The 56,280-nt window shown below is 63.0% G+C and carries 49 protein-coding genes, 1 tRNA gene and 2 pseudogenes (1 of these 52 only partly in view); 30 read left to right on the top strand and 22 right to left on the bottom strand.

The window, feature by feature from the left end:
• The 3 genes and pseudogenes from ACIPZB_RS26950 to ACIPZB_RS26940 form a co-directional block, all read left to right on the top strand.
• On the top strand, window positions 1–689 hold the final stretch of the coding sequence (locus ACIPZB_RS26950) for an ABC transporter transmembrane domain-containing protein (RefSeq protein WP_400643455.1). The gene continues 1,075 nt to the left of window position 1, outside the view; only the last 689 of its 1,764 coding nucleotides appear in the window; its start codon lies beyond the left edge, outside the window; it ends in the stop codon at window positions 687–689.
• Window positions 690–841: 152 nt separating this feature from the next.
• A pseudogene (locus tag ACIPZB_RS26945) lies at window positions 842–1,525 on the top strand (methyl-accepting chemotaxis protein); the annotation flags it as partial.
• Between the two features lie 165 nt (window positions 1,526–1,690).
• Window positions 1,691–2,458, top strand: a complete 768-nt coding sequence (locus ACIPZB_RS26940) for a methyl-accepting chemotaxis protein (RefSeq protein ID WP_400643460.1) — start codon at window positions 1,691–1,693, stop codon at window positions 2,456–2,458.
• Between the two features lie 99 nt (window positions 2,459–2,557).
• Here ACIPZB_RS26940 and ACIPZB_RS26935 read toward each other — a convergent pair.
• Window positions 2,558–2,634: transfer RNA gene (locus ACIPZB_RS26935), tRNA-Pro, on the bottom strand.
• Window positions 2,635–2,715: 81 nt separating this feature from the next.
• Window positions 2,716–2,937 (bottom strand): YgdI/YgdR family lipoprotein, encoded by a 222-nt coding sequence (locus ACIPZB_RS26930; RefSeq protein WP_008090493.1) that lies wholly within the window; start codon window positions 2,935–2,937, stop codon window positions 2,716–2,718.
• Window positions 2,938–3,111: 174 nt separating this feature from the next.
• On the opposite strand from ACIPZB_RS26930, the gene moaB reads away from it, so the two are divergent.
• A complete protein-coding gene (gene moaB, locus ACIPZB_RS26925) occupies window positions 3,112–3,651 on the top strand; it encodes a molybdenum cofactor biosynthesis protein B (RefSeq protein WP_400643454.1) in 540 nt (179 codons plus the stop codon).
• 22 nt (window positions 3,652–3,673) lie between these two features.
• Window positions 3,674–4,861 carry a gephyrin-like molybdotransferase Glp gene (glp, locus tag ACIPZB_RS26920; RefSeq protein WP_400643459.1) on the top strand — a complete coding sequence of 396 codons (1,188 nt, stop codon included), beginning with the start codon at window positions 3,674–3,676 and terminating at the stop codon, window positions 4,859–4,861.
• Here the strand turns inward: glp and ACIPZB_RS26915 are convergent.
• Window positions 4,850–6,097, bottom strand: coding sequence for a glycosyltransferase family 4 protein (locus ACIPZB_RS26915; protein ID WP_400643453.1), 1,248 nt, complete (start codon window positions 6,095–6,097; stop codon window positions 4,850–4,852). The two genes, glp and ACIPZB_RS26915, sit on opposite strands and share 12 nt — an antisense overlap.
• A gap of 15 nt (window positions 6,098–6,112) precedes the next feature.
• Window positions 6,113–6,271: pseudogene (locus ACIPZB_RS26910) on the bottom strand (hypothetical protein); the annotation flags it as partial.
• Between the two features lie 73 nt (window positions 6,272–6,344).
• Here ACIPZB_RS26910 and yegS point away from each other — a divergent pair.
• On the top strand, window positions 6,345–7,232 hold the full coding sequence (gene yegS / locus ACIPZB_RS26905) for a lipid kinase YegS (RefSeq protein WP_400643452.1): 888 nt from the start codon (window positions 6,345–6,347) through the stop codon (window positions 7,230–7,232).
• Here yegS and ACIPZB_RS26900 read toward each other — a convergent pair.
• From ACIPZB_RS26900 to ACIPZB_RS26890, 3 genes are all read right to left on the bottom strand, one after another.
• A complete protein-coding gene (locus ACIPZB_RS26900; RefSeq protein ID WP_008090487.1) occupies window positions 7,216–7,875 on the bottom strand; it encodes a response regulator transcription factor in 660 nt (219 codons plus the stop codon). The two genes, yegS and ACIPZB_RS26900, sit on opposite strands and share 17 nt — an antisense overlap.
• A complete protein-coding gene (locus ACIPZB_RS26895; protein ID WP_400643451.1) occupies window positions 7,872–8,759 on the bottom strand; it encodes a sensor histidine kinase in 888 nt (295 codons plus the stop codon). Before ACIPZB_RS26895 ends, ACIPZB_RS26900 begins: the two co-directional genes overlap by 4 nt.
• A gap of 366 nt (window positions 8,760–9,125) precedes the next feature.
• Window positions 9,126–9,638 (bottom strand): histidine kinase, encoded by a 513-nt coding sequence (locus tag ACIPZB_RS26890; RefSeq protein WP_400643450.1) that lies wholly within the window; start codon window positions 9,636–9,638, stop codon window positions 9,126–9,128.
• 352 nt (window positions 9,639–9,990) lie between these two features.
• Here ACIPZB_RS26890 and ACIPZB_RS26885 point away from each other — a divergent pair, with 352 nt between their 5' ends.
• On the top strand, window positions 9,991–10,926 hold the full coding sequence (locus ACIPZB_RS26885) for a chemotaxis protein CheV (protein WP_400643449.1): 936 nt from the start codon (window positions 9,991–9,993) through the stop codon (window positions 10,924–10,926).
• A gap of 56 nt (window positions 10,927–10,982) precedes the next feature.
• Window positions 10,983–11,786, top strand: a complete 804-nt coding sequence (locus ACIPZB_RS26880; protein WP_400643448.1) for an MOSC domain-containing protein — start codon at window positions 10,983–10,985, stop codon at window positions 11,784–11,786.
• Window positions 11,787–11,904: 118 nt separating this feature from the next.
• Here the strand turns inward: ACIPZB_RS26880 and ACIPZB_RS26875 are convergent, their stop codons facing one another.
• The gene (locus ACIPZB_RS26875) at window positions 11,905–13,833 is read right to left on the bottom strand and encodes a transglycosylase SLT domain-containing protein (protein ID WP_400643447.1); all 1,929 of its coding nucleotides are present in this window, start codon (window positions 13,831–13,833) and stop codon (window positions 11,905–11,907) included.
• Between the two features lie 221 nt (window positions 13,834–14,054).
• Here ACIPZB_RS26875 and ACIPZB_RS26870 point away from each other — a divergent pair, with 221 nt between their 5' ends.
• Entirely contained in the window at window positions 14,055–15,983 is a 1,929-nt protein-coding gene (locus ACIPZB_RS26870) for an ATP-binding cassette domain-containing protein (protein WP_400643446.1), read from the top strand.
• A 119-nt stretch (window positions 15,984–16,102) separates the two neighbouring features.
• Here the strand turns inward: ACIPZB_RS26870 and ACIPZB_RS26865 are convergent, their stop codons facing one another.
• Window positions 16,103–16,543: a universal stress protein gene (locus tag ACIPZB_RS26865; RefSeq protein WP_008094089.1), complete on the bottom strand. Its 441-nt coding sequence runs from the start codon at window positions 16,541–16,543 to the stop codon at window positions 16,103–16,105.
• Between the two features lie 109 nt (window positions 16,544–16,652).
• Between ACIPZB_RS26865 and ACIPZB_RS26860 the strand changes: the two genes are divergently transcribed.
• The 7 genes from ACIPZB_RS26860 to ACIPZB_RS26830 all read left to right on the top strand — a co-directional run bounded on the left by ACIPZB_RS26860 (window position 16,653) and on the right by ACIPZB_RS26830 (window position 25,004).
• The gene (locus tag ACIPZB_RS26860) at window positions 16,653–17,090 is read left to right on the top strand and encodes a hypothetical protein (RefSeq protein ID WP_400643445.1); all 438 of its coding nucleotides are present in this window, start codon (window positions 16,653–16,655) and stop codon (window positions 17,088–17,090) included.
• 499 nt (window positions 17,091–17,589) lie between these two features.
• The gene (gene fadB / locus ACIPZB_RS26855; protein ID WP_008094094.1) at window positions 17,590–19,737 is read left to right on the top strand and encodes a fatty acid oxidation complex subunit alpha FadB; all 2,148 of its coding nucleotides are present in this window, start codon (window positions 17,590–17,592) and stop codon (window positions 19,735–19,737) included.
• A gap of 31 nt (window positions 19,738–19,768) precedes the next feature.
• Complete coding sequence (gene fadA, locus ACIPZB_RS26850) at window positions 19,769–20,944, top strand: acetyl-CoA C-acyltransferase FadA (RefSeq protein WP_008094097.1); 1,176 nt, start codon at window positions 19,769–19,771, stop codon at window positions 20,942–20,944.
• An 80-nt stretch (window positions 20,945–21,024) separates the two neighbouring features.
• Window positions 21,025–21,276: a DUF1653 domain-containing protein gene (locus tag ACIPZB_RS26845; protein WP_008094098.1), complete on the top strand. Its 252-nt coding sequence runs from the start codon at window positions 21,025–21,027 to the stop codon at window positions 21,274–21,276.
• Window positions 21,277–21,376: 100 nt separating this feature from the next.
• Window positions 21,377–23,989: a type I DNA topoisomerase gene (gene topA, locus ACIPZB_RS26840; protein WP_400643444.1), complete on the top strand. Its 2,613-nt coding sequence runs from the start codon at window positions 21,377–21,379 to the stop codon at window positions 23,987–23,989.
• 215 nt (window positions 23,990–24,204) lie between these two features.
• A complete protein-coding gene (locus ACIPZB_RS26835) occupies window positions 24,205–24,720 on the top strand; it encodes a DUF6586 family protein (protein WP_400643443.1) in 516 nt (171 codons plus the stop codon).
• Between the two features lie 50 nt (window positions 24,721–24,770).
• Complete coding sequence (locus ACIPZB_RS26830) at window positions 24,771–25,004, top strand: hypothetical protein (protein WP_004376430.1); 234 nt, start codon at window positions 24,771–24,773, stop codon at window positions 25,002–25,004.
• A 39-nt stretch (window positions 25,005–25,043) separates the two neighbouring features.
• Here the strand turns inward: ACIPZB_RS26830 and sulA are convergent, their stop codons facing one another.
• Both sulA and lexA read right to left on the bottom strand, forming a co-directional pair.
• Window positions 25,044–25,520 carry an SOS-induced cell division inhibitor SulA gene (gene sulA / locus ACIPZB_RS26825; RefSeq protein ID WP_400643442.1) on the bottom strand — a complete coding sequence of 159 codons (477 nt, stop codon included), beginning with the start codon at window positions 25,518–25,520 and terminating at the stop codon, window positions 25,044–25,046.
• Window positions 25,521–25,533: 13 nt separating this feature from the next.
• Window positions 25,534–26,142 (bottom strand): transcriptional repressor LexA, encoded by a 609-nt coding sequence (gene lexA / locus ACIPZB_RS26820; RefSeq protein WP_008094109.1) that lies wholly within the window; start codon window positions 26,140–26,142, stop codon window positions 25,534–25,536.
• Window positions 26,143–26,363: 221 nt separating this feature from the next.
• On the opposite strand from lexA, the gene ACIPZB_RS26815 reads away from it, so the two are divergent.
• The 3 genes from ACIPZB_RS26815 to nagZ are packed head-to-tail and all read left to right on the top strand — an operon-like array spanning window position 26,364 to window position 28,657.
• The gene (locus tag ACIPZB_RS26815; protein ID WP_400643441.1) at window positions 26,364–27,071 is read left to right on the top strand and encodes a TetR/AcrR family transcriptional regulator; all 708 of its coding nucleotides are present in this window, start codon (window positions 26,364–26,366) and stop codon (window positions 27,069–27,071) included.
• 40 nt (window positions 27,072–27,111) lie between these two features.
• Window positions 27,112–27,636, top strand: a complete 525-nt coding sequence (locus tag ACIPZB_RS26810; RefSeq protein ID WP_400643440.1) for a L,D-transpeptidase family protein — start codon at window positions 27,112–27,114, stop codon at window positions 27,634–27,636.
• A gap of 22 nt (window positions 27,637–27,658) precedes the next feature.
• Entirely contained in the window at window positions 27,659–28,657 is a 999-nt protein-coding gene (nagZ, locus tag ACIPZB_RS26805; protein WP_400643458.1) for a beta-N-acetylhexosaminidase, read from the top strand.
• Between the two features lie 119 nt (window positions 28,658–28,776).
• Here the strand turns inward: nagZ and ACIPZB_RS26800 are convergent, their stop codons facing one another.
• Genes ACIPZB_RS26800 through mfd form a run of 3 tightly spaced genes read right to left on the bottom strand, consistent with a single transcriptional unit; the run spans window position 28,777 to window position 36,136 of the window.
• Window positions 28,777–32,103 (bottom strand): SNF2-related protein, encoded by a 3,327-nt coding sequence (locus ACIPZB_RS26800; protein ID WP_400643439.1) that lies wholly within the window; start codon window positions 32,101–32,103, stop codon window positions 28,777–28,779.
• A 1-nt stretch (window position 32,104) separates the two neighbouring features.
• On the bottom strand, window positions 32,105–32,677 hold the full coding sequence (locus ACIPZB_RS26795) for a CsiV family protein (protein WP_400643438.1): 573 nt from the start codon (window positions 32,675–32,677) through the stop codon (window positions 32,105–32,107).
• Between the two features lie 9 nt (window positions 32,678–32,686).
• A complete protein-coding gene (gene mfd, locus ACIPZB_RS26790; protein WP_400643437.1) occupies window positions 32,687–36,136 on the bottom strand; it encodes a transcription-repair coupling factor in 3,450 nt (1,149 codons plus the stop codon).
• A gap of 169 nt (window positions 36,137–36,305) precedes the next feature.
• Here mfd and ACIPZB_RS26785 point away from each other — a divergent pair, with 169 nt between their 5' ends.
• The 3 genes from ACIPZB_RS26785 (at window position 36,306) to sthA (ending at window position 40,550) form a co-directional block, all read left to right on the top strand.
• Window positions 36,306–37,769, top strand: a complete 1,464-nt coding sequence (locus tag ACIPZB_RS26785; RefSeq protein ID WP_400643436.1) for a glyceraldehyde-3-phosphate dehydrogenase — start codon at window positions 36,306–36,308, stop codon at window positions 37,767–37,769.
• Window positions 37,770–37,953: 184 nt separating this feature from the next.
• Window positions 37,954–38,952 carry an FAD:protein FMN transferase gene (locus ACIPZB_RS26780; RefSeq protein ID WP_400643435.1) on the top strand — a complete coding sequence of 333 codons (999 nt, stop codon included), beginning with the start codon at window positions 37,954–37,956 and terminating at the stop codon, window positions 38,950–38,952.
• A 203-nt stretch (window positions 38,953–39,155) separates the two neighbouring features.
• Entirely contained in the window at window positions 39,156–40,550 is a 1,395-nt protein-coding gene (gene sthA / locus ACIPZB_RS26775; RefSeq protein ID WP_008099189.1) for a Si-specific NAD(P)(+) transhydrogenase, read from the top strand.
• 48 nt (window positions 40,551–40,598) lie between these two features.
• On the opposite strand, the gene ACIPZB_RS26770 is transcribed toward sthA, so the two are convergent.
• Together ACIPZB_RS26770 and ACIPZB_RS26765 are read right to left on the bottom strand one after the other, a co-directional pair.
• Window positions 40,599–41,315, bottom strand: coding sequence for a glycerophosphodiester phosphodiesterase (locus tag ACIPZB_RS26770; RefSeq protein WP_008099191.1), 717 nt, complete (start codon window positions 41,313–41,315; stop codon window positions 40,599–40,601).
• Window positions 41,316–41,346: 31 nt separating this feature from the next.
• Window positions 41,347–41,931 carry a PilZ domain-containing protein gene (locus ACIPZB_RS26765; protein WP_400643434.1) on the bottom strand — a complete coding sequence of 195 codons (585 nt, stop codon included), beginning with the start codon at window positions 41,929–41,931 and terminating at the stop codon, window positions 41,347–41,349.
• A 93-nt stretch (window positions 41,932–42,024) separates the two neighbouring features.
• Here ACIPZB_RS26765 and ACIPZB_RS26760 point away from each other — a divergent pair, with 93 nt between their 5' ends.
• The 3 genes from ACIPZB_RS26760 to ACIPZB_RS26750 are packed head-to-tail and all read left to right on the top strand — an operon-like array spanning window position 42,025 to window position 45,248.
• On the top strand, window positions 42,025–43,275 hold the full coding sequence (locus tag ACIPZB_RS26760; protein ID WP_008099195.1) for a lipoprotein-releasing ABC transporter permease subunit: 1,251 nt from the start codon (window positions 42,025–42,027) through the stop codon (window positions 43,273–43,275).
• A 7-nt stretch (window positions 43,276–43,282) separates the two neighbouring features.
• Entirely contained in the window at window positions 43,283–43,966 is a 684-nt protein-coding gene (gene lolD, locus ACIPZB_RS26755) for a lipoprotein-releasing ABC transporter ATP-binding protein LolD (RefSeq protein WP_400643433.1), read from the top strand.
• Window positions 43,967–44,006: 40 nt separating this feature from the next.
• On the top strand, window positions 44,007–45,248 hold the full coding sequence (locus tag ACIPZB_RS26750; protein WP_400643432.1) for a lipoprotein-releasing ABC transporter permease subunit: 1,242 nt from the start codon (window positions 44,007–44,009) through the stop codon (window positions 45,246–45,248).
• A gap of 111 nt (window positions 45,249–45,359) precedes the next feature.
• Here ACIPZB_RS26750 and ACIPZB_RS26745 read toward each other — a convergent pair whose 3' ends face one another.
• Window positions 45,360–46,697, bottom strand: coding sequence for a heavy metal sensor histidine kinase (locus tag ACIPZB_RS26745; RefSeq protein WP_400643431.1), 1,338 nt, complete (start codon window positions 46,695–46,697; stop codon window positions 45,360–45,362).
• Entirely contained in the window at window positions 46,697–47,377 is a 681-nt protein-coding gene (cinR, locus tag ACIPZB_RS26740) for a two-component system response regulator CinR (protein WP_400643430.1), read from the bottom strand. The genes ACIPZB_RS26745 and cinR overlap by 1 nt, the downstream gene beginning before the upstream one ends.
• A gap of 179 nt (window positions 47,378–47,556) precedes the next feature.
• On the opposite strand from cinR, the gene ACIPZB_RS26735 reads away from it, so the two are divergent.
• Window positions 47,557–48,060, top strand: coding sequence for a plastocyanin/azurin family copper-binding protein (locus tag ACIPZB_RS26735; protein ID WP_400643429.1), 504 nt, complete (start codon window positions 47,557–47,559; stop codon window positions 48,058–48,060).
• A gap of 68 nt (window positions 48,061–48,128) precedes the next feature.
• The gene (gene queF / locus ACIPZB_RS26730; RefSeq protein WP_400643428.1) at window positions 48,129–48,959 is read left to right on the top strand and encodes an NADPH-dependent 7-cyano-7-deazaguanine reductase QueF; all 831 of its coding nucleotides are present in this window, start codon (window positions 48,129–48,131) and stop codon (window positions 48,957–48,959) included.
• A 120-nt stretch (window positions 48,960–49,079) separates the two neighbouring features.
• Here the strand turns inward: queF and ACIPZB_RS26725 are convergent, their stop codons facing one another.
• Together ACIPZB_RS26725 and ACIPZB_RS26720 are read right to left on the bottom strand one after the other, a co-directional pair.
• A complete protein-coding gene (locus ACIPZB_RS26725) occupies window positions 49,080–49,343 on the bottom strand; it encodes a DUF4404 family protein (protein WP_400643427.1) in 264 nt (87 codons plus the stop codon).
• 123 nt (window positions 49,344–49,466) lie between these two features.
• A complete protein-coding gene (locus tag ACIPZB_RS26720) occupies window positions 49,467–50,030 on the bottom strand; it encodes a phosphonoacetaldehyde phosphonohydrolase-related protein (protein ID WP_400643426.1) in 564 nt (187 codons plus the stop codon).
• A 190-nt stretch (window positions 50,031–50,220) separates the two neighbouring features.
• Between ACIPZB_RS26720 and ACIPZB_RS26715 the strand changes: the two genes are divergently transcribed.
• The 3 genes from ACIPZB_RS26715 (at window position 50,221) to rssC (ending at window position 52,886) form a co-directional block, all read left to right on the top strand.
• Window positions 50,221–50,928: a VacJ family lipoprotein gene (locus ACIPZB_RS26715; RefSeq protein WP_400643425.1), complete on the top strand. Its 708-nt coding sequence runs from the start codon at window positions 50,221–50,223 to the stop codon at window positions 50,926–50,928.
• 294 nt (window positions 50,929–51,222) lie between these two features.
• The gene (gene rssB, locus ACIPZB_RS26710; RefSeq protein ID WP_400643457.1) at window positions 51,223–52,407 is read left to right on the top strand and encodes a two-component system response regulator RssB; all 1,185 of its coding nucleotides are present in this window, start codon (window positions 51,223–51,225) and stop codon (window positions 52,405–52,407) included.
• On the top strand, window positions 52,404–52,886 hold the full coding sequence (gene rssC / locus ACIPZB_RS26705; protein WP_008099230.1) for an anti-sigma factor antagonist RssC: 483 nt from the start codon (window positions 52,404–52,406) through the stop codon (window positions 52,884–52,886). The genes rssB and rssC overlap by 4 nt, the downstream gene beginning before the upstream one ends.
• Before the next feature lie 134 nt (window positions 52,887–53,020).
• On the opposite strand, the gene ACIPZB_RS26700 is transcribed toward rssC, so the two are convergent.
• Both ACIPZB_RS26700 and tal read right to left on the bottom strand, forming a co-directional pair.
• A complete protein-coding gene (locus ACIPZB_RS26700) occupies window positions 53,021–54,871 on the bottom strand; it encodes an alkaline phosphatase D family protein (protein WP_400643424.1) in 1,851 nt (616 codons plus the stop codon).
• Window positions 54,872–54,972: 101 nt separating this feature from the next.
• Window positions 54,973–55,899, bottom strand: a complete 927-nt coding sequence (tal, locus tag ACIPZB_RS26695; protein ID WP_400643423.1) for a transaldolase — start codon at window positions 55,897–55,899, stop codon at window positions 54,973–54,975.
• Window positions 55,900–56,280: the final 381 nt, after the last annotated feature.

Below are 56,280 nucleotides of genomic sequence, written 5' to 3'. Positions count from 1 at the left end.
CCTCGGTCGCCGCCATCGACAACCTGAGCCTGGTCATCGAACCCGGTCAGACGCTGGCCCTGGTCGGGCCTTCGGGGGCCGGCAAGTCGACGTTGTTCGACCTGTTGCTGCGCTTCTATGACCCGCAGCAAGGGCGCATTCTTCTCGATGGCGTGCCAATCACCGCGATGGAGCCCAGTGAGCTGCGACGCCAATTCGCCTTGGTGGCACAAACCCCCGCCCTGTTTCGCGGCACCGTCGAAGCCAATATCCGTTATGGCCGGCCTGAGGCATCCATGGCCGAAGTCGAGTCTGCGGCGCAGGGCGCCCATGCCGACGAATTCATCCGCCAGTTGCCGCAGGGCTACCAGACGCTCTTGGGCGAGGGCGGAGTCGGTTTGTCGGGCGGCCAGCGGCAACGCCTGGCGATTGCCCGTGCGCTGCTGGTGGATGCGCCCATCCTGCTACTCGACGAAGCCACCAGCGCCCTCGACGCGCAGAGCGAGTACCTGATCCAGCAGGCGCTGCCCAGCTTGATGGCTGGCCGCACCACGCTGGTCATCGCCCACCGCCTGGCCACGGTGCAGCATGCCGACCGCATCGCCGTCATCGACAAGGGCCGGGTGGTGGCGGTGGGGAGTCATCGCCAACTCATCGAGGAAAGTCCGTTGTATGCCCGCCTGGCTGCGCTGCAGTTCGCCCGCGGCTGAGTCATCGTCAACCTGTAACATTTCTGTAGCAAATGCCTGAGAGTATTGCTCCAACTGTTGCGTAAGTGCTCGACCTGGCTGCTATCGATCGATGGCAGCTTTTTTTTGGCCTACGAAAACGTTTCCCCACTTTCCTGTACCAGAGATCTGCGATGTTGCGTACTTCCCTCAGAGTGCAAATTCTCACCTTGCTGGGTGCCAGCCTGGCGGCGATGCTGCTGATAGCCTTGGTGTGTTTCCAGTTCCTGTCCTCCAGCGTTCGCGGATACGCCGAGCTGGTCGATGGGCCGCTGCGGGCTTCGCAAACCCTCGACGAAGCCAACCTGCAGTTCAAGATCCAGGTACAGGAATGGAAGAACGTGCTGTTGCGCGGGCGCCAGCCGGCCGAGCGCGACAAGTACTGGCAGCAATTTCAGGCGCGCGAGCAGCAGGTTCAGCAATTGCTTGGGCAATTGATCGACACCAGCGATGTGTCTTTGAAGGCACCGTTGCAGCAGCTGCGCGACAGCCACCGGCAACTGGGCGTGGCCTATGAGCAGGGCCGCCAGGCGTTCATGGCCGCCGGTGGCGACCCGCTGGTAGGCGACCAGGCTGTCAAAGGCGTCGACCGTGCCGCCAGCGAACAGATGAGCGCGCTGGTCGAGCAACTTCGCGCCGATGCCCGCACGCGCGCCGCCAGCATCAGCGCCAGCGCGGAGCGCACGGTATGGCTGGGGATGCTGGTGATGCTTGGCTCGGCGTTGCTGGTGGGGCTGTTCAGCGTGTGGCGGGTCAACCGCAGCCTGATCGAGCCGATCCGCCAATTGATCGAGTATGTGGCGCAACTGAGCCAGGGGCGCTTTGCCGCGCGTGTCGACAGCCGTCGCGAGGACGAGCTGGGCCGGCTGGCGCGTGCAGCCAATACCTTGCGTGATTTTCTCGCCGACACCGTGGGCAGGCTCAAGGACAACGCCCAGGAACTGGAAGGCGCCAGCGGCCAGTTGCGCAACATCGCCGGGGACATGTCCCGTGGCACTCACGACCAGTTCCAGCGTACCGACCAGGTGGCCACGGCCATGCACGAAATGTCCGCCACCGCCCAGGAAGTGGCCCGCCACGCGGCCGAAGCTGCGCGTGCAGCCGATGATGCCGACCACAGTGCCCAGGCAGGCGAGCAGGTCATGCAGCTGACCATCGACATCATCGGCGTGGTCAACCGTGAGATCGCCGGAACCGCGGCGGTGATCCGTGACCTGGAGAGTGACAGCTCGCGCATCGGCAAGGTGCTGGAAGTGATCCGCGGCATTGCCGAACAGACCAACCTGCTGGCGCTCAACGCCGCCATCGAGGCGGCCCGTGCCGGCGAGGCCGGGCGTGGTTTTGCGGTGGTGGCCGACGAAGTCCGCAGTCTGGCCCAGCGCACGGCAGCCTCGATCGCCGAAATCCATCAGATCATCGAAGCGGTGCAGTCAGGCGCGCTGGAGGCGGTCAAGGCCATCGAAAGCGGGCAGCAGCGCAGTGAGGAGGGCGCCGAGCAGGTGCAGCAGGCCGGGCACATGCTGCAGCGCATTACCACCGCGGTCGAGGCGATCCGCGACATGAACCGGCAGATCGCCACCGCTGCCGAGGAGCAGACCAGCGTAGCCGAGGACATCTCGCGCAACCTGATCGAAATCACCCGCATCGCCACCGCCAACCAGGAGGCTGTGCAGCATACCGAGCAGGCGGGCCAGCGCTTGCATGGGTTGTCGGGGCAGTTGGGCGAGGTGACGTCGCGGCTTACCGCTTGAAGGTACGCTGTGCGCTTCGCGAGGTTGCCCGCGACGCGCACGGCGATTTTCTCAGGCACAACAAAAAGCCCGCGCAAGGCGGGCTTTTTGAGCAGGATTTGGTCGGAGAGACAGGATTCGAACCTGCGGCCTTCTCGTCCCGAACGAGACGCGCTACCTGGCTGCGCTACACTCCGATGAACGAAATCCTACTGCATCGCTTTTTCGAGCGCAAGCCCTTGTTGTTAAAAGGGCTTATGTCCAAAACAGCGGCTGAATCAGAGCTCTTTGACGGTGCGAACCTGGTCTTTGTTCAGGCGCGTGCGCTTGCCGTCGAGCTGCTCGAACTCGTAAAAACCGGAGTCCTCGTCATAGGAAGGGGTATCGGTTGCCTGGATCTCGCGGCCGTCGTTCAGGGTGATCACGCTCGGCGAGGAGCAGCCGGCGAGGGCGCCAATGCCGAGGGCGAGCAGGAAGGCGGGAAGAGTCCGTTGAATCATCGTGTTTCTCCAGTGCAAGGGTGCTAGATGATTTTATGACGCGGTGCGTCTGCGCAAGTTCCTTAGCAGTTCAGCATAGCCCTGTTAGTGGGTTATTGACCTGGATCTGCAGGGCTGGCCCGAGGCCTGCTGTGATATAAATGCGGGCATCCTCTTCCCCTGCGACGGACACTCATGAAAGCCAAGGCAGATACCCCCTTCGTGGCGCTGAACATCGCCGTGCTGACGGTCAGCGATACCCGTACCTTCGAAACCGATACGTCCGGTCAACTGTTCGTCGATCGCCTGACCGCCGCGGGCCACCAATTGGCAGCCCGTATGCTGCTCAAGGACGACCTGTACAAGATCCGCGCCCAGGTCGCCACCTGGATTGCCGACGAAAGCGTGCAGGTGGTGCTGATTACCGGGGGCACCGGCTTTACCGGTCGCGACAGTACGCCGGAAGCTGTTGCCTGCCTGCTGGACAAGCAGGTCGAAGGCTTCGGCGAACTGTTCCGGCAGATTTCCGTGGCCGACATCGGCACCTCCACCGTCCAGTCGCGCGCCTTGGCCGGCCTCGCCAACGGCACCCTGGTGTGCTGCCTGCCGGGCTCGACCAATGCCGTGCGCACCGGCTGGGACGGCATCCTCGCTGAACAGCTCGATGCCCGTCATCGTCCGTGCAATTTCGTGCCTCACCTGAAGCAGGTTGCGGCCTGTGAAAGCCGTGGCTGAGGCGCCACACGCCCGGCCGCTGATGCCGGTGGAAGAAGCCCTCGAACGCCTGCTGGCGCTGGCGGAAGCGGCACCGATCAAGGACATCGAGCAGGTCTCGCTGGCCGAAGCCGAGGGTCGAGTGCTGGCGACCGACCTGGTCGCCTCGCTCGACCTGCCGCCGTGGCCGAACAGCGCCATGGACGGCTACGCGCTGCGCATGGCCGATCACCTGGGTGAACCTTTGCCGGTCAGTCAAAAGATCTTCGCCGGCCACGCCCCAGAACCGTTGCTGCCAGGCACCTGCGCGCGGATCTTTACCGGCGCGCCGCTGCCAGCCGGTGCCGACTGCGTCGAGATGCAGGAAAACACCGAAGTGCTGGACGACGGTCGAGTGCGCTTCCTCGAACCCTTGCAGATCGACCAGAACGTTCGCCCCCAAGGCCAGGAAACCCGCAAAGGCGAGCAGGTGATGGTCGCCGGCACTCGCCTGGGGCCGATCGAACTGGGCCTGGCGGCAACCTTGGGGCACGCCCATCTGCAGGTCGTGCGCCGGGTGCGCGTAGCTGTGCTATCCACCGGCGACGAGTTGGTCGAGCCGGGCCTGCCGTTGGGGCCGGGGCAGATTTACAACAGCAACCGGCGCCTGCTGGTCAGCTGGTTGCAACGCCTGGGCTGCGAAGTGCGCGACATGGGTATTCTCCCCGATGACCTGGCGCACACCCGCCAGTGCCTGGGCGGGCTGAGCGATGTCGACCTGATCCTGTCCACCGGCGGTGTTTCTGTGGGCGAAGCTGATTACCTTGGGGCAGCGCTGCGCGAGGCGGGCGAACTGGCCCTGTGGAAGCTGGCGATCAAGCCGGGCAAGCCGCTGACCTTCGGCCATTATCAAGGCGTTCCGGTGATCGGCCTGCCGGGTAACCCGGCGTCGACACTGGTCACCTTTGGCCTGCTCACTCGCCCCTACCTGCTGCGCCGCCAGGGTGTGGCAGCGGTCACGCCGCTGCAGTTCGACGTGCCGGCCGGATTCGACTGGCCCAAGGCCGGTACCCGGCGCGAGTACCTGCGCGCCCGTCTCGAAAACGGTCAGGTGCGTATCTACAAGAACCAGAGTTCCGGTGTGCTGCGCAGTGCCGCCTGGGCTGAAGGCTTGGTCGAGGTGCGTGAAGGCAGCACGCCGAAGGTGGGCGACAGCGTGCCGTTCATTCCGTTGAGTGAACTACTCGGTTGAACGGCCTATCCAGCTGGCACTGCGCTGCGAGACATCGGCCGGTGCCGACTGCATCAGGCGCATGTGCACGGTCTCCAGTTGCTGCGCCGCGATGCTCCAGTCGTGGCGTTGGCGGGCAAACTGGCGGCCGGCCTCGCTCATCTGGCACATCCGCCAGGGCTGGTTGAGCAACTGGGTGATCGACAGCGCTAACTGGTCTCCGTCGTCGCTGCCCAGGTAGTGCTCGCCGTTGTTCAGCGCAAGGCCTGAAACCCCCTTGGCGGTGGTGATTACCGGCAGTCCGGCAGCCATGGCTTCAAGGATTTTTACCTTGGAGCCACCCGCGTAGCGCAACGGCGCGAAAAATAGCGCCGAACGCCGTTGCAGTTCGCGCAGGTCGGGGCGATAGCCTATCCATTCGATACGCGGGTCGTTCCAGTGTCGCTTCCAGCTGGCGGGCAGGGCGTGTCCAGCAATCGCAAGGCGCACCGCCGGATTGCTCATCCATACCTGGGGGAGAATGTCCTCCAGTGCCCATTCGATGGCTTCGAGGTTGGCACCGTACTCGAAGTTTCCGACGAACAGCAGGCGCTGGCTGTGCAGGGCCGGGCGCACGTCCTGGTAGTAATCGCAATCCACGCCATTGACCACCACGTTCACCGGCCGCCCGCTGATCTGGCTGATCAGTTCGGCGTCGTGCGCGCACACCGCTACCACTTCGCTGGGTTGGCGCAGTACGCGCTGTTCCCAGCGCCGATAGCGCCAGCGGTCGAAAGCATTGAGTGGCCGCAGCCACAATGGCAGGCGATCGTGGCAGGCTGCGCCCATCACCGATTCCAGGGTGTGCTCGCTGAGCAAGTAGGGCAGGCCGCGGGCTTGCAGGGCTTTTTCGAAAGGTTGGAAGCTGTAGCTGTGCTCGATCTGGATCACGTCCCAGGGCTCGTCCAGCAACTGCTCGAAGCGATGCCGCAGGCGCGGCGCAAGGCCATTGATGATCGCGCGCATCGGGTAGTCGATGATCGGCGAGGCCAGCAGGTTGAGCGGGCTGTGCAACGCGCGCCTGGGCAGTACGATCAGGCGTTCGACCAGCGGTTCAAGGGCTTCACGGGTAGCGTCGCTCAGGGGGATCTTCGACTGCACCAGCAAGGTGATCCGGTGGCCATGCTGCGCCAGCGCGCGCAGCAGGTGGTATTGCCGGGTCTTGCTGCCACTGGTGGTGGGCCAGGGCAGGTAGGGCAGTGTCCAGAGTATGCGCATAACCCGGAATCCTCGCTAAAAGCCGCGGACAAAAAAAGCGCCCTGTGCAATCGATGCTGCCGGGACGCGTCCGTAGCTATCAGTAAAGCCCACGATACCGTCTTCGCCCAGGTACTCGCTGCTTTGTACCTCGATCATCTCCAGGTCGATGGCGCCGGGGTTGGTCGGACGGTGAGTGCAGCGATGCAGCATTGTGCCCCTGCTTGTGGTCGAGATCTGGACTGACGGCTTCCCATGGAGAGGCACAATGCAAAAGCGCAAGGCGATGTTGATCCTGCATGGCAAGCAGGCGATGAACGAGGACGTACGTCAGGCAGTCGTGGCCATGCGCGAGCGCGGCTGGACGCTGGATGTGCGAGTGACCTGGGAAGGTGGGGACGCCCAGCGGCTGGTCGGCGAAGCGCTATCGGCCGGTTATGGCCATGTGGTTGCCGGGGGGGGCGATGGCACCTTGCGTGATGTGGCCGAAGCCATGGGCCAGGCGAAAACCGATGCCAGCCTGGCCCTGCTGCCGTTGGGAACCGCCAATGACTTCGCCAAGGCAGCCGGGGTTTCGTTGCAACCGGATGAAGCCCTGTCATTGCTCGAACTGCCGCCGAGGCCGATCGACCTGGGGCGGGTGGGCGATGAATGGTTCCTCAACATGGCCACGGGCGGCTTTGGTAGCCAAGTCACCGCCAATACCTCCGAGGACTTGAAGAAAATACTGGGCGCGGCGGCCTACCTGTTCACCGGCCTGTCGCGTTTCAGCGAGCTGCAGGCTGCATCGGTGGAACTGACGGGGCCGGATTTCCAGTGGCAAGGCGAACTGCTGGCGCTGGGGATCGGCAATGGCCGCCAGGCCGGTGGCGGGCAGGTACTGTGCCCGGAAGCTCGGGTGGATGATGGCCTGTTGGACATCGCCATACTGCCGGCACCGCAGGAAATGGTTGGGGCATTGCGTGAGTTGCTGGCGGGGGAGGGATTGTTCGTGCGTTCGCGTTTGCCCTGGGTCGAAATCAAGTGTTCCCAGGGCCTGGATATCAACCTCGATGGTGAACCGTTACAGGCTGACAGCTTGCGTTTCGAAGCCTGCCCCGCGGCATTGCGGTTGCATTTGCCGGTGGACTCGCCGCTGCTCAGTCGTCCAGGCTGATGATCTTCTCGCGCACGGCAAACAGCACCAACCCGGCGACATCGTAGATCTGCAGGCGTTTCATGATTTGCGAGCGGTGGGTTTCCACGGTCTTGATCGACAGGCCAAGACCGCTGGCGATTTCGCGCGTGGACTTGCCGCGTGCGATAAGGCGCAGGATTTCCAGCTGCCGTGCCGTCAGGTTGTGGCGGTCGGCATGGGCGTGCTTGCCGTGCTGCGCGCGCATCAGGGCCTGGTTGATCACGGTATGGGCGATGGCCGGGCTGAGGTAGCGCTCGCCGCTGCGCAGGGCGGTCAGCGCCTGCTCCAGTTCGGTGGCGGTGGCATCCTTGAGCAGGTAACCATGGGCGCCGCTTTCCAGCGCCCTCATGATCAGCTCCGGGTCGGTGTGCATGGACAGGATCAGCACCCTGCAGGCGTGGCCGTTGGCGCGCAGCAAGGTGAGGGCATCCAGGCCGCTGGTCGAGCGCATGGAAATGTCCAGCAGCACGATGTCGGGTGCCAGCTGCTGAGCCTGCTCAAGCAGTTGGTCGCCGTCATCGGCCTCGCCGACCACGGTGTAGCCCGGGATATCGGACACCAGGGCGCGCACCCCGGCGCGGATGAGCGAGTGGTCATCCACCAGCAGCAGTCTACAGGTCATGGCGAAATCGGGGTCCTGGCGCGTTCATGGGTGCGGGGTTGCCACGGAAACAAGACATCGATCCGCGTGCCAAGGCCGAGCTGGCTGGTAATATCCAGGCTGCCCTTAAGCGCGGTGGCGCGTTCCTGCATGCCCGCCATGCCGCGTTGGCCCGCCTCGGCAGGGTTGATTGCAGGGATGAACCCGAGGCCATCGTCCTGGATAGACAAGGCCAGCCCATCGGGCTTGCGCTGCAGGCGGATGGTCAGGTTGCGTGCCTGGGCATGGCGCAGCATGTTGGTGACGGCTTCCTGGGTGATGCGAAAAGCGGCCATGGCCACTTCCTCGGAAATCCCGCCCAGACGCTGCTGGCACTCCAGGCTCCAGTGCACATCACTGCTTTCCAGGGTGCGCACCAGGTGTGCGCGCAGGCTGGCTTCCAGACCAAGGCTGGCCAGTTGCCGTGGATTGAGGATGGCGGACACGTCGCGCACCTTGCTCAACGAGTCTTCCAGGGTGCTGCGCAAGGTCCCGCAGTGCGCCTGCAATTCAGCCGGCAATCGCCGTTGCAACCAGTCCAGCTGCAGCTTGGCGGCAGTGAGCAACTGGCCAATGTCGTCATGCAATTCACGGCTCAGGTGCTGGCGTTCGCCCTCCTGCACCTTGAGCATGCGATCGGCCAATTCCGCCGGGCGCATGCTGATCGACCTGGCGCCGTGGCTCAAGTGCCAGCAGACGCCGAGGGTCGCGACCAGTTGCAACAGCAGCAGGCCGGCCGGAAGGGCCTGCGTGACCACCAGCGACAGATTGGCGACCAGCGACACCACGCACAGCGATGCTGTCGCCCAGCGCAGCAAAGTGGCGCGGGAACAGCGACGCAGAGGAATCTTCAAGCGTGGGGACATAGATAGGGAAGCCACTGAAGTCTTGCTGATGGAGGCCGTGCGCATGGTTTACCAGAGGCGTTGGCGTCGAGCTTTCAATAATTGGCGAGTGCGCGTTGAAAGCAATTCATATACGGCTGGCCGGTGTTTGTTGGTGCGCATGGTATCACTTCGGACTGCGTTGGTCGCGGCCGGGTAATGCTTTGAAACCTCGGGATTTACGGGCTGATCGCGGCGTCTTCCCTACGCCGCAAGATGGCAAAGTGACACCACTGATTCAACCCTTCGACTTACCCACTGCAACTTTGTGAGCGGTTGGCTGCAGGCGTTTGGCTAAAGGCCTTGGCACTAGGCAAGTTTGACCTGATACAGCATCGCCAGTGTTGCTTAGTTGCCCCGTGCCGCACTTGCCAGTGCATTGGCGCGGTTGGCTACAGGTGTGTGCGGGTGAATACAGCTGCTGCCGGTTTCATGGCAGGGCGCACACGTTTGCGGCAACGGCTGATGCAGCGCGTTCGCAAGGTCAGTCAGCAGCGCTATTTGCTCGCTGGTGTCGAGGGCAAGCCGGCCGGTGCGCACATCCACCAGCTCCAGCTGCCAGGCCAGCAATGTCAGGCACGCTTCCAGCGGCGGTAGCGCTTCGCTGTGCAGGTGCAGTTGCCGACAGGCCGGCGCGAGCAGCTGCTGCAGGGCGTCGGCGTAGTGCGCGACCTCGCGCAGGTTGAGGCCGCTGGCGCGTCGGGCGAGCGTGTCGAGGGTATTGTTCAGACAATGACAGGCGTCGGGGTCGTTGGTGATCAGTTCCAGGTGTTGCAGGCATTCCTGGGACTGGGTCAGCAAGACCTGCGCATCCAGCAGAAATTCCTGCAGGGCGCTGTTGTTGAAGACGGTGCTGTCCATCATGACACTCCTGCGCGCAAGGCAAGAGCAGGGGATGGCCACGTCAAGTCGATCGCTCGCAAAAGCCTGACTCCATTCATGCAGTGAGAATGGCGTCACATTAATGGCTAAAGGATATCGCGAACATCAGGTTGCACCCGATTGCCACTAGGGGTTTCCCTGATGGCTATCTAGGGTGCGACTGCCGTGAGCAGGAATGGATCCAAGGTGGCGATTATCGCAGTAAAGCATGATGGTAATATGATATCAATTGCTCCCGCGGCATTTTCCCAACAGGGTCAAGCTGAGCCTGAAGCCGCCGATACAGGGAAGATCAATTGACCATTTCCCACTCAAGCCCGGGGGTTTTCCAATGGCTGGCATTCTCGACACGGTAGACCAACGCACGCAACTGGTGGGTGAGAACCGCCTGGAAATTCTCATGTTTCGCCTGGCCGGCCGCCAGCTGTTCGCGATCAACGTCTTCAAGGTGCAAGAGGTGCTGCAACTGCCCAAACTGACCTTGATGCCCCAGCGTCATGCGTTCGTCTGCGGTGTGGTCAACCTGCGTGGGCAGACCTTGCCCGTCATCGACTTGTCCCAGGCGATCGGCATGCGCCCGCTGCAGCCGGGGCCGAACAGCACCATCATCGTGACCGAATACAACCGTTCAGTGCAGGCGTTTCTGGTCGGTGGCGTCGATCGCATCGTCAACATGAACTGGGAAGCCATCCTGCCGCCGCCTTCCAGTGCTGGCCGCCAGCACTACCTGACGGCCATCACCAAGGTGGATGAGCAGCTGGTGGAAGTGATCGATGTGGAGAAAGTGTTGGCCGAAATCGTGCCGTACAACGCCAGGGTTTCCGGCGACAAGCTCGCCGATCCGGTGCTGGCCCGCGCCCGTGGGCGTGAGGTGCTACTGGTGGACGATTCCAGCGTGGCCCTGGCGCAACTGCGTGACACCCTCTCGCAACTGGGAATGAAACTGCATGTGGCCAGCGATGGCCTGAAGGCCTTGCGCATGCTCAAAGGCTGGGCCGACGCCGGCGAGGATGTGTGTGAAAAACTGCTGATGGTGTTCACCGATGCCGAAATGCCGGAGATGGACGGCTACCGGCTGACCACCGAGATCCGCAGCGATGCGCGCCTGCGCAAGTTGCACGTGGTGCTTCATACCTCGTTGTCAGGCAGCTTCAACGAGTCGATGGTGAAAAAGGTAGGCTGCGACAATTTCCTCTCCAAGTTTCAGCCTGACCGCCTGGTTGATGTGGTCAAGCAACGCCTGCTGCTCGATGTTGCCACTGCGTGATCCTGGAGCCTGCCAGGTATAAGCTTGGCTTTTGGCATGGCACGAGGCAGGCAAGGATGTTTCTGAGTGAGTTGTATCGATACCCGGTGAAGTCGGGGCAGGCCCAGCGCCTGCAGGGTTCACCGGTAGACCTTCTGGGGTTGCAAGGCGATCGGCGCTGGATGGTGGTGGAGGAAGAGAACGGACGTTTCCTTACCCAGCGCGCCTGGCCGCAACTCAGTCAGCTCAAGGCCAGCGAGGGCGAGTCTGGCGCGCTGTTGCTGGAAGCGCCGGGGCAGGCGCCGTTGCAAGTGGCGGTGCCCGCCGCCGATGACAGCTTGCGGGGGGTGACCCTCTGGCGCGACACGTTGCGTGTGCCCGATGCGGGTGACGAGGCGGCGGCCTGGTTGTCGCAGCTGCTAGGCAAACCCCTGCGCCTGGTCTATTGCCCGCAGCAACGAGCGCGCTACCTGCCCAACGGTTATGGTCTGAACAGTGATCGCGCGGCGTTTCCCGATGGCTTCCCATTGCTGCTCATAGGGCAGGGTTCGTTGGACGAGTTGAACCGGCGAATAGGCCGGCCAATGGAAATGCTGCGTTTCCGACCGAACCTGGTGGTGCAGGGGGCCGAGCCATTCGCCGAAGATGGCTGGAAGCGGATTCGTATTGGCGAGCTGGAGTTTCGGATGCTCAAACCCAGTGTGCGGTGCATCTTCACCACACTGGATCCTGCGACCGGGGAGCGCAGCCCGGACCGTGAGCCGCTGACTACCCTGAAAACCTTCCGGGAGAAGGAGGGAGATATCCTGTTCGGGCAGAACCTGGCGGTGGACGGCAGCGGTAGGCTGGAAGTGGGGATGGCGGTCGAAATCCTGGAGTAATGCTTGGCCTCATCGCCGGCAAGCCGGCTCCCACAGGTATTGCACTGCCCTTGAGGCCTGTGCTGTACCTGTGGGAGCCGGCTTGCCGGCGATGAGGCCGGTCGAAGCTCAGCAGCTTTCAGTTGTCATCGAAATACCGCTCATGCCAGTCCACCAGCGGCTGCGGCGCATTGAGCTTCTGCCCGTAGATCACCGAGTACGACAGCACGTTCTGCACGTACTGGCGCGTTTCGTCGAACGGAATCGATTCCACCCACACATCGAAGCTTAAATGCTTGGCGCCCTTGAGCCACTGGCGCACACGCCCAGGCCCTGCGTTGTATGCCGCCGATGCCAGTACCCGGTTGCCGTTGAACTGGCTGTGCACCTGGCTCAGGTAGGCCGCGCCCAATTGGATGTTCTTGTCCGGGTTGAACACTTGCTGGGGCGAGGCCAGCGGAATGCTGAACTTGCGTGCGGTTTCCTTGGCCGTGGCTGGCATCAACTGCATCAGGCCACTGGCACCGACGCTGGAGCGGGCATCTTCCATGAAGGCGCTTTCCTGGCGCGTGATGGCGAACACCCAGCTCGAGTGCAAGCCGCGTACCTTGGCTTCGCGCACCAGGGTATCGCGGTGGGCCATCGGGAAGCGGATGTCCAGGTCGTCCCAGTACTGCGCCTGGCTGATGGTGCGAATGGCCGGGAAGTACCAGCGCAGGTCATAGGCCAGGCGCGCCTGGGCGACCATTTCGTCCCGGGTAAAGTGACGGCTCACGTGGTACCACTCACGGCGGCCTTCGACGATCTGTCCGCGGGCATGGAATTCCAGGGCGCGCTGCACGCCTGGGGTGTTGCGCACCTTGTTGACCAATGCCGGGCTCAGCACCAGCGGTTTGTTGTTCAGCTGGTACGGTGTCTGCGCACGGTCGGCGGCGAGGAAGCCGTAGAAGTCGCGCTCGCGCGCCACGTTCTTGTACAGCAGCGGAACCTGCGGGTTGTTCGGCTGGGCCAGCTCCAGGCTGCGCGCTTGCCAGTACTTCCAGCGGTTACTGCTGGCCAGGTCCTGGGGCAGGCGTTTGGTCAGCTCGTAGGCATCTTCCCAGCGGCCCAGGCGCAGCAACAGGCGCAGGCGCCACTCGCTGACCGTGTTGTCGCGCAGTTCAGGGTCGTAGCGGGTCATCAGGTCGAGGGCCCGCGGGTCGTAGCGGCGCGCCAGGGTCAGGCCGATCTCGCGGGCGATGGCGACCTTTTCGTCGCGGGAGAAGTGCATGCGCTGGGCATAATCGTCGAGCAGTGCCATGGCCCGTTCAGGGTCCTGGCGGGCCAGGCGGCGCAGGCCGAGGCTGACCACGTCGGACATCGCCTCATTGACGGGGGTGAAGCGCGACGGCTGATTGAGCAGCTCGGGCTTCTGCGCCACGTCGATCAGCAAACGACCCTGCGGGCCGAGGGTGGTCAGGCCCTGGACCAGGCTGTTGGCCAGGCTGTAGTTACGTGCCTGGGCCGCCAGCTTGGCGCGGTTCCAGCGCTTGGCCTCGGTCAGTTGACCTTCGGCGGCCCACATGCCGAACAGGGTGTCACAGGCGGCCGGTTGCGACTTGCCCACGTTCCACAGTTTCTCGGCGCTCGCATAGCCTTCGGCACGCTTGCCGTGGCTCAGCTCGTACTGGCCATTGAGGCAGTCCAGCTCGGTGAAGTTGAGCTTGGGGTCGTAGTACTTGACGAAGGTGTTCCACTCGCCACGTTCTGCCAGCCAGCGCAACCAGCGCAGTTTCATCCAGTTGGCCTGGGGCAGATCGCCGTGCTTGGCGAGGAAACCTTCGATTTCCTCGTTGCTGGCGCTCTTGAGGCGGGCGGTGAGTTCGTCGTAGGCCAGGTAGGGCGTCAGTGGATAGTCGCGCAATTCCTGGGCATAACGCAGGTAAGGGCCTTTGTCGCCCTTGGCCAGTGCACGCTTGGCCTGGTCGTAGTACTGGCGTTGAAGGGTGAGGTCGGTGGCCTGCGCCACGTTAGCGGTGGCGGCGGTGAGCAGCAGGCAGGAAGCAATCTGTAACAGGCGGCTGCGCATGATACGTCCGGGCAGTTGAACCATGGGAAAGTGACGGCGAAGCCAGCACTGTTGGAAGCTATTGCCTTAGCTTAGCCGTTTGCCGGCAGCGGGTGAAAGCACTGTGCTTGTATCAAGGCGTTAACACCGACCGGATGTCGCAATACCCTGGCAAGGAAGTCAACTTAATGCTGGAACGGGCCAACTCAGGTAGAATGCGCGCCCGCTTTCTGGAGACGAACATGACCCTGCTCAAATTCAGCGATGTGTCCCTCGCATTCGGCGCGATGCCGCTGCTGGACAAAGTGTCCTGGCAGATCGCCCGTGGCGAGCGGGTGTGCATCATCGGCCGCAACGGCACCGGCAAGTCCAGCATGCTACGTCTGGTAAAGGGCGAGCAGAAGGGCGATGACGGCGAGATCTGGCGCGCCCCCGGTCTGAAGATCGGCGAATTGCCGCAGGAACTGCCGGTGGCAGATGAGCGCAGCGTGTTCGACGTTGTGGCCGCCGGGCTGGATGGCGTTGGCGAGCTGCTGGCCGAATACCACCACCTTAGCCAGAACATCCACGGCGACGAAGACCTGGAAAAGCTCATGCACGTCCAGCACGAGCTGGAAGCGCGTGACGGCTGGCGCCTGCAGCAGGTGGTGGAAAGCACTTTGAGCCGCCTGCAACTGCCGGCCGAGAAAACCCTGGCCGAGCTCTCCGGTGGCTGGCGTCGTCGCGTCCTGCTGGCGCAGGCGCTGGTTTCCGAGCCTGACCTGCTGCTGCTCGACGAGCCGACCAACCACTTGGACATCGGTGCCATCGCCTGGCTCGAAGAGGCCCTGAACGGCTTCAACGGTGCTGTGCTGTTCATCACCCACGACCGTTCCTTCCTGCAGAACCTGGCCACCCGCATCCTCGAACTGGACCGCGGTGGCCTGATCGACTGGAACGGCGACTACGCCAGCTTCCTGGTGCACAAGGAGGCCGCGCTGGCCGCCGAGGAAACCGCCAACGCGCTGTTCGACAAGCGCCTGGCCCAGGAAGAAGTGTGGATCCGCCAGGGCATCAAGGCTCGCCGTACCCGTAACGAAGGCCGAGTCCGTGCGCTCAAGGCCCTGCGCGTCGAGCGCAGCGAGCGGCGCGACCGCCAGGGCAAGGCGAACATCCAGATCGAAGCGGCGGAGAAATCCGGCAAGCAGGTGATGGTGCTGGAAAACGTCAGCTTCTCGCACCCTGAAGGGCCGATGCTGGTCAAGGACTTCTCCATGGTCCTGCAGCGTCAGGACCGTATTGGCCTGCTGGGCGCCAACGGCACCGGCAAGACCACGCTGCTCAAGCTGATGCTGGGTGACCTGGAGCCCACATCGGGCAAGGTCGAGCGTGGCACCAAGCTGGAAGTCGCCTATTTCGACCAGATGCGCCACCAGCTCGATCTGGAAAAGACCGTGATCGACAACCTGGCCGAAGGCCGCGACTTCATCGACATCGATGGCCAGAGCCGGCATGTACTGAGCTACCTCGGCGATTTCCTGTTCAGCCCGCAACGTGCCCGCACGCCGGTCAAGGCGTTGTCCGGTGGTGAGCGTGCGCGCCTGCTGCTGGCCAAGCTGTTCAGCAAGCCGGCCAACCTGCTGGTGCTCGACGAACCGACCAACGACCTCGATGTGGAAACCCTCGAGCTGCTGGAAGAAGTGCTGTGCAACTACAAAGGCACGGTACTGATGGTCAGCCACGACCGGGCGTTCCTCGATAACGTGGTCACCAGCACCCTGGTGTTCGAAGGGGAGGGCAAGGTACGCGAGTATGTGGGCGGCTACGAAGACTGGATCCGCCAGGGTGGTTCGCCGAAGTTGCTGGGCGTGACCGAAAGCAAGGGCGGCAAGTCCGAACTCAACAGTGCGGTGGTCGAGAAGGCGCCGGTCGAGGCTGCGCCTGAGCCGGTGGCACCGGCGGCCGATGCGGCGAAGAAGAAGCTCAGCTACAAGCTGCAGCGCGAGCTGGAGATGTTGCCGGGGCAGATCGACGCGCTGGAACAGCGCATGGCGGTGGCTCAGGAAGAGGTCAATGCAGCTGGCTTCTATCAGCGGCCGATTGCCGAGACTTCGGCGGTGCTGGCGCAGATCGAGAAATTGCAGGGCGAGCTGGATGTGCTGGTAGAGCGTTGGGCTGAGCTGGAAGGCTGAGTTCGACCTTTTGGCCCTATCGCCGGCAAGCCGGCTCCCACAGGTACTGCGCAGTTCCTTGGATCTGTGACAACCCTGTGGGAGCCGGCTTGCCGGCGATGAGGTCAGTACTGGCTACATCATTCCTTCTTCTGCAACCGCACCGCCAGCACATCGCACGGCGCGCCGTGCAGCACGTCATTGGCAGTGGAGCCCAGTAGCAACGCCAGGCCATGCCGGCCATGGCTGCCCACCACGATCAGGTCGCATTGCTGGTCCTTGGCCAGTTGGTGGATTTCCTGGCGTGGCTGGCCATAGGTCAGGTGTGAATCGCCACGGTTGATGTCGGGATACTTGTTGAACAGCCGTTCCATGCGCTCTTTGGCCTGGTCGAACTGCTGTTGTTGCAGTTGCGACAGGTCCATCGGTACATCGCCGCCAAAGGCCATGGCCATCGGTTCGACGATGTGCACCAGCGAAACCTTGGCACCGGTAGGTTCGGCGAGCTTCATGGCACGTTTGATCACCGGGTCGCACTCTTCGGTGAGGTCGACGGCGACCAGAAGATGTTCGTAGGACATGAGCTGTACTCCTGACAATCGCGATAGTAGAAGTATGGTCGCTTTCGGGCAGGTCTTCCGTGAAACCGAGTAACCCGCTCATTTGCAACGCTTTATGGAATCTACAGATATGACGGTATGGCTGGTGGTGTCAATCCTTGCGCTGATTCTAAGTCCGCTTTCCTGGTTGCGTCTGTCGCGCAAACAGGGCGAACAGATGAGCCTGCGCCTGGAAGCGCGGCGCATGGGCCTGGCCATGCAACTGGCGCCGCAGCAGTGGCCGCACTGGCTGGAAAAGGAGCCGCCCAGCCCTTGCCCGCAGTACCACCGGGCGCGGCGTCGGGGGCATGAAGACAGCTGGTGCTACTGGCAGGTCAGCCCTGGTGTGTGGTGGAACAAGTGGCGTGAAGTGTGCGAGGAGCCGCGCCTGATGGACGTGTTCGCCCGCCTGCCAGAGACCGTCTACAAGGTCGAAGCCGACGCGCGCATGATCGCTCTGTACTGGAGCGAGCGGGGTGATAAATCTGTGTTGCAGGATATTGCTCACGCCTTCGAAACCCTCGCTTGATCGCAGCGTAACGGCTGTACCGTAACGACAAAGCGGCAACCCGGCAGCGCCCTTCGAGGTGCTGCTGGGTTGCCGCTTTGTCGTTTCTGCGCAGCAGAAAAGGCCAGGCAGGCCGGGAATTTCAGGGAGCGAGTGGCAGTGTAGCCAGCTTTGCGCTCTGTGCATGAAAAATGCACCTCCGGGCCACTTCTGTGGTCAATCGCTGACATGAATGATCAGCAATCACTGTCAGCATGTTTTGCCCCCGGCTGATGGAAAATGACCGGAAAGTCGCGTTTTCACCGTGCTCGTGAGCATTTGACAACGCGGATCTTTTCGGAGAATGTGTGCAGACCCAAATCAAACGGGCGTATGAATTGAGCGTTTGTATGTCACACCGCTCGAACAGAATCCCGACTAGCGCGCTGACGGGTGTGCCTGGGGCGAGGGCAGCGAAGGGCTGCTTTTCCACCAGCGATCGGCGTGTACAGTTCAGCTTCCATATCGTGGAGATCAGTTGATGATTTACGAAGGTAAAGCCATCACGGTTAAGGCTCTTGAAAGCGGCATCGTCGAACTGAAGTTCGATCTCAAGGGTGAGTCCGTCAACAAGTTCAATCGCCTGACCCTGGACGAGCTGCGCCAGGCCGTCGACGCCATCAAGGCCGACGCCTCGGTGAAAGGTGTGATCGTCAGCAGTGGCAAGGACGTGTTCATCGTCGGCGCCGACATCACCGAATTCGTCGAAAACTTCAAGCTGCCCGAAGCCGAGCTGGTGGCCGGTAGCCTGGAAGCCAATCGTATCTTCAACGCCTTCGAAGACCTCGAAGTCCCGACCGTGGCGGCCATCAACGGCATCGCCCTGGGTGGCGGCCTGGAAATGTGCCTGGCGGCCGACTATCGGGTCATGTCCAGCAGCGCCAAGATCGGCCTGCCGGAAGTCAAGCTGGGGATCTACCCAGGCTTCGGCGGTACCGTGCGCCTGCCGCGTCTGATCGGCTCGGACAACGCCATCGAGTGGATCGCCGCCGGCAAGGAAAACCGCGCCGAAGACGCGCTGAAGGTCGGTGCCGTCGACGCTGTGGTCGCCCCTGAACTGCTGCAGGCCGGTGCCCTCGACCTGATCAAGCGCGCCATCAGCGGCGAGCTGGACTACAAGGCCAAGCGCCAGCCCAAGCTGGAAAAGCTCAAGCTCAACGCCATCGAGCAGATGATGGCCTTCGAAACCGCCAAAGGCTTCGTCGCGGGCCAGGCCGGCCCGAATTACCCGGCACCGGTCGAAGCTATCAAGAGCATCCAGAAGGCCGCCAACTTCGGCCGTGACAAGGCCCTGGAAGTCGAAGCGGCAGGTTTTGCCAAGCTGGCCAAGACCTCGGTCGCCGAGAGCCTGATCGGCCTGTTCCTGAACGACCAGGAACTCAAGCGCAAGGCCAAGGCCCACGACGAGATCGCCCACGACGTGAAACAGGCCGCCGTGCTCGGCGCCGGTATCATGGGCGGCGGCATCGCCTACCAGTCGGCGGTCAAAGGCACCCCGATCCTGATGAAGGACATCCGCGAGGAAGCCATTCAACTGGGCCTCAACGAAGCGTCCAAGCTGCTCGGCAAACGCGTCGAGAAGGGCCGTCTGACCCCGGCGAAAATGGCCGAGGCACTGAACGCCATTCGTCCGACCCTGTCCTACGGTGATTTCGCCAACGTCGACATCGTCGTCGAAGCCGTGGTCGAGAACCCGAAGGTCAAGCAAGCCGTGCTGGCGGAAGTGGAAGGCCAGGTGAAAGAGGACGCGATCCTCGCCTCCAACACCTCGACCATTTCCATCAACCTGCTGGCCAAGGCCCTCAAGCGCCCCGAGAACTTCGTCGGCATGCACTTCTTCAACCCGGTGCACATGATGCCGCTGGTCGAAGTCATCCGTGGCGAGAAGTCCAGTGACGTGGCGGTTGCCACCACCGTGGCTTACGCCAAGAAGATGGGCAAGAACCCGATCGTGGTCAACGATTGCCCGGGCTTCCTGGTCAACCGCGTGCTGTTCCCGTACTTCGGCGGTTTCGCCAAGCTGGTCAGCGCCGGCGTCGACTTTGTGCGCATCGACAAGGTCATGGAGAAGTTCGGCTGGCCGATGGGCCCGGCCTACCTGATGGACGTGGTCGGCATCGACACCGGCCACCATGGCCGCGACGTGATGGCCGAAGGCTTCCCGGATCGCATGAAGGACGAGCGTCGCTCGGCCGTTGACGCCCTGTACGAGGCCAACCGCCTGGGTCAGAAGAACGGCAAGGGCTTCTACGCCTACGAGACCGACAAGCGCGGCAAGCCGAAGAAAGTCTTCGATGCCACCGTGCTCGATGTGCTCAAGCCGATCGTCTTCGAACAGCGCGAAGTCACTGACGAAGACATCATCAACTGGATGATGGTGCCGCTGTGCCTGGAGACCGTGCGCTGCCTGGAAGACGGCATCGTCGAGACGGCTGCCGAAGCGGACATGGGCCTGGTCTACGGCATTGGTTTCCCTCCCTTCCGTGGTGGTGCGCTGCGCTACATCGACTCGATCGGCGTGGCCGAGTTCGTCGCCCTGGCCGATCAGTACGCCGACCTGGGGCCGCTGTACCACCCGACTGCGAAGCTGCGTGAAATGGCCAAGAGCGGCCAGCGCTTCTTCAACTGAGCGGTCAAAGAGCTAGAGCGAGAATATTGATATGAGCCTGAATCCAAGAGACGTGGTGATTGTCGACTTCGGTCGCACGCCGATGGGCCGCTCCAAGGGTGGCATGCACCGCAACACCCGCGCCGAAGACATGTCGGCGCACCTGATCAGCAAGTTGCTCGAGCGCAACGACAAGGTCGACCCGAAAGAAGTCGAGGACGTGATCTGGGGCTGCGTCAACCAGACCCTGGAGCAGGGCTGGAACATCGCCCGCATGGCGTCGTTGATGACCCAGATCCCGCACACCTCGGCCGCCCAGACCGTCAGCCGCCTGTGCGGCTCGTCGATGAGCGCGCTGCACACCGCTGCCCAGGCGATCATGACCGGCAACGGCGATGTGTTCGTGGTCGGTGGCGTGGAGCACATGGGCCACGTCAGCATGATGCATGGCGTCGATCCCAACCCGCACCTGTCCCTGCACGCGGCCAAGGCGTCCGGGATGATGGGCCTGACCGCCGAGATGCTGGGCAAGATGCATGGCATCACCCGTGAGCAGCAGGACCTGTTCGGCCTGCGTTCGCACCAGCTCGCCCACAAGGCGACTGTCGAAGGCAAGTTCAAGGACGAGATCATCCCGATGCAAGGGTATGACGAGAACGGCTTCCTGAAGGTGTTCGACTTCGACGAGACCATTCGCCCGGAAACCACCCTGGAAGGCCTGGCTTCGCTGAAGCCTGCGTTCAACCCCAAGGGTGGTACCGTCACCGCCGGTACTTCGTCGCAGATCACCGACGGTGCTTCGTGCATGATCGTCATGTCCGGCCAGCGTGCCATGGACCTCGGCATCCAGCCGCTGGCCGTGATCCGCGCCATGGCCGTGGCCGGTGTCGACCCGGCAATCATGGGCTACGGCCCGGTGCCGTCGACCCAGAAAGCCCTCAAGCGCGCCGGCCTGACCATGGCCGATATCGACTTCATCGAGCTCAACGAAGCCTTCGCTGCGCAGGCCCTGCCTGTGCTGAAAGACTTGAAAGTGCTCGACAAGATGAATGAGAAGGTTAACCTGCACGGCGGCGCCATTGCGTTGGGCCACCCGTTCGGTTGCTCCGGGGCGCGGATTTCCGGCACCCTGCTCAACGTCATGAAGCAAAATGGCGGTACCCTGGGTGTGGCCACCATGTGTGTCGGCCTGGGTCAAGGCATCACCACTGTCTTCGAACGCGTCTGATCGCAGAGCAAGGCAGCAGCCGGGGCCTCGTGCCCCGGTTTTTGTTTTTTTACGAAAATTGTTTCAAGAGGGTAAGCGACATGCAGATACAACCAGGCGTATACCGGCATTACAAAGGGCCTGAGTACCGTGTCTTCAGCGTTGCACGGCACTCCGAAAGCGAAGAGTGGATGGTTTTCTACCAATGCCTGTATGGTGATTACAGCTATTGGGTACGCCCTCTTTCCATGTTCCAGGAGTCCGTCGAGGTTGACGGCGAGCAGGTGCCGCGCTTTGCTTTGGTCAAGGCCGAAGAAGGGCTGCCTGGGGTGCCTGGCAAGTCGCAAGAGTGAACGACCGCGCTTGACCTCACTCTTTTGCCACTATATATAGCGGTGCCGCGTCTGGCACCTGACGCGTTTTTCATCTTCAGATTCAGGAATACTCCGATCCATGGGCAAATCGCTGGTCATTGTGGAATCCCCGGCCAAGGCCAAGACCATCAACAAGTACCTGGGCAACCAGTACGTGGTGAAGTCGAGTATCGGCCACATCCGTGACCTCCCCACCAGCGGTTCGGCCAGCGCCAGCAAAGAGCCGGCCGCCAAGCGTGGCAAGGCTGCTGCGGGTGAGGCTCCGGCCCTGTCGCCGAAAGAAAAGGCTCGCCGCCAGCTGGTGGCACGCATGGGCGTCGACCCCGAGCACGGCTGGAAGGCCAAATACGAGATCCTGCCCGGCAAGGAAAAGGTGATCGAAGAGCTGCGCCGCCTGGCCAAAGATGCCGACACCATCTATCTCGCAACCGACTTGGACCGCGAAGGGGAAGCCATTGCCTGGCACCTGCGCGAGGCCATCGGCGGCGATGACACCCGCTACAAGCGCGTGGTGTTCAACGAAATTACCAAGAAAGCCATCCAGGAAGCGTTCTCGCAGCCTGGCGAGCTGGACATCGATCGCGTCAATGCCCAGCAGGCACGCCGCTTCCTCGACCGCGTAGTGGGCTACATGGTCTCGCCGCTGCTGTGGGCCAAGATTGCCCGTGGCCTGTCGGCCGGGCGCGTGCAGTCGGTGGCGGTGAAGCTGGTGGTCGAGCGTGAGCGCGAGATCCGTGCCTTCAACCCCGAAGAGTACTGGGAAGTGCACGCCGACCTCGGCACCGCCAAGAACGCCCAGGTGCGCTTCGAAGTGGCTCGCGAGAAGGGCGAAGCGTTCAAGCCGCTGAATGAAGCCCAGGCCATGGCTGCGCTGGAGAAGCTCAAGGATTCCAGCTACAGCGTCATCAAGCGCGAAGACCGGCCGACCAGCAGCAAGCCGTCGGCACCGTTCATCACCTCCACCCTGCAGCAGGCTGCGAGCAATCGCCTGGGCTTCGGGGTGAAGAAAACCATGATGATGGCCCAGCGTCTGTACGAAGCCGGCTACATCACTTACATGCGTACCGATTCGACCAACTTGTCGGCCGACGCCCTGGACATGGCACGCAACTACATCGAGCGTGAGTTCGGCAAGCAGTACCTGCCGGAAGCGCCGCTGGTGTACGGCAGCAAGGAAGGCGCCCAGGAGGCGCACGAAGCGATTCGCCCGTCCGACGTCAACACCCACCCGACCAAGCTCAGTGGCATGGAGCGGGACGCCGAGCGCCTGTACGAGCTGATCTGGCGCCAGTTCCTGGCCTGCCAGATGCCGCCGGCGCAGTACCTGTCCACCAGCGTCACCGTCGCTGCTGGCGATTTCGAGCTGCGCGCCAAGGGCCGCATCCTCAAGTTCGACGGCTACACCCGTGTGCTGGCGCAACAGAGCAAGCCGGGCGAAGACGACGTGCTGCCGGAAATGGCCCAGGGCGAGTCGCTGAAGCTGATTCAGCTCGACCCGAGCCAGCACTTCACCAAGCCGCCGGCACGCTTTACTGAAGCCAGCCTGGTCAAGGAAATGGAAAAGCGCGGTATCGGTCGCCCGTCGACCTACGCGGCGATCATTTCCACCATCCAGGACCGCGGTTACGTCACGCTGCACAACCGTCGTTTCTACTCCGAGAAGATGGGTGACATCGTCACCGAGCGCCTGTCGGAAAGTTTCTCCAATCTGATGGACTACGGCTTCACCGCCGGTATGGAAGAGAACCTCGACGACGTGGCCCAGGGTGAGCGTGACTGGAAGCATGTGCTCGACGAGTTCTACGGTGATTTCATCAAGAAGCTGCTGACCGCCGAGTCTGCCGAAAACGGCATGCGCGCCAACCAGCCGACCATGACCAACATTCCGTGCAAGGAATGTGGTCGACCGATGATGATTCGTACCGCCTCCACCGGCGTGTTCCTCGGCTGCTCGGGCTACAGCCTGCCGCCGAAAGAGCGCTGCAAGGCCACCGTCAACCTGGTACCGGGCGACGAGATTGCCGCCGACGACGAGGGTGAATCCGAATCCCTGGTGCTGCGTGGCAAGCACCGCTGCCCGATCTGCGCCACGGCCATGGATGCCTACCTGCTCGACGAGAAGCACAAGCTGCATATCTGCGGTAACAACCCTGATTGCGTCGGCTACGAGATCGAAGAAGGCAGCTACCGCATCAAGGGCTACGAAGGGCCGAGCCTGGAGTGCGACAAGTGCGGCAGCGAGATGCAGCTCAAGACGGGCCGCTTCGGCAAGTTCTTCGGTTGCACCAACCCGGCGTGCAAGAACACCCGCAAGCTGCTCAAGAGCGGTGAGGCAGCACCACCGAAGATGGACAAGGTGGAGATGCCGGAGCTCAAATGCGAGAAGGTCGACGACACCTATGTGCTGCGTGATGGTGCTTCGGGGTTGTTCCTGGCGGCCAGCCAGTTCCCCAAGAACCGCGAAACACGCGCGCCGCTGGTGCTGGAGATCCTGCCGCACAAGCATGAGATCGATCCGAAGTATCACTTCCTTTGCGATGCGCCACAGAAGGACCCGGATGGGCGCCCGGCGGTAATTCGCTACAGCCGCAAGACCAAGGAGCAGTACGTGCAGTCCGAGGTCGATGGCAAGCCGACCGGCTGGAAGGCCTTCTATGACGGCAATGCCTGGAAAGTCGAAGACAAGCGCTGATTCTTCAGTGCTGTGAATGGGGCCGCTTTGCGGCCCGTCGCCGGCAAGCCGGCTCCCACAGGTTCAGCATTGCTCGCAAGAGCGGCGCCTTACCGGTGGGAGCCGGCTTGCCGGCGATGGGCTGCGCAGCGGCCCCATTTCATTGGTGACAAGCATCCCCCGATCCTTGAAACTGCAGGTATTCGCCCTGCAGCCTTTTAAGGAGGCCACCCGAAATGGCCCAGGAACTCTACACCCGCACCAACCAGAAACTGTTCTTCGCCGGCCTTGCCCTGGAATCCATGGCCAAGGCAGTCGAAAGCCAGGCGATGAATGCCCAGGGCCTGGTCCAGGCCGAGCGCGAGTCAGCGTTATTCCACCTGTATGGTGCGTTGCTGGGGTTGTGTCATGAGATCGCTGGCTACTATCGGTTGCCGACAGCACCCAATGTCGAACAGCTGCTCGCCGACGACGCCCTGAATGCTATCGCCATTCCAGAAGTGGCCGAGCTGCTGGAGCTGTCCCGTCAACGCGAAACCTGGTTGGCGCAACTGCTCAGCGCTTATGCCGATTTGTTCCGACCACCTGTCGTGAAGAAAACGCCGAAAACCGATGTCACCCAGCCACTGATCCAGGCCGTCAATCTCGATCAACCCGAGCAGCCAGCGCTTTCGCGTGAAGAGCTGGAAAGCTGGCGCAGCAATCTCAAAGGTTTGGTGAGGCGTTTCCGTGACGCGTTGAGTGAGTGCTGATAGCCGTCGCGGCTGGTACACTACTGGCCTTTCGTGGAGAACAGCCCTATATGTCTACGTCGTTTCTGGAAATTGTCGAGTTGCCTGATGGCCGGATCGAACTGCGTCGCGCCGAGGATGAAGGCTCCCTGGTAACCCTGGATTTCTCGGAAGACGCCAAGGCATTCCTGCAGGGCCAACATGTCGAAGTCGCCAAAGCCATGCTGAGTGTCGGTGTGCAGATGGCTGGCCGTCTCATGGATGGCGAGCTGGAGCGCGACGAAGGGCCGCGCGTGCTGCACTAAGCCCCGATTCTCAATTGCGAGACAGGCAAAGCCTGAACATCAGCCGAGGCGGATGTTCAGGCTTTTTGCGTTTCCGACACTGGCGGCACGTACCAGTTGCTGGCGTGCCGCGGCATTGACACTACCCAGCCAGCTCACCACCGTGTGGCTGCGCCCCAGGCGCAAGGCTTCGCAGGCCAGTTGCAGCGCACTCTGGTTGCCACCTGGCTGCAACAGCAGGATGCGCTCGCGGTTCAGGCCGGCATCGCGCAGCCAGGCCTGGGTCAGGCTGGCGGGCGGGGCGATCAGGGTAAGCCAGCGGGCCTCTTGCTCTTCGCTCAATTCGCGCAATACCGGTGCCAACAGGCTCTGGCAATGCTCGGGTGCGCCACGCAGGGACAGTTCGCTGAACAGCTCCGGCCGGCCGCTTTTTCGTGCCTGCTCAGTGGCCTTCAGGCCTGGCAAAACCGGTTGTGCAAGGAAGGCTTCGAACAATGGAAGCTGAACCTGCTGGTGTGTTTGGGTGAACTGCTGCATGACGCCTCCTGGATCAGCGGCGAATAACGCCGACACTCAAACCTTCGATCACCAGATCCTGTTCTTTCAGGTCGACTTCGATAGGGGCGAATTCGGGGTTTTCAGCGATCAGCCAGACCCTGTTGCCTTCGCGCTTGAAGCGCTTGACGGTCACTTCATCGCCGATACGGGCAACGACGATCTGGCCGTTGCGGGCCTCGCGGCAGGTGTGCACTGCCAACAGGTCGCCATCGAAGATGCCGACGTCCTTCATGCTCATGCCGTGTACACGCAGCAAGTAGTCGGCGCGAGGGTGGAAGAAGGTCGGGTTGATGTTGCAGGATTGCTCGATGTGCTGTTCGGCGAGGATCGGCGCACCGGCAGCGACTCGGCCGATGATCGGCAGGCCGCTTTCTTCGCTCTTGGCTTCGACACCTGGGATGCGGATGCCGCGCGATGCCCCCGGGGTCATTTCGATGGCACCCTTGCGGGCGAGCGCCTTGAGGTGCTCTTCTGCAGCGTTGGGTGACTTGAAGCCCAGCTCCTGGGCGATTTCCGCGCGGGTTGGCGGGAAGCCGTTGTCTTCGAGGCAGCGTTTGATGAAAGCCAGGATTTCGGCTTGGCGTGGCGTCAGTTTCAACATGGCGAGCGCTCTGTCTTTTTATACAGTGACTGGAATTATATACAGTACTGGATGCGCTGCAAGCGCCAAAGATGCATTAAAAGCCGCAATCGGCTCATCATGGCGCTTGCAGCCTGCAGCTTGGCGCATTTAAATGGCGACCGCCCGGTCACCTGACCTTGACAGAGACAGGCCTGAAACGTATGTTTCAAACACCTGTTTGTCTGCCTGCCGGAGTAGTCATGGCCCAATCGGAAACCGTTGAACGCATTCTCGATGCTGCCGAGCAGCTGTTCGCGGAAAGGGGGTTTGCGGAAACCTCGTTGCGGCTGATTACCAGCAAGGCCGGGGTCAACCTGGCGGCGGTCAACTACCATTTCGGTTCGAAGAAGGCGCTGATCCAGGCCGTCTTCTCTCGCTTCCTCGGGCCATTCTGCGCCAGCCTCGAACGCGAGCTGGAACGGCGCCAGGCCAAGCCCGAGCAAAAGCCCAGCCTGGAAGAGCTGCTGGAGATGCTGGTCGAGCAGGCCCTGGCGGTTCAACCACGCAGCAACAACGACCTGTCGATCTTCATGCGCCTGCTGGGCCTGGCATTCAGCCAGAGCCAGGGGCATTTGCGCCGCTACCTGGAGGACATGTACGGTAAGGTGTTCCGCCGCTACATGCTGCTGGTCAATGAGGCGGCGCCGCGCATTCCGCCGCTTGAGCTGTTCTGGCGCGTGCACTTCATGCTCGGTGCCGCGGCGTTCAGCATGTCCGGTATCAAGGCACTGCGTGCCATCGCTGAAACCGATTTCGGCATCAATACCTCGATCGAGCAGGTCATGCGCCTGATGGTGCCGTTCCTGGCGGCTGGTATGCGCGCCGACAGTGGCGTTACCGACAATGCCATGGCCGCAGCCCAGCTACGTCCACGCAGCAAGACCGGCAGCACCACCGCCAAGGCCTGAAGGCTGGGCGGGGCAGGGCGCTTCGGCTAAGCTAGCGCCCATGCCCGACCTCGATTTCCTGCATATTTCCCTCGCCGACCAGTGCCTCTATGGCTTTGCCCATGGGCAGCTGCGCGTACGCCTGGAAGTCTCTACCGCACGCAATGGTGCCGGCGAGCGCAATGGCTCGGGGTGTACGCCGCGTGGGTTGCATCAGGTGCGCGCGAGAATCGGAGCGTGCTTGCCATTGAATGCTGTGCTAAGCGAGCGGCGCTGGACCGGTGAGATCTGGTCGCCGTCATTGCACGCGCAATACCCTGGGCGTGACTGGATCCTGACCCGCATTCTCTGGCTCAGTGGTTGTGAGCCGGGTGTCAACCGCCTGGGTGCGGTGGACACCTTCCGCCGCTACATCTATCTGCATGGCACGCCGGACACGGAACCCTTGGGCGTACCGCTGTCCCATGGCTGCATACGCCTGCGCAACACCGATCTGCTTGGCCTGTTCGAGCGTGTACCGGCGCATTGCCCGGTGCGTATCGACGAGGCCGCCTGCCCCCAGTGGGCTTCCATTAGTTTGCAATGAAGGATTGTCTATGACCGCCAGCCTGCAAGGCTCCCTGATGGTGGATATCGCCGGTAAATGGCTGACCGCCGAGGACCGCCAGCTCCTGCGCCAGCCTGAAGTGGCCGGCCTGATCGTCTTTGCCCGCAACATCGACAGCCCACGCCAGGTGCGTGAGCTGTGTGCATCGATCCGGGCCCTGCGCCCTGACCTGATCCTCGCGGTGGATCAGGAAGGTGGCCGGGTGCAGCGTCTGCGTCAAGGTTTCGTGCGGCTGCCGGCCATGCGCGCGATCGCCGACAACGCCAATGCCGAGTACCTGGCCGAGCAATGCGGCTGGTTGATGGCCACCGAGGTGCTGGCGGTCGGCCTGGACCTGAGTTTCGCCCCGGTACTGGACCTGGATCACCAGCGCAGCGCCGTGGTCGGCAGCCGTGCCTTCGAAGGCGACCCCCAGCGTGCCACGCAATTGGCCGGTGCGTTCATTCGCGGTATGAACGCCGCGGGCATGGCCGCCTGCGGCAAGCACTTCCCAGGGCATGGCTGGGCCGAGGCGGACTCCCATGTGGCCATCCCCACCGACGAGCGTAGCCTGGCGCAACTGCGCCAGGCCGACCTGGTCCCGTTCACCCGCCTCAGTGGGCAGCTGGCGGCGGTAATGCCGGCGCATGTCATCTACCCGCAGATCGACAACCAGCCTGCCGGGTTCTCGCGCCGTTGGCTGCAGGACATCCTGCGTGGCGAGCTGGGCTTTGACGGGGTGATCTTCAGTGATGACTTGTCGATGGCTGGGGCGCATGTGGTTGGGGATGCGGCGAACCGTATCGAGGCGGCGTTGAGTGCCGGTTGCGACATGGGCTTGGTGTGCAATGACCGGGCGGCGGCGGAGCTGGCGTTGACGGCGGCGCAGCGCTTGAAGGTCAAGCCTTCGCCGCGGATTGCGCGGATGCGAGGGCAGGGCTTTGCGCGGACCGATTATCGCCAGCAGCCGCGTTGGCTGGAGGCGCTGGGGGCTTTGAAGGACGCGCAGTTGATTGATTGACCGCGCTGGCCCTATCGCCGGCAAGCCGGCTCCCACAGGATGCTCACTGTCCTTAAGGACGGCGCGGTACCTGTGGGAGCCGGCTTGCCGGCGATAGGGCCGTCTCAGGCAGCACAGGGCTAACGCCCACGCTTTCCGGGCAATGGGGCAAACAGCGCCTCGATTTCTTCATCCCCAAGGCGCCACTGCCCCGCCTGCCCGCCATCGAGCAGGCTCGCCGCCAACGCGGCCTTCTCCTGCTGCAATTGCTGGATCTTCTCTTCCACCGTGCCCCGGGTAATCAGCTTGAACACGAACACCGGCTTGTCCTGGCCGATTCGATAGGCGCGGTCGGTGGCCTGGTTTTCGCTGGCCGGGTTCCACCACGGGTCGAAGTGAATGACCGTATCCGCAGCCGTCAGGTTCAGGCCGACGCCGCCGGCCTTGAGGCTGATCAGAAACACCTCGCTGTCGCCCTGTTGAAACTGCTGCACCGGCGTGCGCCGGTCGCGGGTGTCGCCAGTGAGCAGGCTGTAGCGGATCTTGCGTTTTTCCAACTCCTGCTCGATCAGCGCCAGCATCGAAGTGAACTGCGAAAACAGCAAAACCCGCCGCCCTTCGCTGAGCAGCTCGTCGAGCATCTCCAGCAATGCGCCGAGCTTGCCTTTGTCGGCCTGGTTGCCTTTGCTCTCGACACCTTTGACCAGACGTAGGTCGCAGCACACCTGGCGCAGCTTGAGCAGGGCGTCGAGGATCACGATCTGACTGCGTGACGCGCCATTGCGGGCAATCTCGTCGCGCACTTTCTTGTCCATCGCCACCCGCACCGCCTCGTAGGTGTCGCGCTGGGCGTCGCTGAGCTCGACCCAGTGGACCATTTCGGTCTTGGCTGGCAGCTCGGTGGCCACCTGTTCCTTGGTGCGGCGCAGCAGGAACGGGCGTACGCGGCTGACCAGGTGGGCCAGACGCTCGCTGTCGCCATGGCGCTCGATGGGTGTGCGGTACTCCTGGTTGAAGCGCTTGACCTCGCCCAGCCAGCCGGGCATCAGGAAGTGGAAGAGTGACCACAGCTCGCCCAGGTTGTTTTCCATCGGCGTACCGGTCAGGCACAGGCGCTGGTTGGCCTGCAACTCGCAGACGGCGAGGGCGGCCTTGCTGGTGCTGCTCTTGATGTTCTGCGCTTCGTCGAGCACCAGCACGCTCCAGGTTCTTTCGTGCAGGTGAGGCAGGTCCCGCGGTACCAGGGCATAGGTGGTGAGCACCAGGTCGTAGTCGCCCAGCTTGTCGAAATGCTTGCTGCGGCCAGGGCCGTGCAGGGCCAGCACGCGCAGGCCCGGGGCGAAGCGGTGGGCTTCGTCCAGCCAGTTGGGCACAAGGCTGGTGGGCATTACCGCCAAGGCTGGGTTGGCCAGGCGCCCGTGCTGTTTTTCCAGCAGCAGGTGAGCGAGGGTCTGCAGGGTTTTGCCCAAGCCCATGTCGTCGCCGAGGATGCCGCCGGTGCCCATTTCGCGCAGGGCCTGGAGCCAGTTCAGGCCTTGCTGCTGGTAGGGGCGCAGGGTGGCGTTCAGCTCGGTGGGCAGTTCGACTTGCAGGTCGCGGGCATCGCGCAGGCGCCGGCCGAGGTCACGCACATGGGCGCCGCCTTCCCAGTGCAGGGGCAGGTGCTCGATGTCGTTCAGGCGCGCCGCGTCGGCGCGGTCCATGCGCAGGGTCGCGCCGACGGCGTCTTCGTGCAGGTACAGCTCGCCAAGGGTGCCCATCACCGCCTTGATCCGCCCGTAGGGCAGGGCGACGCGAAGTGCCGGGCTGTCCAGGCGGCCACGGTTGAGGTCGATCAGCAGATGCTCGTCGTCACTGCGTCGGGCCAGCTCGCTGGGGCGCAGCAGTTCAGGGTTGCTGCGCAGCAGTTGCAGCACGATCGGCAGCAGGCTGTGGCGCTGGCCGTCGACGACGATGCCCAGCTCCAGGTCGAACCATTCGTGGCCCGGGGCTTCGTCGATGCTGGCGTACCAGTCGTCCACTTCCTGCAGGTTGAAGGCGAAATCGCGGTGAATGTCGATGTCCCAGCCGGCTTCGCGCAAGCGCGGCAAGCCTTCGCGGGCGAAGTGCAGCCAGGCTTCGTCATCGGGCAGCTGGTGCATCTCGCCGGCGCTGTCGGGCAGTGCCTTGCTCTGCCGGGTGGCGGGCTTGAAGCCGAGCTCGCGCAGGGCCTTGCGCAGCGCTTGCTCGGCCTGGGGCTGGCGGCGAATGCGCTGGCTGGTGGCGCCGACCAGGCGGGTCAGGGGCTTGTCGTCACTGCCGATGGCGCGCAGGCCATCGTAGTCAAACGACAAGGCGGCGCGGTGTTGCATCTGGCGCTGCATGCGGCCGGTCTTGGGCATGTAGGCGCTGAATTCGAGGCTGCCGAGGGTCAGGTGACCTCTTGGCTGGATGCCATTGAGCTGCTCGGTGCTGACAGTGGTAGGCGTTGGGACTTGCCGGTTCAAGGCGTTCAATCGATGACTCAAGGGTACGACCAGGTGCTCTGGGACGGTGGGCGCGCGTGCAAGCTGGCTGGCAATGAAGGGGTCCAGGTCATGCTGCAGCTTGCCAAGCAGGTGCCCTGCTCGGTCGACGTAGTAGATGGGTTCGACGGGCAGTGCCAGCAGTTGGGTCTGCTCGCCGTGGTACCAGGCGCCACGGTAGCTGCCATCATCCAGCCTGACCCAGCGGAACCTGGCCTGAATTTCCGGCCCGGCCAGCAGTGGGAGGGGATCGCTGTTGAAATGCAGGCGCCCCGTGGCCAGGGCATAGCCGAGCAATTCTGCACCTTGCTTGCCCTCCAGGTCGACCACGGGCCGCGTCGCATCGCTGCTGGCATCGATCAGGCGCAGCAACCGGGCATCGTCCTGGGTAACGTAGCGTGGTGGGTAGTAGATCAGTTCAGGCAAGGATGTGATCTTGCCAAAGTGCACGGTGTCGTCAGCTTGCCGGGTGCCTTTAACCACTTCCAGCGTGCAATGCTGATTGCCCACATGGATCAGGTAGTGAATGGCCGGGCCTTTGCGTTGGGGCTTGGGCGCGGCCAGCAACTGGCCGGTGGTTTCGAGTGTTTCAACCCATTGGTCGAGCGCTGGGGACAACAACAGCCCCGCTTGCTGTGGAGCCGCCTGGCTGCCGAGCGGCCAGCCACCCTGCTGCACATTCAGCAAGACGGCGACGCAGTGCTTGCAATTCAAGCGGACCGGGCAGCTGCAGCGCCCGAAAATGCGCAGTTCGGGGCCGTTCAGCACCAGTTGGATCGTCTGGTTATAGCGTTCACCAGACGATCCCTCGCAGGTGGCTTCGATGGACTTTTCATTCAGTGACAGGATTCGCGTGCGCGCTTGCGCGGCGTATTCGCGGCCTCGCTTCAGGGCTCCGTCCTGGATGTAGTCAACCCAGTCCGGGTGAGCCTTCAGCAGCTGCTGCGCATCCTCCTTGCTCACATCACTGCTCCATCATCTCCGGGTCCATCACCGGCATTTTCGGTGTGCCGGGCGGGGTGACCTTCAACAGCAGCGCCAGGTGGCCGCCGTCCATGAAGGTCAGCTGGCCGCCCTTCATGTTGCTGTTGTTCTGCTTGAACTGCTCGCTCTGCAGCACGTTGCCGTTGCCGTCGAGCTGGTTGACCCAGAAGTTGGCTTCCACCGCGATGAAGCGGCCTTCGGTAAGGCTCAGGTTGCCTTCGATCGGGAAGTGGCCGAACTGCTCCTCGCCGGCGCCCAGGGCGACGCGGCTGGGCTCGCTGCCGACCTGCTGCTGCCAGGCCTTGTGCAGCAGTACGGTGTAGTCGGCGGTGGCCTGCAGGCGGGTGGCTTCGTCATCCAGCGTCAGTGGGCGCTCGGCACCCTTGTCCAGGCGCGGGGCACCGGCGCTCCAGTCTTCCGGCGCGAACGGGCTGGTGAAGGCGGGCACGCTGTTTTGCCGCACCAGAATCATTTCCACCTGATACAGGCCTTCGGCGAAGGCCGCCGGCGCGAACAGCGCAAGCAACAAGGTCAGGCAACGGATGGCACGCATGTTTCTTCCTTAGGCTGTCTGTGGGGTCAAGCGCTCGAACAGCGCTTCCAAAGTGTTGAATCGTTCGTCGGGGCGTTCCATTGGCACCAGGAAGCGGAACTGGGTCGCACCTTCGAACTTGTAGCGTTTGGGCTGGCCCTGGATCAGCTTGATCAGGGTCAGCGGGTCGACTGGGGTTTCGGCCTCGAATTCGAGCTTGCCGCCATTGGGGCCGGCGTCGACTTTCTTGATGCCGAGTTTTTCTGCTTGCAGCTTGAGTTGGGTCAGGCGCATCAGGTTCTTGGTCGGCTCGGGCAACAGGCCGAAGCGGTCGATCATTTCCACCTGCAGGTCCTTGAGGCCTTCTTCGTCGGCCGCCGAGGCAATGCGTTTGTACAGGATCAGGCGCGCGTGCACGTCCGGCAGGTAGTCCTCGGGGATCAGCGCCGGCAGGCGCAGGTTGATCTCCGGGCCGCCGCCCAGGGGCTGCTCGAGGTTGGGTTGAGTACCCTTGCGGATGGCCTTGACCGCGCGTTCGAGCATTTCCATGTAAAGGGTGAAGCCCACTGCCTGGATCTGCCCGCTCTGGCCTTCGCCGAGCAGCTCGCCGGCGCCGCGGATTTCCAGGTCGTTGGTGGCCAGGACGAAGCCTGCCCCCAGGTCCTGGGTGTTGGCGATGGCTTCCAGGCGCTTCTCGGCGTCGCTGCTGACCTTCTGCCGCGCAGGGGTCAGCAGGTAGGCGTAGGCCTGGTGGTGGCTGCGCCCGACCCGGCCGCGCAGCTGGTGCAGCTGGGCCAGGCCGAACTTGTCGGCACGCTCGATGACGATGGTGTTGGCGCTGGGCACGTCGATGCCGGTTTCGATGATGGTCGAGGCGATCAGCACGTTGAAGCGCTTGTGGTAGAAGTCGCTCATCACCTGTTCCAGTTCACGCTCGCGCATCTGCCCGTGGCCGATGCCGATACGCGCTTCCGGAACCAACTCGGCGAGGTCGGCGGCGCACTTCTCGATGGTCTTCACATCGTTGTGCAGGTAGTACACCTGGCCGCCGCGCAGCAGTTCCCGCAGCAGGGCTTCCTTGACCGTGCTGTTGTTGTGCTCCATCACGAAGGTGCGCACCGACAGGCGCCGCGCCGGTGGCGTGGCGATGATCGACAAGTCGCGCATGCCGGCCACGGCCATGTTCAAGGTGCGCGGGATCGGCGTGGCGGTCAGGGTGAGGATATCCACCTCGCTGCGCAGGGCCTTGAGCTGCTCCTTCTGGCGCACGCCGAAGCGGTGCTCTTCGTCGATCACCACCAGGCCCAGGTCCTTGAAGCGCACATCATCCTGCAGCAGCTTGTGGGTGCCGATGAGGATATCGATCTTGCCTTCGGCAAGGTCGGCGGCGGCGGCGGCCACTTCCTTGGCCGACTTGAAGCGGCTCATCACCTCGACCGTCACCGGCCAGTCGGCGAAGCGGTCGCGGAAGCTGTTGTAGTGCTGCTGGGCGAGCAGGGTGGTGGGCACCAGGACGGCCACCTGACGGCCACTGTGCACGGCAATGAAGGCCGCGCGCATGGCCACTTCGGTCTTGCCGAAGCCGACATCGCCACACACCAGGCGGTCCATCGGCTTGGCCGCGAGCATGTCGGCGCGCACGGCTTCGATGGCGTTCTGCTGGTCCGGGGTTTCCTCGAAGGGGAAGCCGGCACTGAAGGTGGCATAGTCGGCAGCCGGGTCGGCGAAGGCGTAGCCTTTGCGCGCGGCACGGCGGGCGTAGATATCGAGCAGCTCGGCAGCCACGTCGCGAACCTGCTCGGCGGCCTTGCGCTTGGCCTTCTGCCAGGCTTCCGAGCCCAGCCTGTGCAGAGGCGCCAGGGCGTCGTCGCTGCCGGTGTAGCGGGCGATCAGGTGCAGGTTGGCCACTGGTACGTAGAGCTTGGCGCCCTCGGCGTATTCCAGGGTCAGGAACTCGGCGGCCTGGTCTTCGATCTCCAGGGTGGCCAGGCCCAGGTAACGCCCTACGCCGTGGTCGATGTGCACCACCGGTGCGCCTTCACGCAGTTCGGTGAGGTTCTTGATGACCGCATCGTTGGCGGCCTCGCCGCGCTTGTCGCGGCGCCGGCGCTGCATCACGCGCTGGCCGAACAGCGGGCTTTCGGCGACCAGGGCAAGGCCCGGGTCTTCGAGCAGCAGGCCCTCGTCGAGCGGGGCGATGGTGATCGCCAGGCGTTCCTTGCCGGTAATGAAGTCAGTCCAGCCTTCGACCGTCTGCGGCCTCAGCTTGAGGCGTTCGAGCAGCTCCAGCAGGACTTCACGACGGCCCGCCGACTCGGCAGTGAACAACACCCGGCCAGGGAACTGGTCAAGGAATTCGGACAATGCCGCCAGTGGCTGGTTGGCCTTGGCCTCGATGGCCAGGTTGGGCAGGGCGCGTGCCGGGAAGCGCTCGCGGCCGGCACCCGGTTCCACTTCGTCGGCGCTGACCACCACCCGTGGCCACTGCTTGAGCTGGGCGAAGCAGTCTTCCACCGGCAGGAACAGCTCGGCCGGTGGCAGCAGTGGGCGGGTCAGGTCGCCGCGGCGGTCTTCATAACGCCCGCGCACATCGTTCCAGAAGTGCTCGGCGGCCTGTTCGACGCCCGGCAGGGAGAACACCTGGGTGTCGCTGGGCAGGTAGTCGAACAGGGTCGAGGTTTCTTCGAAGAACAGCGGCAGGTAGTACTCGATGCCGGCGGGAATGATGCCGCTGGCCAGGTCCTGGAAGATCGCGCTGCGGCGGAAGTCGACGTCGAAACGCTCGCGGAAGCGCGCCTTGAAGCGCGTCACCTCTTCCTTCTGCATGGGGAATTCGCGCGCCGGCAGCAGGCGGATCGAGTCGACCTTGTCGATCGAACGCTGGGTCTCCGGGTCGAAGGTGCGCAGGGTCTCGATTTCGTCGTCGAACAGGTCGATGCGGTAGGGCAGCTTGCTGCCCATCGGGAACAGGTCGATCAGCGCGCCGCGCACGGCGAACTCGCCATGCTCGTAGACCGTGTCGACGCAGCGGTAGCCACTGGCTTCCAGGCGCGTGCGCATCTGTTCCACGTCGATGGTCTGGCCCACGTCCAGCACCAGACTGCTGCCGAGCAGAAAGCGCGTTGGCGCCAGGCGGTGCAGGGCGGTGGTGATCGGCACGACGAGGATGCCATGGCTCAGCTCCGGCAGCCGGTAGAGGCTGGCGATGCGCTGGGAAATGATGTCCTGGTGCGGCGAGAACAGGTCGTAGGGCAGGGTTTCCCAGTCGGGAAACGGCAGCACCGGCAGCTCCGGGGCGAAGAAGCGCAGCTCCTGTTCCAGGCGATCGGCGGCCTGGCTGTCGGCGGTCAGCAGCAGGGTGAAGCGACCAGCACTGCTGGCGGCTTCGGCGATGGCCAGGCTGAGGGCGGCACCGGGCAGGTTGCCCCAGGTTTGTTTGCCGGCCGTGGCCGACATTTGCGGTAGGCGCAGAACTGACACGGGAGATTGCACTCCAAGCGTTGCGGCAAAGAGATCGATTGTACCGGTGCCGGTGCGTGCTGTCAGGCTCCGAAAGGGGCATGAACACAGGCTTGGGCTCCGGCGACAGGTGCTCATTGCCGGTTACGCGTTGGGGCGTCATAATGTAGCCCCTTTTTTCTCCCCCTACATGTGGAAGGTTCCCGTGACTCAGAAGCCCGACCAGTGTCTTGGTGAGTGGATTGATCGTGAAGCTCTGGCTGAAGCGATGATCCCGCTTATCGGTCAGCTCTACCGCAATAACAACGTGGTGAGCTCGATTTATGGCCGCAGCCTGATCAACCGTTCGGTTATCTCGATCCTCAAGGCCCACCGCTTTGCGCGTCATCGTCAAACCGACGAAACCGAACTGTCCGTCCACGAGACATTCCCCCTGCTCAAGGCCATGAGCGAGCTGAAACTGGGCGCCGCTTCGGTCGACCTGGGCAAGCTGGCGAACAAGTTCAAGCAGGAAGGCAACGGCCGCAGCGCCGAGCAGTTCGTGCGTGAAGAGCTGGCCGACGTGGTTGGCCAACAGAACGCTTCGGGGCGCAAGGGCACCGACGTCGTCCTGTACGGCTTCGGCCGCATCGGCCGCCTGCTGGCGCGCATCCTGATCGAGAAGACCGGTGGTGGCGACGGCCTGCGCCTGCGTGCCATCGTGGTGCGCAAGGGCGCCGAAAACGACCTGGTCAAGCGCGCCAGCCTGCTGCGCCGTGACTCGGTGCATGGCCCGTTCGATGGCACCATCACCATCGATGAAGCCAACAACACCCTCACCGCCAACGGCAACCTGATCCAGATCATCTACGCCAAGAGCCCGAGCGAAGTCGACTACACCCAGTACGGCATCGAAAACGCACTGATCGTCGACAACACCGGCGTATGGCGTGACGCTGATGGCCTGGGCCAGCACCTGGCCTGCCCGGGCGCTGCCCGCGTGATCCTCACCGCGCCGGGCAAAGGCGCGCTGAAGAACATCGTGCACGGCATCAACCACGGTGACATCGCCGCCGATGACAAGATCATCTCGGCCGCCTCCTGCACCACCAACGCCATCGTGCCGGTGCTCAAGGCCATCAATGACCAGTACGGCATCATCAATGGTCACGTCGAAACCGTTCACTCGTTCACCAACGACCAGAACCTGATCGACAACTTCCACAAGGGCAGCCGCCGTGGCCGTGCCGCACCGCTGAACATGGTCATCACCGAAACCGGTGCCGCCACCGCAGCCGCCAAGGCACTGCCAGTGCTCAAGGGCAAGCTGACCGGCAACGCCATTCGCGTGCCGACGCCGAACGTGTCGATGGCCATCCTCAACCTGAACCTGGAAAAAGGTACCAGCCGCGAGGAAATCAACGAGTACCTGCGCCAGACCGCCATGCACTCGGAACTGCACAAGCAGATCGACTACGTCAGCTCTCAGGAAGTGGTCTCCACCGACTTCGTTGGCTCGCGCCACGCCGGTGTGGTCGATGCCGAAGCTACCATCTGCAACGACAACCGCGTTGTTCTGTACGTCTGGTACGACAACGAGTTCGGTTACAGCTGCCAGGTGGTTCGCGTGATGGAAGAGATGGCTGGTGTGAACCCGCCAGCGTTTCCACGCTGATTCGCTTGTAAGGCATTAAAAAAACGGGAACCTTCGGGTTCCCGTTTTTTTTGCCCTGCATTTATTGTGTCTGTGCTGGCCCTATCGCCGGCAAGCCGGCTCCCACAGGGGGTCTCCATCGCTCCCGTGTGGGAGCCGGCTTGCCGGCGATAGGGCCAGTACAGACAACCGAGAGAGTTCGAACTTGCGCACAGCCCTCCTGTTCCTCCTGATGCTCCTCACCGCCTGCAATCAGGGCCCAGCCCTGGAACGCCTGGGCGGCCCGACCATGGGCAGCAGCTACAGCATCCAGTACGTGCGCGAACCCGGCGGCCCAGCACCTGCCCAAGTCCAGGCCGCCGTCGAAACCCTCCTGCAAGGCATCGACCAGCACTACTCGACCTACCGCGGCGACTCGATTGTCAGCCAGTTCAACCTGCTCCCTGCCAACCAGTGCCTGACCTTGCCATCCGACATGCTCGCACTGGTCGCCCTCGGCCAGCACCTGGCCGAACAGAGCGACGGCGCCTTCGACCTCACCGTCGAACCGCTGCTCGACCTCTGGGGCTTCGGCCCCCAGTCCCGTCACGAGCAGGTCCCCGACCCGCAGGCCCTGGCTCAGGCCCGGCAGCGCGTAGGCTACCGCCACCTGCACATCGACGGCCAAACGCTGTGCAAGGACGCGCCGGTAAAGCTGGATTTCAACAGCATCGCCGCCGGCTACGCCGTCGACCTGATTGCCGAGCGCCTGCGCGCCATGGGGGTGGCCAGTTTCGTCGCCGAGGTCACGGGCGAGCTCAAGGCCGTTGGCCGCAAGCCCGATGGCAGCCCATGGCGCATTGCCCTGGAGCTGCCCCGCGAAGACCGTCAGATCGCTCGCCAGGTCATCCCGGTCAATGGCCTTGCGCTATCGACCTCGGGTGACTATCGCCACTATTTCGAGCAGAATGGCCGGCGCTATTCGCACACCTTCGATGCCCGCCTCGGGCGGCCGGTCGAACATGACCTGGCTGCAGTCACTGTACTCGACGGCTCGGCGCTGCAAGCCGACGGTTACTCGACCCTGCTGCTTGTCCTTGGGCCGGAGCGCGGTTGGGAGTTTGCCGTGGCCCATGAACTGGCCGCCGTGCTGGTGACCCGGGTAGAGGGTGGATTCGTCTCCCGAGCTACGCCCGCGTTCGAACGGGCAACGAAAGGCGAGTGAAGGCGCAAGCAGGGAAGATCAAGGCCATGGAATCGGGCAATAACATGTAGTGCAGGCAAAATTGGCCTACGACGCGACCAAGGGTTAATGTGCGCGGCGTTCACGCTTGATTAGACTGCACACGAATTTTCTCATGACGCCCCGGCGGCATGATCGAGTCCCGCGGCGACCGTGGCCGGCGGGCCAGTTCTGAAGGAGTACGCATGGCTGTCTACAACTACGACGTAGTGGTGTTGGGTTCCGGCCCGGCCGGAGAAGGTGCGGCAATGAACGCCGCCAAAGCAGGGCGCAAGGTGGCGATGGTCGATAGCCGTCGTCAGGTCGGTGGCAACTGCACCCACCTGGGCACCATCCCGTCCAAGGCACTGCGTCACTCGGTGCGGCAGATCATGCAGTTCAACACCAACCCGATGTTCCGTGCCATCGGTGAGCCGCGCTGGTTCTCCTTCCCTGACGTGCTCAAGAGCGCCGAGAAGGTGATTTCCAAGCAGGTCGCCTCGCGCACCGGCTACTACGCCCGTAACCGCGTCGACGTGTTCTTCGGCACCGGCAGCTTCGCCGACGAGCAGACCGTCGAAGTGGTCTGCCCCAACGGCGTGGTGGAAAAACTCAACGCCAAGCACATCATCATCGCCACCGGCTCGCGTCCGTACCGCCCGGCTGACATCGACTTCCATCACCCGCGCGTCTACGACAGCGACACCATCCTCAGCCTGAGCCACACCCCGCGCAAGCTGATCGTCTATGGTGCCGGCGTGATCGGTTGTGAATACGCCTCGATCTTCAGTGGCCTGGGTGTGCTGGTGGAGCTGGTCGACAACCGTGGCCAGCTGCTGAGCTTCCTGGACTCGGAAATCTCCCAGGCGCTGAGCTACCACTTCAGCAACAACAACATCACCGTGCGCCACAACGAGGAGTACGAGCGGGTCGAAGGCCTGGACAACGGCGTGATCCTGCACCTGAAGTCGGGCAAGAAGATCAAGGCCGACGCCTTGCTGTGGTGCAACGGTCGTACCGGCAACACCGACAAGCTGGGCCTGGAGAACATCGGCATCAAGGTCAATAGCCGTGGCCAGATCGAGGTCGACGAGGCCTACCGCAGCACGGTGCCGAACATCTATGGCGCCGGTGACGTGATCGGCTGGCCGAGCCTGGCCAGTGCCGCCCACGACCAGGGTCGCTCGGCGGCCGGCAGCATTGTCGACAACGGCAGCTGGCGCTTCGTCAACGATGTGCCGACCGGCATCTACACCATCCCGGAGATCAGCTCGATCGGCAAGAACGAGCAGGAGCTGACCCAGGCCAAGGTACCTTACGAAGTGGGCAAGGCGTTCTTCAAGGGCATGGCCCGTGCGCAGATCGCTGGCGAGCCGCAGGGCATGCTGAAGATTCTGTTCCACCGTGAAACCCTGGAAATCCTCGGCGTACACTGCTTCGGCTACCAGGCTTCGGAAATCGTCCATATCGGCCAGGCGATCATGAACCAGCCGGGCGAGCTGAATAACCTGAAGTACTTCGTCAACACCACGTTCAACTACCCGACCATGGCCGAAGCCTATCGGGTAGCTGCCTACGACGGTCTGAACCGGCTTTTTTAAGCGGCTCCGGCCGGTGGCCTGAGCCGGTCGGGGAGACCGATTTCAGCCCTACCCGAGGGTGGTCTTGGCCAAACCGGGAAAGTCTGTAATCAGGCTGTCCACGCCAAAGTCAGCGAGCCGGCGCATCAGTGCCGGTTCGTTGACCGTCCACACCGATACATGCAAACCCTGGCCCTGCGCCTTGAGCAGGCGTTCCGGGGTGCACAGTGTCCAGTTCAAGGCCAGCATCTCGCAGCCATAGTTCTGCGCCACCTTCAGCGGGTCGAGCCAGGCATATTCGGCGACCAGCCCGCGCTTCACGTCCGGCACCAGTTCCAGCGCCGCACCCAGTACTTCGCGTGAGCTGGAGGTGATGGTCACCTTGTCCAGCAGCCCGTACTGCTGGGCCAGTTCGCGAATGGCCAGCACCGTGGTGGCGGCGCGGGTACGCGAGGCACTCTTGACCTCCAGCTGCCAGTGCTCGAAGGCGCATTTTTCGAACAGTTCTTCAAGTCGCGGGATAGGGCAGGGCTGCACATGGCCCGGGCCGCCCTTGCGGGCGTCGTAGGTGACCAGGTCGGCTGCCGGGTGTTCGACCACCTTGCCGCGCCGACCGGTGGTGCGCTTGAGCGACGTGTCGTGGATGACCATCAGCTCGTTGTCGGCCGACAGGTGCAAGTCCAGTTCGCAGCGGTTGACGCCGTGGGACAGGCACTGGCGGAAGCTGGTCAGGGTATTCTCGGGCGCTTCGCCCTTGGCGCCACGGTGGCCGTAAATGAGGGTCACGTTCGTTCCTTCAGGTCAAGAATGAAAAAGCTCAGGAAGCGGGGTCTTCCAGTTCCAGTTGCTGGCGGCGTTGTTGTTGCTGGCGCTGCAGGATGTAGCGGGCCAGCAGTTGGCGCTGGGCGTCGGTCATGTCGATGAATTCGGTGCCGACCTCAAAACCCCCTTCCGGGCGTGGGTCGCAATGGGTGACCTTGCCGCGCAGCAGCAGGCCGTGGGCACGCGGCATCAGCACCATCTTCAGCTTGACCCGGGTGCCGGGGGCAATCTGTTGGGGCTGGGCGAAATCGATACCGCCCTCGGAGATGATCACCCGTTGCGGCTGGCCGATCTCGCCGATCAGGCTTTGCGCGACGACGGCGCTGAGCAGGTCGAGGCGTTTGTTCTGTGCCCGCAGGAAAGCTGCCAGGATACGGTCCTTGTCGCTCAGCTGACGCAGCAGGTGCTGTGACTCGAAGTCGCTAAGGTGCAGCTCGCTGAGCAGGTTGAACAGTGGTGAATCATCCTGCAACAGTTCTGGCTCAAGGGCTTCGGCCGCGCTCAAGGGGCTTATTTCCAGTGCGATCCGATCTTCGATGCGGTAGTATTCGCGGCGATCTTCTTCGTCTAATGTCGTCATGGCGAACCCATGGTAGCGGCGGTGGTCCGAGTGTAAAGCCGCCACAGGCGCCTCGCCACAAGGACGTTCCCTTTCATCCGAACAAGCCCCGACATGTTCAGACCTCTTTTCGCATTCATCGGCACGCGTTATACCCGTGCCAAGCGCCGTAATCACTTCGTCTCGTTCATTTCCCTGACCTCGATGATCGGCCTCGCCCTGGGCGTGGTGGTGATGATCGTGGTGCTCTCGGTCATGAACGGTTTCGACCACGAGATGCGTACCCGCGTGCTGGGCATGATCCCGCATGCCACGCTGGAGAGCGGCCAGCCGATCAACGACTGGCCTGCGCTTGCCCAACAAGTAAAGCAGAATCCGCAGGTGCTGGCGGTTGCCCCGTACACCCAGATGCAGGGCCTGCTGACCCATGACGGCAAGGTACAGAAGGTGCTGCTCAACGGCATCGACCCAGCCCGCGAGCGTGAAGTGTCGATCATCGACAACTTCATCCTGCAAGGCCGCCTCGACCAGTTGGCGCCAGGCGAGTGGGGCATCATGATCGGCGACAAGGCCGCCGCCAAGCTGGGCGTGGCCATCGGCGACAAGCTCACCTTCGTCGCCCCCGAGGTCAGCGTCACGCCGGCGGGGATGTTCCCGCGCATGAAGCGCTTCACGGTGGTCGGCACCTTCCATGTCGGTGCCGGCGAGATCGACGGCTACCTGGGCCTGACCAACATTGCCGACCTGTCCCGCCTGCACCGCTGGAAGGCGGACCAGGTGCAGGGCCTGCGCCTGAAGTTCGACGACCTGTTCCAGGCGCCGCGTGTGGCCTGGAGCATCGCCCAGCAGTTGGGCGACCAGGAGTACTACAGTCGCGACTGGACCCGTACCCACGGCAACCTGTACCAGGCGATCCGCATGGAAAAGGCCATGATCGGCCTGCTGCTGTTGCTGATTGTCGCGGTGGCGGCCTTCAACATCATTTCCACCCTGGTGATGGTGGTCAACGACAAGCGTGGTGACATCGCCATCCTGCGCACCCTCGGCGCCACGCCTGGGCAGATCATGGCCATCTTCATGGTCCAGGGCACGGTGATCGGGGTGATCGGCACCCTGATCGGCGCCGTGGTCGGGATCGTGGCCGCGCTCAATGTCAGTGCGGTGATCGCTGGCATCGAGAAACTGATCGGGCACAAGTTCCTCAATGCCGACGTGTATTTCATCGATTACCTGCCGTCGCAGATCCAGTCCCAGGACGTGTACATGGTCTGTGGTGCGGCGTTGGTCCTGAGTTTCTTCGCCACCCTGTACCCGGCCTGGCGTGCGGCGCGCACCCAGCCTGCAGAGGCGCTACGTTATGAGTGAGTCGCGCATGAGTGATAAAGCCGTTCTGAGTTGCCGCAACCTGGGCAAGTCCTACGACGAGGGCCCGGAGTCGGTGCAGGTATTGTCCGGCCTCAACCTTGAGCTGCACGCTGGTGAGCGGGTGGCCATCGTCGGCAGTTCGGGCTCGGGCAAGAGCACCTTGCTCAACTTGCTGGGCGGCCTCGACCGGCCGACCCAGGGCAGTGTCTGGCTGGCGGGCGAGGAATTGTCGGCCCTGGGCGAGCGTGCGCGCGGCCTGCTGCGCAATCGCGAGCTGGGGTTCGTCTACCAGTTCCACCACCTGCTGCCGGAGTTCACGGCCTTGGAGAACGTCTGCATGCCGCTGCTGATCGGCCGCACCGCGATTCCTGAGGCACGTGAACGCGCCGGGGCGCTGCTCAAGCGCGTGGGCCTGAGCCACCGCCTGAACCACAAGCCGGCCGAACTGTCCGGTGGCGAGCGCCAGCGTGTAGCGATCGCCCGCGCCCTGGTCAATCGCCCAGGCCTGGTGATGCTCGACGAGCCAACCGGCAACCTCGACCACCACACCGCCCAGGGGATCCAGGAGTTGATGCAGGAACTGTCCAGTGCCTCGCGCACGGCGTTCCTGGTAGTGACCCACGACCTCAATCTGGCGCGCCAGATGGACCGCGTACTGAAGCTCGACGACGGCCACCTGGTCGCGATCTGAGCCAGGCCGCCCCACATTTTTTCATTGGGTGTTTTCGTACATGTTCAGACCCTTGCCCTTGTTCATCGGTGCTCGCTACACCCGTGCCAAGCGCCGCAACCATTTCATCTCGTTCATCTCGATGACCTCGATGATCGGCCTGTCACTGGGCGTGCTGGCGATGATCGTGGTGCTGTCGGTGATGAACGGCTTCCAGCGCGAGATGAGTTCGCGAATTCTCGGCCTGGTGCCGCACGCCGCGATCCTTGGGGTGCAGCCGCTGGCGGACTGGCGCGCGACCGCCGACGCGGCGTTGAAGAACCCTGCCGTGATGGCGGCAGCGCCGATCACCGAGATGGAAGGCATGCTTTCCTACAAGGGGGCGATGCAGCCGATTCAGGTCAGCGGTATCGACCCGGCCGAGGAGGGCAAGGTCTCGATCGTTGGCCGGCACATCGTCCAGGGCCGCTTGCAGGACTTGCAGCCGGGTGAGTATGGGGTGGTGATCGGTGAGCTCACCGCGCGCCGCTTCCGCCTCAATACCGGTGACAAGCTGACCTTGATCGTGCCGGAGATCAGCAAGGAGCCGGGCGGCATCACCCCGCGCATGCAGCGCCTGACCGTGGTCGGCATCTTCAAGGTCGGGGCCGAGCTGGACGGTTCCCAGGCCTATATCCACATGGCCGATGCCGGTGAGATGCAGCGCTGGGCACCGGGCCAGGTGCAGGGCGTGCGGCTGAAGCTGCATGACCTGTATGCCGCGCCGGAAGTGTCCAAGGCCATCGCCGCCGGGCTGGGCGATGCCTACCGCGCCGACGACTGGTCGCACACCCAGGGCAGCCTGTTCAGTGCGATGAAAATGGAAAAGACCATGATCGGTCTGTTGCTGCTGATGATCATTGCCGTAGCGGCGTTCAACATCATCGCCACCTTGGTGATGGTGGTGAACGACAAGGGGCCGGATATCGCCATCCTGCGTACCCTGGGTGCCACGCCGGCACAGATCATGGGCACGTTCATGGTTCAGGGCAGCCTGATCGGTATCGTCGGCACCTTGATCGGTGGCGTGCTCGGGGTGATCGCCGCGTTCAATGTCAGCCAGATCGTCGGCTGGCTGGAGCGGGTGAGCGGGCAGCACATCTTTACCTCGGATGTTTACTTCGTCAGCAGCTTGCCTTCCGAGCTGCAGTGGGGGGATGTGGGGATCATCTGTACGGCGGGGTTGGTGATGAGCTTCCTGGCGACCATTTACCCGGCTTATCGCGCGTCGCAGGTGCAGCCGGCGATCGGCTTGGCTGTTTGATGTTTGCTTGAGGGCCCTATCGCCGGCAAGCCGGCTCCCACAGGTACAGCGGTTTGCCCGAGCCTGTGTGGGAGCCGGCTTGCCGGCGATAGGCCGCAAAGCGGCCTCGTTTCACCGGCCCTCAGCCAACTCGATCACAAACCGCGTCCACCCCCCCTCACATTCCGCCCGAATACGCCCGCCATGGGCCTGCACGATCGACCGGGTAATCGCCAAACCCAACCCCGCATGCTCGCTGCTGCCTTCCCGCCTCGCCGGGTCCACCCGGTAAAAACGGTCGAACAAGCGCGGTAACGCCGCCGCTTCTATCGCTGCGCCCGTATTGGCCACGCAGATCCGCACCCCCGGCTCCAGCGTCACGCAGATCTGCCCGCCAGCCGGCGTAAAGCGCAGGGCATTGTCGAGCAAGTTGGACAATGCCCGGCGCAACATGTGCCGATCCCCCCGCAGCGTCGCTTCCCCTTCGCGCAACAGCTGCACCTCGCCATCCTCGGCCAGCGGCCCGTAATACTCCAACAGCGCATCCACTTCCTCGTGCAAGGCCAGTGGCGCCTGACCCGGTACCAGCAAGCCATGGTCCGCCTTGGCGAGGAACAACATGTCGTTGATCATCTGCGCCATCCATTGCAGCTCTTCCAGGTTGCCGTGCAAGGCTTCGCGGTACTCCTCAAGGCTGCGTGGGCGGGTGAGGGTGACCTGGGTGTGCGTCAGCAGATTGGAAAGTGGCGTGCGCAGTTCATGGGCGATGTCGGCAGAAAATGCCGACAGGCGCTGGAAGGCGTCATCCAGGCGTTGCAGCATGGCATTCACGGTACTGGCAAGCGCTGCCAGTTCCTCGGGCATCTGCTCCGCTGGCAGGCGGGTGGTCAGTGAGCGCGCCGAGACGCTGTCCGCCACCTTGCCCATCTGGCGCAGCGGCTGCAATCCGCGGCGTGCTGCCCAGGCGCCGAGCAATGCCGTCGCCAGCGCGGACAGGCCCACGGTCAGCCAGATCAGGCGCTGCATGCCCTGCAGGAAATGCTGGTGGTGAGTGATGTCGAGGAACAGTGTCAGCCGGGCGCTCTCGTTCAAGGGTACCGCCAGGCTGCGGTAGTCGACCCCTTGCGCATGCACGGTCGCCAGGCCCGTGCCAGGGGGGACTTCGGGCAACGAGTTGCGGCTGGCGTACCACGGTGCGCCATCGCGGCCGGTGATGCGCAAGGCCAGGTCGGCCTGATGGCTGAGCTCGTTGCGCAGGGCGGGTAGCCGGCTTTCCAAGTCGCCAGGGCCGTTCAGGCCGGCGAGCTGGGTGCGAAACAGCGACAGGCGCGATTCCAGCAGTTGCTGGTCCAGTTCGATGAAGTGCTGCTTGCTGGCGTGGTTGAACAGCAGGCCGGCGCCCAGCGAAACGGCAGCGGTGCAGGCCGCGAACAGCAGCGCCAGGCGGTTACCGAGGGAGAGCCTGCGCATCAGTCATGGCGCTCTTCGAGCACGTAGCCCATGCCACGCACCGTGTGGATCAGCTTGTTGGGGTGGGTGTCGTCGATCTTCAGGCGCAGGCGGCGGATGGCGACTTCGATGACGTTGGTGTCACTGTCGAAATTCATGTCCCACACCTGCGAGGCAATCAGCGATTTGGGCAGCACTTCGCCCTGGCGACGTAGCAACAGTTCGAGCAGGGCGAATTCCTTGGCGGTCAGGTCGACGCGCTGGCCAGCACGTTCGGCGCGGCGACGTAGCAGGTCCAGGCGCAGGTCGGCCAGCGTCAGGCTGGTGTCCTGGCTGGGGCTGGTGCCGCGGCGCAGCAGGCTGCGTACCCGGGCGAGCAGTTCGGAGAAGGCAAAGGGTTTGACCAGGTAATCGTCGGCCCCCAGTTCCAGGCCATGCACACGGTCCTCGACGGCATCGCGGGCAGTGAGAAACAGCACCGGCGTGTCCAGGCCGGCCTGGCGGACTGCCTGAAGAATCTGCCAGCCGTCGCGGCCGGGCAGCATCACGTCGAGGATCAGCAGGTCATGATCGCCGGTCAGGGCCAGGAACTGGCCGGTTTCGCCATCGGCGGCCAGCTCCGTGGCAAAGCCGGCTTCGTTGAGGCCCTGGCTCAGGTATTGGCCGGTGCGGGCCTGGTCTTCGACGATCAGCAGTTTCATGCAGTGTCCGCAGTCTGGATGGGCGCGCGGCCCCTTGTAGGGGCGCTGTAATGGCTGAAATGATACGTGACTATGTTCAGCGTCGCCCAAGCTGACAAAGTTGTAATCTTCCCGTCAGGTCGCTGCCAGTCAGCCCTTCTTAAAGTGACCTCATCCCCGCTGTATGCTTTGGAGTCATCATGAAACACCTGTTCATCGCCGCCGCTCTTGCCCTCGCAAGCCTGCCCGCCCTCGCAGACAGTGGCAAAACCTTCGCCTTCGGCGAGCCGGCCCCGGCAGCGAAGGCCACGCGCACGGTCGAGGTGGTGCTCAAGGACATTTCCTTCGAACCCAGCAACCTGCAGGTCAAGGCCGGTGAAACCGTGCGCTTCGTGCTGATCAACGAAGGCAAGCTGCCTCACGAATTCAACCTGGGCGACAAGGCCATGCATGCCGAGCACCAGAAGGAAATGCTCGCCATGCAAGGCAAGCTCTTCACCGCAGGCATGAATCACGAAGGCATGGACCACGGCCAGATGGGCCATGGCGCCCATGGTCACGACGCGGGCAACACCGTGCTGGTGCAACCCGGCCAGCGGGCCGAGCTGACCTGGACCTTCCGCAAGTCCGCGCCCATCGAGTTCGCCTGCAACGTGCCGGGGCACTACCAGGCCGGTATGGTGGGGCCGCTGACCATCGAGTGACTTGCGCTCCAAGGCAGAGGGTAAAAACGGTAGAATAGGGGCAATTCCGAACCTTCAGGTCAGTTTCCATGCATCCTGCTGCCGAACACTCTCCGCTGGGCAAGTCCAGCGAATACATCGCCACCTACACGCCTTCGCTGCTGTTCCCGATCCCGCGCACGGCCAAATGGGCCGAGCTGGGCGTAACCGCCCAGTCCCTGCCGTGGCAGGGCGTGGACTACTGGAACTGCTTCGAGCTGTCCTGGCTGCTGCCCTCCGGCAAGCCGGTGGTGGCGATCGGTGAGTTCGCCATTCCGGCCGATTCGCCGAACATCATCGAGTCGAAGTCGTTCAAGCTGTACCTGAACTCGCTGAACCAGACGGCGTTTGCTTCCATCGACGAGCTGCGCGCCTGCCTGGAAAAGGACTTGTCGGCAGCCGCTGGCAAGCCTGTGGGCGTGCAGGTGCGCACCCTGGCCGAGGTCGAGGCGCAAGGCGTGGTGGCGTTGCCAGGCCAGTGCATCGATGCCCTGGATGTGACCATCAGCAACTACGAAGAGCCGCAGCCCGAATTGCTGCGCTGCAACCCGGAGCGGGTCGTGGAAGAAACCGTGCACAGCCACCTGCTCAAATCCAACTGCCCGGTCACCGGCCAGCCGGACTGGGGCAGTGTCGTGGTGGAGTACAAGGGCAGGGCACTGGACCATGCCAGCCTGCTGACCTACCTGATCAGCTTCCGCCAGCATGCCGACTTCCACGAGCAATGCGTGGAGCGGATTTACCTGGACCTGAAGAATTTGCTGCAACCGGAGTATTTGACGGTGTATGCGCGGTATGTGCGCCGCGGTGGGCTGGATATCAACCCCTATCGCAGCACCGGGGCGATCAGCCCGAAGAACCTGCGCCTGGTTCGTCAGTAGTTTTCAGTGTGAAAGGGGCCGCTTGGCGGCCCATTCGCGGGGCAAGCCCGCTCCCACAGGTTCTGCGCCGCCTTTGAAAGCGGCGCAGGCCCTGTGGGGGCGGGCTTGCCCCGTGTTGCTTCAGATACCCATGCTGTGCAGCGAGTTGGCGATGCTGCGCAGGGTAGCGGTCAGGTCGGGGTGATCGGCCTCGAAGCGCTCGATCGCCAGGTTCACACCATCCACCAGGTTGTTGTCCGGCGTGGCTTCTTCGAGTTTGAGTTGCGCCTCGATCTGTCTGGCTTCCTCGTGGAGCGCGGCGAGCTCCTCCTCCGTCAGCGGGACATTTCTATCCAGTTGCTCGCGCAAGCTGTTCAGGCGCTCTTGCAATTCGCGGGCAGGCATTGGTTGTTCTCCATCAATGGCTTGGCAAGGCATGGACCTCAGCGAAGCGGCAAAGGTTCGTGCCTGTCTCCAAGCGTAATCCACTTGCGGTCGCTTTGCATGATCCGCATCAATGGCATTGCGTCAGGGCTTCTCGCCCTTGCGGCGGCGCTGGGCGATGTCCAGCAGGCAAGTGTCCAGCGCCTCGAGGTGGTCGATTACCGAATGTACGCCCAGGCGGAACAATTCCAGCGTGGCCTTGCCGCGGGCCAGTTCCTGTTCCTTCGGGCTCATGGCCTGCCACTGCTGTGAACCCAGGTCGCAGGAAGGGCTGCAGGCGGCCAGGCCGATGGTCCACAGCCCTGCATTGAGCCCCGACTGCAGCAAGGCAGGTTCACCGCTGACCAGCACGCAACCCTCCAGTCGGTCGCTGGCCAGGGCCATCAGGGCCTGCCAGCAAGCATTGGGTGCCGGCCAGCGCACGCCATTGACCCGCTGGCCGGGTAACCAGTCGGGCAGCACGCCGGCCAGGCGCTGGCTCTGTGCGCTGGTCAGGTCATCCAGCCAGATGCAAGGCACTTGCTGACGGCGCAAGCTGGCCAGCGCTTCGAGGGCGCCAGGGGCGGGCAGTGGGTTGCCGCTGGCGGCCTGGACCAGGCAACCGCGCAGGCCGAACAGCACAGCGGTGAAGGCGGATGCATCGTGCATGGCAACTTCCCTGAAATAGTCCGCAGGCTATTCGCTGATTGTTACGGTCCTGTGACGGCAACAGTTGTTCACAAAATATTGAGCAAAAATGTGTAAAGCTGTTTATCAGCCCGTGAGGCTCTATACTGCCGCCGTACCTGCAGTGCGACCCGTTGCACTTGCGGCCAAGAAATTCGATGGAGAACCATTTATGCGTAGGATCGGTGCCGACGTGATCAAGCGAATCACCCAGGCCTGTGTCTGTGCCAGCCTGTTGCTGGCGCCCGTGGCGGCCACCCAGGCGGCCACCGAGGAGGATCCTTGGGAAGTGGTCAACCGGCCAATCTTCCGCTTCAACGATACCCTCGACACATATGCCCTCAAGCCATTGGCCAAGGGCTACCAGGCAGTCACTCCGCAGTTCCTCGAGGACGGTATCCACAACATCTTCCTGAACCTGGGGGATGTCACCAACCTGGCCAACAACCTGTTGCAGCTCAAGCCCCATGCGGCGGGCGTTGACACGGCGCGGTTGATCGTCAACACCACCTTCGGCCTCGGCGGCTTCTTCGACGTCGGCACCAAGATGGGCCTGACACGCAACGACGAGGACTTCGGCCAAACCCTGGGTTACTGGGGCGTGCCAAGCGGTCCCTACGTGGTGATCCCGCTGCTGGGCCCGAGCACCGTGCGTGACGGCCTGGCCAAGTACCCGGACACCTACACCAAGCCATACCGCTACATCGACCACGTGCCGACCCGCAATTCGATCTTCGCCCTGGACGTGGTCGACACCCGTGCCAGCCTGCTGTCGGCGGAAAAGCTGATTCAGGGTGACAAATACATCTTCATTCGCAACGCCTACCTGCAGAACCGCGAGTTCCGGGTCAAGGATGGCGAAGTCGAAGACGATTTCTGATTCATGCCACAGCAAAAAAGGCGACCTTGGGGTCGCCTTTTTTGTCACTGTACTCGGCTTTCTTATAACTGCCAGTAATTTGCCCTTCAAACTGCGAGCGACTCGACCCTCGTATGCTTGAAACGCCTGGCGGATGGGAGTACCGTCTGCGCCTTACGAGGTACCTCTGTCGGTTGCCTGGCCACTGTTCTTGGCCTACAACTCAAGTAGAGCGTTACTACAAAGAATTCCAGCAGTCGGATGTCAGCCTTGCAGACGCCCCTGCATCACCCCAAATCGGCGCCGTTCGCCCACATGCAGAAAATCAGTGCAACGCTGCTGATCATCGATGATGACGACGTGGTCCGTGCGAGCCTCGCCGCCTATCTGGAAGACAGTGGCTTCAGCGTCCTCCAGGCCAGTAACGGCCAGCAGGGGCTCCAGGTCTTCGAAGAACATCAGCCCGACCTCGTGATCTGCGATCTGCGCATGCCGCAGATGGGCGGCCTCGAATTGATCCGCCAGATCAGCGAGCGTGCCCCGCAGTTGCCGGTGATCGTGGTTTCCGGTGCCGGGGTGATGAGCGACGCGGTAGAGGCCTTGCGCCTGGGCGCCGCCGATTACCTGATCAAGCCGCTGGAAGACCTTGCCGTACTCGAGCATTCGGTGCGCCGAGCGCTGGACCGTTCGCGCCTGGTGCTGGAAAACCAACGCTACCGAGACAAGCTGGAAGCGGCCAACCGGGAGCTTGAAGCCAGCCTGCACCTGTTGCAGGAGGACCAGACCGCCGGTCGCCAGGTGCAGATGAACATGTTGCCGGAAAGCCCTTGGGTTGCCGGCGAGTTTGCCTTCGAGCACCAGATCATCCCGTCGTTGTATCTGTCTGGCGACTTCGCCGACTACTTCCGCGTGGATGAGCGGCGCATTGCCTTCTACCTGGCCGATGTTTCCGGGCATGGCGCATCGTCGGCGTTCGTCACGGTGCTGCTGAAGTTCATGACCACCCGGTTGCTCTTCGAATTCAAGCGCAGCAGCAAGCTACGCGAATTCAAGCCCTCGGAAGTGCTCAGCCACATCAACCGCGGGCTGATCAACTGCAAGCTGGGCAAGCATGTGACCATGGTTGGCGGGGTGATCGACGAGGAAACCGGGCTGCTGACCTACGCCGTGGGTGGCCACCTGCCGCTGCCGGTGCTGTACACCCCGGGCCAGGTGCGTTACCTGGAAGGCCGCGGCCTGCCGGTGGGTCTGTTCGAAGAGGCCACCTACCAAGACCTGGTGATCGAGCTGCCGTCGCAGTTCAGCCTGAGCTTGATGTCCGATGGCATTTTGGACCTTTTGCCAGGCGACACGCTCAAAGATAAAGAAGCTGCCTTGCCGGATATCGTCAAGGCATCGGGTGGTAGCCTGGATGGGCTGCGCCAACGATTTGGATTGGCTACGCTTGGGGAGATGCCGGATGATATCGCCCTATTGGTGTTGAGCAGGAACCTTCAATGAGTACCGGTAGAATTCAGTTCGCCGAGCAGAGCGGTACCTTCGTCCTGAAGTTCGTCGGCGAAGTGCGTCTGACCCTGTGTTCGGCGCTGGATGCGACGATCGAGAAGATTTTCACCGCGCTGAACTTCTCGGCCATCGTCATCGACCTTACCGAAACCGAAAGCATCGACAGCACCACCTTGGGCCTGTTGGCCAAGTTGTCGATCCTGTCGCGGCAGAAGGTTGGCTTGTTGCCCACCGTGGTCACGACCAACCCGGACATTTCGCGACTGCTGCAGTCCATGGGCTTCGATCAGGTGTTCAACATCGTCGATCGCCCGGTGCCTTGCCCGGAATGCCTGACCGACCTGCCATCCCAGGACCAGAACGAGGACGTGGTGCGTTCCAAGGTGCTGGAGGCGCACAAGATTCTGATGGGGTTGAATGACTCCAACCGTGAAGCCTTCCATGACCTGGTGAGTGCGCTGGAGCGGACCTGATCGTGAGCCTGCACCGGCCTCATCGCCGGCAAGCCGGCTCCCACAGGGACCGCGCCGACTTATGGCCTGTGGTTTACCTGTGGGAGCTGGCTTGCCAGCGATGAGGCCAGCAAAGCCCCTGCAAAATTCTCCCTTCAGTCTTTCGTCGGCGCAAACTCGGTCGCCTCACCCCCATCAGCACTCAGCTGAAACACCCGCGCCGGCCGCCCCTGCTCATCGAAGAACACGTGCCCCAACCCCGCCCCGTTCCATAGCCGCTCCCCAGCCTTGCTGCGGCTGGGTGTACGCGGCACCACCTCCATTTCCCGGCGCTTGGTGAACCAGTTGAGTGGCGAACGCGGCGAATAGAGCCAGCGGTTGAGCCGGTCCAGCACATCCAGCAAACGCCGCGGAAACTCGTTCTTGATCCCGCTGCTGGTCACCTGCCACAGGTGCGGGCTGCGCTGGCGGTGGCGGATCAGCACCTCGTAGACGAACGAATAATGCACATCGCCTGACAGGATCACGTAGTGCCCTGGCGTACGCGAGTGGCGGAAAATGTTCAGCACCACCTGCGCGGCACCGCGATGGGCCATCCAGTTTTCGGCATCTACCAGCAACGGGTAGCCCAGCCAACTGAATACCCGTTGTACCGTCTCGATCAGCTTCACCCCGAAGATCGGCGCTGGCGAGACGATGATCGCCGAAGGGTGATCCAGCAGCGCTTGCTGCAGCTCGCACAGCGCCTCCCAGTCGAGCAGACCGGAAGGTTTGGCCAGGTCGCTTTCGCTGCGCCAGCGGCGTGTGCGCGTGTCGAGCACCAGCAGCGGCGGGTTGCTAGGCAGGTTGAATTGCCAGCCCTGGAAGCGCAGCAGCTCATCGATCAGCGCGTCATGGGGTTGGCTGCCCAGTTGCAGGCATTGATCGACCAGCCCCTCGCAGCCCGTCGGGTCGTTGCCCCAGCCCTGGCACAACAGATAGCCCAGCAAGGCATTGCCGATGATGCGCCGTGAAAACGGGTGGCCGTAGGCGGTTTCTTCCCACTGCGCCGACAGGTTCCAGTCGTCGGTGATGTCGTGGTCGTCGAAGATCATCAGGCAGGGCAGGTGGGCCATTACCCGCGCCACCTGGCCGAGGTGGCTGGCGAACGCCTCGATCAGCGGCAGCTCCTGGCGGTAGCGCGCCTGGTGCGCAGCGGCAAGCCCCGTGGGCATTTCAAGGTCGATCAACTGCCAGGGCGTGGGTGACCAGACCAGCAGGTACATGGCCATGACCTCGGCGAGGGTCACCAGGTGGTTATCGGCGTTGCTGGAGGAAAAAATCGGCTTGCGCTTGCCGCCGAAGAAGCGTTCGCGCAGGTTTTCATTGCGCGCCTGGGCGGGTAGCAGGTCGGCGCGGTGGTAATAACTCGCGGGGTGGCGATAGAGCGCCTGGCTATCGGCGACCACTGCGCCTTGCAGGTGCTCGTCGAACAGGCCCAGGCGTTCGATCAGTGCATGAATCGCCCGCAGCATTGGCCCTGCGACGTCGTCGGCATAGACCTGATCGCCCGTCATCAGCAACACGGCGGGGCGCTCTTGCGGGTTCTGGCAGGCCTGCAGCAGGCGGTCGGCGCAGAGCAGGCCATCGCTGGCGGGGTGGTGCGGCTTGCGGCAGGAACCGTGCAGCAGCTGATCCAGGCGGCCACGCAGCACCAGGCTCGGGCGCTGGCAGCCAGGGTAGAGCAGGTGAGGGGCCCAGTCGGCAATGCCCTGGCCGTCGATACGCAGGTCGTATTCGAGGGCGACGTCGCGGGGCAGGGGCTGGCTGAAGTGAATGTCCAGCAGGTGGATAAAGGCGTGCTGGCCTATGGGGACGACCTGGCAATGCACCTTGGGCGTGCCGTCCATGATGAACTCGGGTTGCAAGGGTTGCGTGCCGACCAGCCAGATGGCCAGGCGCTGGGGCTCCAGGCGGCGCAGTACCGGGCCGGCGAGAACAAGGGGCAATGAAGTGGGGGAAGTCATCGACAGCTCTGGTGGGCCTGGAATTCAAAACAAGCCTGGTGAAACGAAAACGGGCGGAAAATGCTGAACACTTCCCGCCCGTCTGGCAAACCCGAGATGTATCAGGCTTTGTCAGCCATCAGCTTCTCCAGCTTCTCCTGGTCCCGGGCAAACTGGCGAATACCTTCGGCCAGTTTCTCGGTGCCCATGGCATCCTCGTTCATCGCCCAACGGAACTGGCTTTCGCTCAGCACTTGTTTGGCTTCGCCGGCATTGCCAGGCTTGAGCACCCGTGGCAGCTCGCCCTGATCATCGCTCAGCTGTTGCAGCAGCTCCGGGCTGATGGTCAGGCGGTCGCAACCGGCCAGTTGTTCGATCTGGCCGATGTTGCGGAAGCTGGCGCCCATGACCACGGTGTCGTAGCCATTGGCCTTGTAGTAGTTGTAGATGCGGGTCACCGACTGCACGCCCGGGTCTTCGGCGCCGACGTAATCCGTGCCGGTGCTTTTCTTGTACCAGTCGTAGATACGGCCCACGAACGGCGAGATCAGGAACACCCCGGCATCGGCGCAGGCCTGGGCCTGGGCGAAGGAGAACAGCAGGGTCAGGTTGGTCTGGATGCCTTCCTTCTCAAGCTTCTCGGCGGCGCGAATGCCTTCCCAGGTGGACGCCAGCTTGATCAGCACGCGGTCTTTCGAAACCCCGGCGGCCTCATACAGCCCGATCAGCTGACGGGCCTTGTTCAGCAGCGCCGGCTCGTCGAACGACAGGCGTGCGTCCACTTCGGTGGAGATACGCCCCGGAATGACCTTCAGAATGCCCGAGCCCACGGCCACGGCGAACTTGTCGCAGGCCAGGTCGACATTGCCCTTGGCATCGGCTTTCACCTGCTTGAGCAGATCGGCATAGCCAGGGATGGCGGCAGCCTTGAGCAGCAACGACGGGTTGGTGGTGGCATCGACCGGCTTGAGGCGGGTGATGGCGTCCAGGTCCCCGGTGTCGGCGACCACGGTGGTGAACTGCTTGAGTTGTTCCAGCTTGGAGGTCATGGGCGTGCTCTGTCCTGTGCGTTTACTCGACATTACCCGAGCCCCAGCGGGCGCTCAAGGGGCCTTTGGGGCGGGGGCTGATTGTCGACGGTGATGATTCGAGTCACCTACCCGCACGAGGTTCCCTGCGCCAGGACAACGAGTGGTCCCTAAGAGCTCCCAGCCCTTGTCGCTGCACTTTGTGGGAGCAGCTGTCTTGCTCACCTTCCAAAAGTTGACGCGATTCCTGTGGGAGCAACTGTCTTGCTCAATTTCTAAAAGCTGACGCGATTCCTGTGGGAGCCGGCTTGTTCTGGTCAAGTTTTGCCGGACACCGATTACGGTGATCACGCTGCCTGTTGCTCCATAGCTATTGGCGACAGGTAGTTGTTATAGCTGTGG

Source organism: Pseudomonas sp. NPDC089396 (genome assembly GCF_044749545.1).
In the GTDB taxonomy this organism is placed as follows: domain Bacteria; phylum Pseudomonadota; class Gammaproteobacteria; order Pseudomonadales; family Pseudomonadaceae; genus Aquipseudomonas.
This window is presented reverse-complemented; position numbering and strand designations above follow the sequence as displayed.

Coding starts and splice junctions, on each gene's coding strand:
- ACIPZB_RS26940 (WP_400643460.1), top strand. CDS start 1,691: ATGTCCCGTGGCACTCACGACCAGTTCCAGCGTACCGACCAGGTGGCC.
- ACIPZB_RS26930 (WP_008090493.1), bottom strand. CDS start 2,937: ATGATTCAACGGACTCTTCCCGCCTTCCTGCTCGCCCTCGGCATTGGC.
- moaB (WP_400643454.1), top strand. CDS start 3,112: ATGAAAGCCAAGGCAGATACCCCCTTCGTGGCGCTGAACATCGCCGTG.
- glp (WP_400643459.1), top strand. CDS start 3,674: ATGCCGGTGGAAGAAGCCCTCGAACGCCTGCTGGCGCTGGCGGAAGCG.
- ACIPZB_RS26915 (WP_400643453.1), bottom strand. CDS start 6,097: ATGCGCATACTCTGGACACTGCCCTACCTGCCCTGGCCCACCACCAGT.
- yegS (WP_400643452.1), top strand. CDS start 6,345: ATGCAAAAGCGCAAGGCGATGTTGATCCTGCATGGCAAGCAGGCGATG.
- ACIPZB_RS26900 (WP_008090487.1), bottom strand. CDS start 7,875: ATGACCTGTAGACTGCTGCTGGTGGATGACCACTCGCTCATCCGCGCC.
- ACIPZB_RS26895 (WP_400643451.1), bottom strand. CDS start 8,759: ATGTCCCCACGCTTGAAGATTCCTCTGCGTCGCTGTTCCCGCGCCACT.
- ACIPZB_RS26890 (WP_400643450.1), bottom strand. CDS start 9,638: ATGGACAGCACCGTCTTCAACAACAGCGCCCTGCAGGAATTTCTGCTG.
- ACIPZB_RS26885 (WP_400643449.1), top strand. CDS start 9,991: ATGGCTGGCATTCTCGACACGGTAGACCAACGCACGCAACTGGTGGGT.
- ACIPZB_RS26880 (WP_400643448.1), top strand. CDS start 10,983: ATGTTTCTGAGTGAGTTGTATCGATACCCGGTGAAGTCGGGGCAGGCC.
- ACIPZB_RS26875 (WP_400643447.1), bottom strand. CDS start 13,833: ATGCGCAGCCGCCTGTTACAGATTGCTTCCTGCCTGCTGCTCACCGCC.
- ACIPZB_RS26870 (WP_400643446.1), top strand. CDS start 14,055: ATGACCCTGCTCAAATTCAGCGATGTGTCCCTCGCATTCGGCGCGATG.
- ACIPZB_RS26865 (WP_008094089.1), bottom strand. CDS start 16,543: ATGTCCTACGAACATCTTCTGGTCGCCGTCGACCTCACCGAAGAGTGC.
- ACIPZB_RS26860 (WP_400643445.1), top strand. CDS start 16,653: ATGACGGTATGGCTGGTGGTGTCAATCCTTGCGCTGATTCTAAGTCCG.
- fadB (WP_008094094.1), top strand. CDS start 17,590: ATGATTTACGAAGGTAAAGCCATCACGGTTAAGGCTCTTGAAAGCGGC.
- fadA (WP_008094097.1), top strand. CDS start 19,769: ATGAGCCTGAATCCAAGAGACGTGGTGATTGTCGACTTCGGTCGCACG.
- ACIPZB_RS26845 (WP_008094098.1), top strand. CDS start 21,025: ATGCAGATACAACCAGGCGTATACCGGCATTACAAAGGGCCTGAGTAC.
- topA (WP_400643444.1), top strand. CDS start 21,377: ATGGGCAAATCGCTGGTCATTGTGGAATCCCCGGCCAAGGCCAAGACC.
- ACIPZB_RS26835 (WP_400643443.1), top strand. CDS start 24,205: ATGGCCCAGGAACTCTACACCCGCACCAACCAGAAACTGTTCTTCGCC.
- ACIPZB_RS26830 (WP_004376430.1), top strand. CDS start 24,771: ATGTCTACGTCGTTTCTGGAAATTGTCGAGTTGCCTGATGGCCGGATC.
- sulA (WP_400643442.1), bottom strand. CDS start 25,520: ATGCAGCAGTTCACCCAAACACACCAGCAGGTTCAGCTTCCATTGTTC.
- lexA (WP_008094109.1), bottom strand. CDS start 26,142: ATGTTGAAACTGACGCCACGCCAAGCCGAAATCCTGGCTTTCATCAAA.
- ACIPZB_RS26815 (WP_400643441.1), top strand. CDS start 26,364: ATGGCCCAATCGGAAACCGTTGAACGCATTCTCGATGCTGCCGAGCAG.
- ACIPZB_RS26810 (WP_400643440.1), top strand. CDS start 27,112: ATGCCCGACCTCGATTTCCTGCATATTTCCCTCGCCGACCAGTGCCTC.
- ACIPZB_RS26795 (WP_400643438.1), bottom strand. CDS start 32,677: ATGCGTGCCATCCGTTGCCTGACCTTGTTGCTTGCGCTGTTCGCGCCG.
- ACIPZB_RS26785 (WP_400643436.1), top strand. CDS start 36,306: ATGTGGAAGGTTCCCGTGACTCAGAAGCCCGACCAGTGTCTTGGTGAG.
- sthA (WP_008099189.1), top strand. CDS start 39,156: ATGGCTGTCTACAACTACGACGTAGTGGTGTTGGGTTCCGGCCCGGCC.
- ACIPZB_RS26765 (WP_400643434.1), bottom strand. CDS start 41,931: ATGACGACATTAGACGAAGAAGATCGCCGCGAATACTACCGCATCGAA.
- ACIPZB_RS26760 (WP_008099195.1), top strand. CDS start 42,025: ATGTTCAGACCTCTTTTCGCATTCATCGGCACGCGTTATACCCGTGCC.
- lolD (WP_400643433.1), top strand. CDS start 43,283: ATGAGTGATAAAGCCGTTCTGAGTTGCCGCAACCTGGGCAAGTCCTAC.
- ACIPZB_RS26750 (WP_400643432.1), top strand. CDS start 44,007: ATGTTCAGACCCTTGCCCTTGTTCATCGGTGCTCGCTACACCCGTGCC.
- ACIPZB_RS26745 (WP_400643431.1), bottom strand. CDS start 46,697: ATGCGCAGGCTCTCCCTCGGTAACCGCCTGGCGCTGCTGTTCGCGGCC.
- cinR (WP_400643430.1), bottom strand. CDS start 47,377: ATGAAACTGCTGATCGTCGAAGACCAGGCCCGCACCGGCCAATACCTG.
- ACIPZB_RS26735 (WP_400643429.1), top strand. CDS start 47,557: ATGAAACACCTGTTCATCGCCGCCGCTCTTGCCCTCGCAAGCCTGCCC.
- queF (WP_400643428.1), top strand. CDS start 48,129: ATGCATCCTGCTGCCGAACACTCTCCGCTGGGCAAGTCCAGCGAATAC.
- ACIPZB_RS26725 (WP_400643427.1), bottom strand. CDS start 49,343: ATGCCTGCCCGCGAATTGCAAGAGCGCCTGAACAGCTTGCGCGAGCAA.
- ACIPZB_RS26720 (WP_400643426.1), bottom strand. CDS start 50,030: ATGCACGATGCATCCGCCTTCACCGCTGTGCTGTTCGGCCTGCGCGGT.
- ACIPZB_RS26715 (WP_400643425.1), top strand. CDS start 50,221: ATGCGTAGGATCGGTGCCGACGTGATCAAGCGAATCACCCAGGCCTGT.
- rssB (WP_400643457.1), top strand. CDS start 51,223: ATGCAGAAAATCAGTGCAACGCTGCTGATCATCGATGATGACGACGTG.
- rssC (WP_008099230.1), top strand. CDS start 52,404: ATGAGTACCGGTAGAATTCAGTTCGCCGAGCAGAGCGGTACCTTCGTC.
- ACIPZB_RS26700 (WP_400643424.1), bottom strand. CDS start 54,871: ATGACTTCCCCCACTTCATTGCCCCTTGTTCTCGCCGGCCCGGTACTG.
- tal (WP_400643423.1), bottom strand. CDS start 55,899: ATGACCTCCAAGCTGGAACAACTCAAGCAGTTCACCACCGTGGTCGCC.